The following is a 57333-nucleotide window of genomic DNA, read 5'->3' as shown; positions in this document are numbered from 1 at the left end:
TGGCGTAATCCTCGGGGGACGTCAGCTGGTCGTTGGCGTCGAGCATCGACACCCGGGTCGGGCCGTCGAAGTTGCCCTTCGGCTGGTTGACGTTGGAAGCGCTGATCAGCGTGCGCACGTCGGACAGATTGAGGCTGTTGGCCGCAAGTGCCTCGGGGTTGACCTTGATCCGCACCGCCTGGCGCTGACCGCCGGCGATACTGACCATGCCGACGCCGCTGATCTGGGCGATTTTCTGCGCCATGCGTGTATCGACCAGATCATTGAGCTTGGGCAGAAGCATGGTTTTTGAGGTGATGGCCAGGGTCAGCACCGGGGTGTCTGCGGGGTTGACCTTGTTGTACACCGGCGGCGCCGGCAAGTCGGTCGGCAGCAGGTTGGTGGCGGCGTTGATCGCGGCTTGCACCTGTTGCTCGGCGACGTCCATGTTGATGTCGAGGCTGAAACGCAAGGTCAGCACCGAAGCGCCGCCTGAGCTGGTCGAAGCCATTTGCGTCAAGCCGGGCATCTGGCCGAACTGGCGTTCCAGCGGCGCTGTAACAGCGCTGGTCATTACGTCCGGGCTGGCGCCGGGATACAGGGTCATGACGCGGATGGTCGGGTAATCGACCTGGGGCAGCGCCGACACCGGCAGCAGGCGATAAGCGATCAGGCCGGCCAGGACAATGGCCAGCATGCTCAGGGTGGTCGCTACCGGACGGAGGATGAACAGCCGCGAAATGTTCATGCGCCCTTCTTGGCCTTGTCAGTCACGGCGGCATCCGGTGCATTGGCGGCGGATTTGCCCTGCAGGTGTTCGGTCGGGGTCGTTGGCACGTCTTTGCTGTCGTTGACCACCTCCACCTCGCTGCCTTCCTTGAGGCGGTCGGTGCCTTCCAGCACAACGCGGTCGCCGGCAGCGAGGCCTTCGGTGACCACGGTGTTTTCACCGTCACTGGCACCGACTTTCAATGGACGAATGGTGACCTTCTTGTCGCCGTCCAGCGCGTAGACGAAGGTGCCGTTGGTGCCGAACTGAATAGCCGCCGACGGTGCGAGGACGACACCTTTGAGGGTGTCGGCAAGCAAATGCACATTGACGAACTGGTTGGGGAACAATGCCTGGTCACGGTTTTCGTAACGCGCCTTGAATTTGAGAGTGCCGGTGGCGACGTCGATCTGGTTGTCGAGACTTTGCAGGACGCCGGTGGCCTGCAGTCGGGTGTCGCCACGATCCCAGGCTTCGGCGGGCAGTTTGGCGCCACTGCGATAACGCGCGAGCACGGTTTCCAGGCTGTTTTCCGGCAACGTAAAGGCCACGCTGATCGGCTGCGTCTGGGTGATGACAGCAAGGGACGTGGTGTCATTGGCCGCGACGAGGTTGCCGACGTCGACCTGACGCAGACCAACGCGACCGGTAATCGGTGCGCGGATCTTGGTGAATTCGAGATTGAGCTTGGCGTCGTTGACTGCCGCCTGGTTGGTTTTCACCGTGCCCAGGTACTGGCCGACCAGCGCTTCGGCAGTGTCCAGGGTCTGCTTGGCAATGCTGTCTTCCTTGAACAGACCGCGATAACGCTCGACATCGACCTGAGCATTTTTCAGTTGCGCCTGGTTCTGCAACAAGGTGCCTTCGGCCTGGAGCAAGGCGTTCTGGTAAGGGCGCGGGTCGATCTCTGCCAGCAGGTCGCCGGCCTTGACCATCTGCCCTTCTTCGAAATTGATCTTCACCAGCTCGCCGCCAACCCGGCTGCGCACATTGATGGTATTGAGCGCCGTCACCGTGCCCAGTGCCTTGTAATAAAGCGGGAAATCCCCCTTGACCGCTGGCGCCACCCGCACCGGAATCGGCCCGGTGCCGCCACCGAAGCCCGGACGCATCATCCCCGAACGCCCCGTATGCCCGGCCGCCTTTTCAGCGCCCTCCTTGTGGGCTGAGCCGGCAGGCCAGAATTTCCAGCACAGAACGGCAATAACCAACAGGACCAGCAGGCTGATCAGCCAGCGACGGGAATTACGGGAAGACGATTGCATGGAGTGATTAACCATTGGGCGCGTGGGCTTCTTTTACAGGAGGCTGAACGATAAGCACTGATGGGCAAATAGCAAAGCAGCTTTACCGGCAATTTACCTTCAACTTACGTTTCAAGGTGTGAGGCAAAATACTGATACACAAATGAAAACGGCCTGGACAGGGCCAGGCCGTTAACAATTGTAAAACGCTTTTTTCAGAACACTTATTTCAGAACAGCCAAAGCGGCTTCGTAGTTCGGCTCTTCAGCGATTTCCTTGACCAGTTCGCTGTGCAGGACGTTGTCGTTTTCGTCCAGAACCACAACGGCGCGCGCGGTCAGGCCTTTCAGCGGGCCGTCAGCGATGGCCACACCGTAGTTCTCGATGAATTCGACGCCGCGCAGGGTCGACAGGTTCTGAACGTTTTCCAGGCCTTCGGCGCCGCAGAAGCGCGCTTGGGCGAACGGCAGGTCAGCCGAGATGCACAGCACCACGGTGTTGCTGATGTCGTTGGCCTGAGCGTTGAATTTGCGCACGGAAGTGGCGCAGGTCGGGGTGTCGACGCTTGGGAAGATGTTCAGCACTTTGCGCTTGCCGGCAAAGTCTTTCAGGGTGACGTCGGACAGATTGCCGGCAACCAGAGAAAAGGCTGGCGCCTTGGAACCGGCTTGTGGCAACTGGCCGTTGACTTGAACCGGGTTGCCTTTGAGAGTGACTTGAGCCATGAACTGAGTCCTTCTGATGTTTGGGTTGGAAAGCATGCAAGAGGCCGAAGTTAACCACGAAATTGTCCGACGACCTATGCCCTTCGTTGAAATTGTTGGGGGCCTGCGCGAAAAGTTGTATACAAAACCAGCGCAACTCCCACGTGGGAACGAGCCTGCTCGCGATAGCGTTGGACCAGTCAGCATAAACGTTGAATGTGACGACCTCTTCGCGAGCAGGCTCGCTCCCACATTGGATTCTGTGGTGTCACCGGTCTTTTATTTAGAGACCCTGTCGATTCACCGCTGGCTCGTTCGACTAAACAACGAGTCCCCACAATCCACGGAGTAACCGCCATGCGATTCATGATCCTTGTCAAAGCCAGCGCCGATTCCGAAGCCGGCATCATGCCCAGCGAAGAACTGATGACCGAAATGGGCAATTTCAATGAAGAACTGGTCAAGGCCGGCATCCTGATCGATTGCGATGGCCTGCATCCGAGCAGCAAAGGCGCCCGCGTACGCTTCTCCGGCGATAAACGCACGGTCATCGACGGCCCCTTTATCGAAACCAAGGAGTTGATCGCCGGTTACTGGATCTGGGAAGTGAAGTCAAAAGAAGAAGCCATCGAATGGGTCAAGCGCTGCCCTAACCCGATGCCGGGCGATTCTGAAATTGAAATCCGCCAGATATTTTCTGCCGAAGACTTCGGCGCCGAATTCACCCCTGAAGCCCGCGCTCAGGAAGAACGCATCCGCGAACAAGCCAAGAAAAACAGCTAAACCGGATATCCAGATGTAGGAGCTGCCGAAGGCTGCGATCTTTTGATTCTGATCGTTCCCACGCTCTGCGTGGGAATGCCTCAAGGGACGCTCCGCGTTCCAGCTTGCGAATTTGACGCAGAGCGTCAAGGGCTGCATTCCTTTGCTGCGCGTGGGAACGATCATTCAATAGAGATCAGTCATTGAGCTCGACGTGATCCAAGGCTTGATTCACCGCAAGTTCACCCAGCATGACGACCTGTGCGATGCCCAGTGCGGTCTTGCGCTGTGAGGTTTCCAGCGAGGCGGCGAAGTTGATCAGCATCTCGCTGGCCGAGCCGAGGGTTTCGCTGGCGTTGGCTAGAAGAGATTCGGTGTTGTACCTGGGATTGGCGAGGTACATGGGTTCCGGCTCGTTGGCGCTGGAAATGATGCGGGTGGCGGGATTGAGGTAGTAGTCGAGGGCGCGGTCGGCGGCTTCGTGGAGTTTTTTACTGTCGACTGAGGCGTAGGGGGATGTGGTGTCGGCGTCTGATTCTGGGGGATTGGGTGTTGGCTTCTTCATAGTGTTTTCTCTATCCGAACGGTGGAGCTGGCCCATTCGGCTTCCGGTCGAATGGGTGGCAGCTGTACGCAGGCTGGAAACCCGGGGGACAGAGAAACCCGGACGACCCGAAGGTCCCCCACGCACAGCCGCCATAACTAAGTACGCACCAGAAAAGGTGCGCAAGCATACGTCATGAACGGTGCTGTTGCGTTCAGTTTTCCCCCGGGGTTTCCAGTCCCGGTCGCTGATTTGGCAGCGACGAACACAGGCTAGAGACCCGACGTCCGACGGACAACCTGAAAACCTTGTGGGAACGTTCCGCAAAATCGAAACAACCTTTAAACATCCCGAATTGAAATACGCATATGTAGCAGCCTCATCTCACTCGACAGCTCCTACACCATGAGCAATGGAATGTTTAGTACACAATCACCTGTGACCCCGTACACAAAACCAAAGAATTAATCCCTTCGGCTGGCTAACTCCCGATTAGCTGCTAGCGTCATTCAGACGTGTCCTACGGGCTTGATAAGAAAGGGATTACGCAGTAACGGCCGACTAGCGCCAAGTGTCCATAAGCCACCAGGGAATCGGGGATGATGTTCAATCGAGTGGGGAAGACTCTTTTTCTGGCGGGTTTGCTGGCGATTGCGTGTGCTGCGCAGGCAGATAACGCCGAGGATTCGAACAAAAGCAACAACCCGTTGAACGTCGCACCGGGCGCGAATCTGCAGGACTACTACACCCCTAAACTCTACGACAGCAACGCGCACAGCAATGACGTGTTGCTGCGCGGCACCCTGCCGATCGCGCCGAACGATTTCATCGGTGTGCCGCAACTGGTGCGCGCGACCCTGCCAATCAGCACCCGCCCCGACCCGCATAATGGTTACAGCACCGGCATCGGTGACCTGAACCTGTTCGATATCTTCATTCTGAAAACCGACGGCGTGCAGTTGGGCATTGGCCCGCTGATCACCGCACCGACCGCCGCACAGGACGAGCTCGGCACCGGCAAATGGCAAGGCGGACTGGCCGCCGTCGCCATCGATGCATCGCCGCGCGGACTGCTCGGCGCTCTGGTGCAGTACCAGAGTTCGTTCGCCGGCGACAGCGACCGCGCGCATGTCGAAAGCGCGACTTTCCAGCCGTTCATCATCCATAACCTGGAAAAAGGCTGGTATCTGCGCTCCACCGGCACCTTGACCTTCGACCTGAAAAACGACACTCACTACATCCCTATCGGCCTCGGTGTCGGCAAGGCGTGGAAGTCTGGAACCAACATCCTCAACGCCTTTATCGAGCCGCAGTGGACGGCTGACCGCAAGGGCGATGGCCTGCCGCAATTCGTGGTGTACACCGGTATTAACGTGACGTTTGGCAAGTAAGGAAAACCTATGCGAGCAGCCTTCAAAGCAGCCGGCTACTGCGTGATGACCATGTTCGTCAGTTGCGGCGTCGGCGCGCAGGATGTCAGTGCTCGCCCGCCCGCAGACCGCCCAGCCATTGAGGCTGCGCCCGAGCGCACGGCACTGTATCTGCTTGAATTTTCCGATAGCCCGCACATCGAGCGGAGTCGTTGATGGTCAAGCCTGGCGTTGTGCGCCCGTTGCTGGCGCTGTGCATGATCGGCAGTCCTCTGCTTTACGCCGCCGAGGGCGGCGTTGGCCGGCCGATTACCGGGCAACAGGTGTTCTCCAACGCCGGGATCGTGCCGCCGGAGCCGGGCTGGGTGATGTCGTTGAGCAGCATCTGGTACGACGCCTCCGCGGTGGGCATTCCGGTGCAATACACCGACATCAAGGCCAGTATTACCGGCGTGCGGGGACGCACCCTCGGTGACAGTGATTCCGGCACGCAATTGGCCGACGCGCTGATCACACCGATTGCTGCCGGTTACCACTTCGATGAACTCAACCACCTCTCGTTGTCCCTGCCGTTCTACGTGCGCGCTGGGTACCGGAGTTCGACACCAAGAACCGCCCCGAAGGCAACGGCGTCAGCGTGAACCTGACCCTGGCGTTTTTCTAGCTCGACCACAAAGGACTGCCCCATGACTGCACTCACTGACCTCAACGCCCTGCAAGCCAGCATCGCCGAAGCGGTACTCGGTCAGGATCAAGTCATCCGGCAGATCCTGCTCGGCCTGCTGGCCAACGGTCACTTGCTGCTGGAGAGCCTGCCGGGGCTGGCCAAAACCCGCACGGTCAAAGCCCTGGCCAAACACCTTGATGCGAAGATGAGCCGCATCCAGTTCACCCCGGACCTGCTGCCCTCGGACATCACTGGCGCCGAGGTGCTGCATCAGGTCGAGGGCAAGAACGAGATCCGCTTTCAGCCCGGCCCACTGTTCGGCAACCTGATCCTCGCCGACGAGATCAACCGCGCGCCGGCCAAAGTCCAGGCAGCGCTGCTCGAAGCCATGGAGGAACGGCAGATCACCGTCGCCGGAAACAGCCACGCGCTGCCGGATCTGTTCATCGTGGTGGCGACGCAGAACCCCATCGAACAGGAAGGCACCTATCCCCTGCCGGAAGCGCAGATGGACCGTTTCCTGCTGAAAGTCCTGCTCGATTACCCGAGTGCCGAAAACGAAAGCCAGGTGCTGCGCCTGCTGCGCAACGAAGAGTTTGCCCAAGGCGCCAACACCGCGCCGGCCAAGGGTTTCAGTCTGTCGCAGGAGGTGATTTTCGCCGCGCGCAAAGAAGTCAGCGCCGTGCACGTTTCGCCAGCCATCGACAGCTACCTGATCGACCTGATCAACGCCACCCGCCACCCTGCCGACTACGACGAGGACCTCGCGCGCTGGATCGCGATTGGCGCCAGCCCCCGAGGCGGCATCGGTCTGGATCGCTGCGCGCGCGCCGATGCGTGGTTGCAGGGCCAGGATTTCGTTTCGCCGGACAACGTCCGCGCCGTGGTGCATCCGGTTCTGCGCCATCGCCTGCAACTGAGTTACGACGCGGTAGCGGATGGCGTCAGCGCCGATCAGGTACTGGACCGGATTCTCGATAAAGTGGCGATTCCAGCATGAACTCCGATGGGCTGGTCTATGTGTCTCTGGCGCAATTGATGGCGCTGGAATTCAAGGCCCGTGACCTGAGTTTTCTCGCCCGCCAGCCACAGGGCAGCATCCTCGCCGGCAACCATGCTTCACGCCTGCGCGGACGGGGCCTGAACTTTGACGAGCTGCGCCGCTATCAACCGGGCGACGACTTGCGTCATCTCGACTGGCGCGCCTCGCTGCGCACCGGCAAACCGGTAGTGCGCACCTTCACAGAGGAACGTGATCGCCCGGCATTGATCGTGGTGGATCAGCGCATGTCGATGTTCTTTGGTTCGCAGCGCAGCTTCAAATCTGCCACCGCAGCCGAACTCGCGGCACTGGCGGCGTGGATGGTGTTTCACGCGGGCGACCGGGTTGGCGGGCTGGTGTTCAACGATCAGCGCATCGACAGCATCGCCCCGCTGCGTAGCCGCAAACGTGTGGAAGCGCTGCTCAGCCGCATCGCCGAGCAGAACCGGGCACTCAACGCCGCCAACCCGGACGCCGAAGACGAGGATCAACTGAACAAGGTCCTGCAGCGCTGCCTCGCACTGGCCGGGCATGATCATTTGATCTGCATCGTCAGCGATTTTGCCGGCGCTGGCGAGCGCACCTTGCAACTGATGCGGCAACTGGCGGCGCACAACGATGTGGTTGCCCTGCAAGTCTACGACCCGCTGGCCCTGAAGCTGCCGCAAAACGGCCGCTTGCTGGTCACACAAGGCGAGTTGCAGGTAGAACTGGCCATCGAAAAACGCAACGTGCATCAACCGCTGGGCGATTTTCTCAGCGGTCGACTCAAGGATGTCGCCACCCTGCTCCGCCGCAGCCAGGTGCCTTTGATGATGGTCAGCACCGCCGAAGAGGCTCATGCGCAACTTCGCGCCGAACTGGGTAAAAGTGCGGGAGCCCGGCGGTGAATCCGAATATCCCGAGCATCGACCAGCTCAAGGAGTTGAGCCTGCCCGCGCCGGTCAGTTATGCGCCGCAAACGTGGGGCTGGTGGGTGTTGCTCGCCGTTCTGATTCTGGCCGCATTGCTGATCGGTATCCGCCGTTATTGGCAATGGCGCAGGAATGCTTATCGCCGCGAAGGCCTGGCGCGGCTGGCGCAGTTGCGCAGCCGCAGTGATGACCTCAACGCCCTGCGCGAATTGCCCGAGCTTCTAAAGCGCGTCGCCCTCTCGATGCCTGTACAAAAAGCTCATCGGTGGAATACGAGACCTGTGGGAGTTGGCTTGCCAACGATGAGGCCATCACATCCGACCTCTGCGTTGGCTGACAGGACGCCATCGCGGGCAAGCCAGCTCCCACAGGGTCCGGCGGCGCTTGGGCGGGAGGATTGGCAAAGCTTCTTGCAGCAGCACAGCAAGAAGCAACTGCCGACCGACTTCAGCGCCCAACTCGCCCAACTCGCCTACGCGCCGGACGACACCCTGCGCGCCCTCCCCGCACCGCAGCGGCAGGCGCTGTTCGACACCTGCCAACACTGGGTGGAGCATCATCATGTGGCAGCTTGATTACCCGTGGCTGTTGCTGCTGTTGCCATTGCCTTGGCTGGCCTACCGTTACTTTCCCGCTTACAAAGAGGCGCGCAGTGCGGTGCGCGTGCCGTTCTTTGGTGCAATGAGCCGTGCTGTCGGCGAGGCGCCGAGTAACGCCGGAACTCGGCGTAACGTCTGGCAGTTGCTGCTCAATCTGCTGGTCTGGGCGTTGATTCTTTTAGCTGCCGCGCGCCCGGTCTACGTTGAAAAACCCATCGAACGCCAGCAACCGGTGCGCGACTTGATGCTCGCCATCGACATCTCGCAATCGATGGAAACCGAAGATTTCACCAACGCCAACGGCGAAAAAATCAATCGCCTCGCCGCCGTCAAAGAGGTCGTTCAGGGCTTTATCGACAAGCGCAAGGATGACCGTCTCGGCCTGATCGTGTTTGGCAGCGGCGCTTATCCGCAGGCACCGTTGACCCTCGATCACGCCAGTCTGTCGCTGTTGCTGGCCGACACTGGCATCGGCATGGCCGGCCCCAACACGGCGATCGGCGACGCCATTGGCTTGAGTCTCAAGCTTCTGGATCAGGCCCATGAACAGGAAAAAATGCTGATCCTGCTCACCGACGGCAACGACACCAGCAGCGCGATCACCCCGGATCATGCCGCCGAAATGGCCGCCAACAAGGGCGTGATCATTCACACCATCGGCATTGGTGACCCGAGCGCATCCGGTGAAGCCAAGGTCAATCTGTCGGGACTTGAACAGATTGCCAGAACCACCGGCGGTCAGTTCTTTCGCGCCGAGGACCGCAGTGCGCTGGACCGGGTCTACAGCACCCTCGATCAACTGACGCCGCACCAAGTGAAAACCCTGAGCCATCAGCCTCAGCGTGAACTGTTCCATTGGCCGCTGGGCGCGGCGCTGCTGTTGCTCGCGCTTTATCAGCTTGGCGCAATGTTACGTCCGCGCCTGTCACTTTCCCGTCAGCAGCAGGAGGCCTGAGATGGACATCAACCTCAGCGATTTCCACTTCCTGCGTCCGCTGTGGCTGCTGCTGGCGCTTTTCGGCGCGCTGCTGCCGATGATCTGGCGCCGCGGCCGTAATCTGCAACTACGCCTGCGCGGCAACATCGCCGAGCACCTGCTGCCGCATCTGTTGGTCACTCCGCAGGATCATCAGCACTGGCGCCCGGTGCACCTGCTCTGCGCATTGTTGGTTCTCGGCGCAGTAGCGGCGGCCGGGCCGACCTGGGAACAGGATCGCCCGGATTTTCTGGAGAACCGTGCGCCGCTGATCGTCGCCGTGGACCTGTCACCGTCGATGGACGCCAATGACGTGCAGCCGACCCGACTGGAAGCGACCAAACACAAGATTCACGATTTGATCCAGCGTCGCGCCGGGGCCCGCACGGCTTTGATCGCCTACGCTGGCAGCGCGCATCTGGTGCTGCCGCCGACGGACGACCCGACGCTGCTCGATACCTTTGTGCAAGCCCTCGACACCGGGCTGATTGAAAAACCGGGCAAGAACGTTGGCGCGGTGATCGATCAGGCGAAACGCTTGCTCAGTGCCGAAAAAACCCCGGGCAGCCTGCTGTTGATCACCGACGGCGCCGACACCGGCCAATTCGACGGTCTCGACCGACAGTTGCGCGACAGCCAGTTGCAAGTGCTGGTGCTGGCGGCGGGCAGTGAGGATGGCGGCGTCATCCAGAGCGCGAGCGGCCAACCAAAAGTTGACAGCAATGGCCGGCCCATCCTCGGGACTTTCGATCAGGCTGCGCTCAAGCAACTGGCGTCTGCGCTGGATGCGCCACTGGGCAGCCTGACCCTTAATGACGATGATCTGGACTGGGTCGAGTTGCACGCACAACAGCACTTTCAGAGCGCCAGCGCCGAACAGCACGAATTGCACTGGAAAGACGCCGGTTACTGGCTGTGCTGGCCGCTGCTGTTGCTGGCGTTGATCAATGTGCGCAAGGGCTGGAGCGTCAACTGGCTGCCGGCGCTGGCCCTCGCCGTGGGCCTTGGCTGGCCGTCCGCGCCGGCTCAAGCCAATGCCTTGACCGACGCTTTTTTCACCCGCGATCAACAAGGCCGCTGGGCCTTCGAGCACGAACACTGGCCGCAGGCGGCGGCGTTGTTTGTCGACCCGTACTGGAAAGGCGTCGCCGCTTATCACGCCGCCGATTACGACCTTGCGCTGGCGACTTTTGCGCGGCTCGACACGCCGCAAGCCTACTTCTATCTGGGCAACATTTACGTGCGCCGATTCAAGTTCGATCAAGCCATCGCCGCTTACCGCCAGGCGTTGAAACTGCAAGCGCAATTCCCCGAGGCCACGGCCAATCTGGCGCTGGCGCAGGCACTGCTGAAAGACACCGAGAGCGCCGAGAAGAACGCCCCCGAAACCAAACCCGACGAAGTGAAATTCGACAAGGCCCCGGGCAAGGGCCAGAGCAAAAAGGTCGAGACCGAGCAGGCGACTTCGGATGCGTTGTGGTTGCAGAACCTGACCACCTCGCCGGCGAAATTTCTCAAGCAGAAATTCAGCTTGCAGGATCAGCAGGGAGCTCGACCATGAACCGGGTTACAGCCTTCGCGAGCAGACTCGCTCCCACAGGGGGCCTGCGGTGTACACGAAACCAATGTGGGAGCGGGCTTGCTCGCGAAGTGGCCAGATCAAACACCACAGAATTGAGCACGTTGCTGCTCACCAGCCTGCTCAGCCTCAATGCCCTCGCCGCTGAACCGCAACTCAAGGTCCAGGCCCACCTGCAACCCGCCGAAGGCGCCATGGTCGGCGGGCTGGTCGAGCTGCAACTCGACGTCCTCACCGACACTTGGTTCACCAGCGCCGCTACCCTGCCCGACCTCAAGCTCGACGGCGCGCTGGTGATGCCGCCCGGCGGTCAGGCCCAGCACCTCAACCAGACCATCGACGGGCAATCCTTCAGCGGCTTGCGCTACAGCTATCTGATCACCCCGAATGTCGCGCGAGGTTTTGATATTCCAGCATTGACCGTGCGCGCCACGCCCGGCCAGGCCACCGCCGAGATCAGCGCGCAGAGCCAACCCGTGCATTTCAGCGCCACCCAGCCACCCGGTTTCAAACCCGGGGAAGCCCCACTGGTCGCCACCGGCCTGCGCTTTTCGCAACACCTGATCCACTCGACGACGCCACTGAAAGTCGGCGACAGCGTTACCCGCCAACTCACCCTGCAAGCCGACGGCGCCTTGGCGATGGCCCTGCCCGTTCCGCCACTCGGCGAGGTCGCTGGGCTGAGCCGCTATGAGACAACCCCGCAAGTCACCCGTATCGATGACGGTCGCGGTGACATTCTCGGCGGGCAACGCATCGACAGTGTCAGCTATCGCATCGACGAGGCAGGCTCATTCACCCTGCCAGCCATCGAGGTGAAATGGTGGGACGCCAGCGCCAAACAGATGCGGACCGCGCAAGTCGCAGCGGTGACATTTACGGCTGCGGCGAACAGCGCTTACAAACCGGTGTTCTCGATCACCGAAGACCTGAAGCAGCTCGGGCAAAACCGCCTGCACTTGTCCACGCGCTGGCTGACCTGGCTGGCCCTGCTGGTGGTCGTCATCGGCGCGGCGTATGTCAGTCGTCCGGCACTGACGCGAGCCTGGCAGCAATGGCAAACACGCAAATGCGCGCGGCAACTGGCCCGGGAGCAATCAGCCGACTACGCCTGGCAGCAAATCGATGCGCAACTGCAAGCCCGCCCGCCACAACTGAGCGTCCTCTATCGGTGGCTGTGGCGCAGTCGTCTGGGGCTGAAACTGGTCGATGCCGGCCCACGTCTGCAGGGGGTACTACGCGGGCTTTACGGTCGCGAACCGACCACCCGGAAAACACTTGCTCAACTGCGCCAATCGTTGACTACGCTTCACAGTCAGGCCGAACAGCAACGGGCCAGACCGGCCCCGGCCCTGCGCCCGCTCAATCCCGTTCACGAGAAGGATTTCCCATGACGCCTCCGATGCTCAATCGCCAACGTTTCGGACTCGCCCTGTTGTTCAGCCTGGCTCTGCCCCTGCTGGCACAGGCGAATGAGCCGTTGCCGTCGTGGAACGATGGCCCGGCGAAAAAAAGCATCATCGAATTCGTCCAGACCGTGACTGACCAGTCCAGCAAGGACTTCGTCAAACCCGCCGACCGCATCGCCGTGTTCGACAACGACGGCACCCTGTGGAGCGAGCAACCGGCGTACTTCGAGTTGCTCTTCGCCTTCGACGAGGTCAAACGCACCGCCGCGCAGCACCCGGAATGGAAAACCACCCAGCCGTTCAAGGCGGTACTGGAAAACGATCACAAGGCCCTTGCGGCAGCGGGGATGGAAGGCCTGTTGAAGATTGTCAGGGCGACCCACAGCGGCATGACCACAGAAGCCTTTGATGACTACGCCAAGACCTGGCTGAGCCAGGCGCGCCATCCGAAAACCGGCAAACCGTACACCGAGATGATCTTCCAGCCGATGCTGGAAATGCTCGACTACCTGCGCAGCCAGAACTTCAAGACCTACATCGTCTCCGGCGGTGACACCGGGTTCATGCGCGCCTTTGCCGAAAAGGTCTACGGCATCCCGCCGGAACAGGTGATCGGCACCACGTTCATTACTTCATTTCAATACAAGGACGGCAAGGCCTCGATCCTGCGCACACCGAAAGTGGCGCACAACGACGACGGCCCTGGCAAACCGGAAAGCATCGACGCAGTGATCGGCAAACGTCCGATTCTCGCGTTCGGCAACTCCGACGGCGACCTGCAGATGCTGCAGTGGACCGCCGCAGGTTCCGGCAAACGTTTCATGGGCCTGGTGCACCACACCGACGCCAAACGCGAATGGGCCTATGACCGCCAATCCGATATCGGGCGCCTCGACAAGGCCCTCGACGAAGCAAATTCCCGCGGCTGGACCGTGGTCGACATGGCGTCGCAATGGCGCCGGGTCTACCCGTTCGAGCCGCCGGTCACCGGGCAGGTGCAATAAGAAAGCGTGATGCAGGACTGCAATAAACGTTTGTCGCAATAAACGACCCCCGCAAAAAGGAGCAAGTCATATGACTCGCATACGCAAGTGGCTACCGAAACTCGCCTTGGTGGCAACCTCGGTGATGGCGCTGTCGGCAACTGCCACAGCGGCTGAAAAACCCAACATTCTGGTGATCTTCGGCGATGACATCGGCCAGACCAACATCAGCGCCTATTCCATGGGCGTGGTCGGTTACAAGACCCCGAACATCGACCGCATCGCCAAAGAAGGCATGATATTTACCGATTACTATGCGGAGAACAGTTGCACCGCTGGTCGATCGTCGTTCATCACGGGGCAGACGCCGCTGCGTACCGGCCTGTCGAAAGTCGGCATGCCAGGCGTGCCGGTCGGCCTGCAGGCCCGCGATGTGACCATTGCCCAGGCACTGAAGGCCCAGGGCTATGCAACGGGCCAGTTCGGTAAAAACCACCTTGGCGACAAAGACGAATACCTGCCGACCAACCATGGTTTCGACGAGTTCTTCGGCAACCTCTATCACCTCAATGCCGAAGAAGAGCCAGAGCGTCCGTACTGGCCCAAGAACGACGCCGAGTTTATCAAGGCAGCGTCTCCGCGTGGCGTGATTCACAGTTTTGCCGATGGCAAGATCGAAGACACCGGCGCGCTGACCAAAAAACGCATGGAGACCATCGACGACGAAACCACTGCGGCAGCCCAGGCGTTCATCGAGAAGCAATCGAAGGCGAACAAACCGTTCTTCGTCTGGATGAACACCACCCGCATGCACGCGTTCACCCACGTGCGTGAGTCCATGCAAGGTCAAAGCGGCATGGTTGGCAATGAGTATGCCGATGGCATGATCGAGCACGACGGCGACGTCGGCAAACTGCTCAAGACACTCGATGACCTGAAACTCACCGACAACACCATTGTGGTCTACACCACCGACAACGGGCCTAACCAGTGGTCGTGGCCGGACGCGGCGACCACGCCGTTCCGCAACGAGAAAAACTCCAACTGGGAAGGGGCGTATCGAGTGCCTGCGATGATTCGCTGGCCGGGTAAAGTCAAGGCCGGTGAAGTGTCAACGCAGCTGTTCTCGGGTCTGGACTGGTTCCCGACGCTGATGGCCGCAGTGGGCGACACCGATATCAAGGAACGCCTGCTCAAAGGTACTGACGTCGGCGGCAAGAACTTCAAGGTGCATCTGGACGGTTACAACCAGCTCGATTACCTGACTGGCAAAACCGACAAGAGCGCACGTGAGGAGTTCTACTACTTCAACGATGACGGTGTGCTGGTCAGCATGCGTTTCAACGATTGGAAACTGGTCTTCTGTGAGCAACGCGCTCCCGGGGGTCTGGAAGTGTGGAGCGAACCGTTCGTGTGCCTGCGTGTACCGAAAATGTTCAACCTGCGCATGGACCCGTATGAACGGGCTGACATCGTGTCTGACCAATACTATGACTGGCTGACGAAAAACGATTATCTGATTTTCGACGGCACTCGCAGGGCTGCGAAGTTCCTGCAGACCTTCGTCGACTATCCGCCTAGTCAGCGTCCGGCCAGCTTCAGCATCGACCAGATCCGTGCAGACGTGGATCGTCGCATCGAAGAAAAAATGAAAAAAGCCCAGTAAAACCGCAAGACCGCCGCCCGCCCTCACCGGCGGGCGGACTTATTTTTGACTTGGGACCGTGTCAGCTGCTTCGCGAGCAGGCTCACTCCCACAAGGGATCTGTGGCAAACACAAGTCCAGTGTGGGAGCGAGCTTGCTCGCGAAGAAGTCCGCACAGTCACGATGACTTTTGAATTAAGGCGTCCGCAATGTCCTCACGTATCGCCAGCAAGCCTTCGGCCATACCCGTCCCGCAATCCACCTCTCCAGCCCTGCTCATTCCCGCTCTGTTGCTGTGCATTTCCGGGGCTGCGGCGCTGGTTTATCAGGTGCTGTGGATCAAGCAACTGTCGCTGGTAGTCGGCGTCGAGGTCTACGCGATCACCACCGGTATCAGTGCGTTTTTCGCCGGCCTGGCCATCGGCGGCTGGCTGTTCGGACGCTGGGCTGATCGCTTGCAGCAACCGGTTCTGCTCTACGCCGGGCTGGAAGTGCTGGTGGCCATACTGGGCGTCGGCGCGACATTTGCCATGAGCCTGGCGGCCAGTCCGTTTGCCTGGTTGCAAGGGCATGTCGGCCTGTTTGCCTGGCTGCTGCCATTCGTATTGGTCGGCCTTCCCGCCGTATTGATGGGCGGCACGCTGCCGGTGCTGGTGCGTTCACTGGCGACTGACCCGGGCAAGGCCGGCGGCCAGTTGTATGCGGCGAACACCTTGGGCGCGATTGCCGGCACTCTGCTGGCGGCGTTCGTATTGATCGCTACCCTCGGTGTACGTGGCAGTGCGCTGTTTGCGGCGATGCTCAATCTGTTGGCCGCCGTCGGCGCGTTATGCTTGGCCCGGCAACAGCCAGCGCCTGTGACAACCCCCGTCAAACATCACCCCGAGACAGCCACCGATCGCACTGCGCTCTGGTTGTACGCCATCGCCGGCGGCGTGGCCCTGGGCTACGAAGTGGTCTGGTCGCAATCGATCGTGCAGTTCATGAGCACCCGCACCTATGCGTTTGCCGTGGTGCTGGCGACCTACCTCGCCGGGCTGTTTATCGGCAGCGCCCTGCTCGCCCGCCGCGTTGAGCGGATTCGCGATCCGTGGGGGGTGTTCGGTTTGCTGATTGCCGGCGCCGGATTGATCGCTCTTTTAGAGATTGCCCTGCTCGGACGCTGGCTGATTCTTGCCCAAACCCAGACTGAAATGTGGCTGCTGAGCCTGGGCGCCAGTGAACTGGCCGGCATGAGCGCACGCTTTGCCGTGGCGGCGCTGAGCATCGTGTTCGTGCCGACGTTGCTGCTCGGCGCAGCGTTTCCACTGGCGCTGCGCCTGAGCGTGGGCCACGACCGTATCGGGCGTGATGTTGGCGCCGTGGTGGCGTTCAATACGCTGGGCGGGATTGTCGGTGTGATGCTCTGCGGCTTTCTGTTGACTCCGCTGCTCGGACTGGTTCATACGCTTGGGCTGCTGGCGCTGATCGCCGCGGCCATCGGCTATCTCGCCGTGCGCAAGGGGCACCACGTGAAGAAAGGCCGGCGTCAGGCGGTGGTCGCTCTGGGTCTGGTGTCGGTTGCCCTGGCCGTGTTTACACCCGTGGACAAACTCGCCAGCCTGTTGCCCGGCGCGCGCAATGGCACGCTGGCGTTTTATGAAGAAGGTCGTGGCGGCACCGTCGCGGTGGTCGCGCAGGGTCGCGGTGAAAACATCTTCCACCGCTTGTACATCCAGGGCGTCTCGAACACCGGTGATGCGATGCCTTCACTGCGCTACATGCGCATTCAGGCGCTGCTGCCGTTGCTGATCCACAACGGGGAGCCGCGTTCGACGCTGGTGATCGGTTTCGGCACTGGCATCACCGCCGGTGCGATGCTGCGCTATCCGGGACTGGAGCATCGCGTGGTTGCTGAGTTGCTGCCGTCAGTGGTCAAAGCTGCGCCACTGTTCAAGGGCAACTTCAACGCGGCCAGCGATCCCGGGGTCGATGTGCGTCTGCGCGATGGCCGGCAAGAATTACTGCGCAGTGCGCAGACTTACGACCTGATCACCCTCGAGCCACCACCGCCCTCCGCTGCCGGTGTGGTCAATCTGTATTCCCGCGACTTCTATCAATTGGCCGCCAGCCGGCTGGAGAAACAGGGCATCGTCGCGCAGTGGCTGCCACTGCCAACACAGAACATCGACGACTCGCGTTCGCTGGTGCGCAGCTTCCTCGACGTGTTCCCGTATGCCTCGGTGTGGACCAGTGAGTTCCACGAGATGTTGCTGGCAGGATCGATGCAGCCGATGGAACTGGACGCCGCGAAAATCACCGAACGTTTCCAGCAGGACAGCGTGCGCAGCACCTTGCAGGATGTCGGCATCGGTTCCGCAGCAGCCCTGCTCGCCACTTGGGTGACCGACCGCGAGGGGCTTGAGCGCTTTGCCGCTGACGCGCCGGCGGTGACCGATGATCGGCCACGCATCGAGTACGCGCCCTGGGTGCGCAGCAAGGAAATCACCCGCGTGCTGCCAGCGTTGCTGGATCTGTATCAGCCACCGCCACTGGTGAATGCCGATAACGGGTTCACCGAGCGCATGGCAACCCATCGCCAACGGCTGATGCAGTTTTATCGGGCGAGCCTGCATGCCTATGACGGTGATCGGGATGCGTGGGGGCGGGATATGCGCGAAGTGATGCAGTGGGATGGCGGCAATCCGTATTTCCGCTGGTTTACCGGAAAATGATGTAGCGCCTGTCATGCCGCTTCCGCGAGCAAGCCCGCTCCCACAGGGGGTCCGAGGTGATCACAACCGGCGTGATCAGAACAGATCCGATGCAGGAGCGGGCTTGCTCGCAAAGGGCCATCAGCCCGGATGCATTACCTGGATTCAGCCTTCAGCTTCAGATACATCTGGTGCATGTCCACCGCCCAGCCATCGATCACGGCTTTGACGTCATCGGCCTTCATCACCTGCGAGTCATTTTCCAGCGGTTTACCGGTGCCCTTGCGCACCACTTGCGCGACGACCTTGTTACTGGCGCCATCCATGAACACCGCTTCGGTGGCGAGGGTGGTTTCCTGATCGCGGATACCGCTGGCGGTGCTGACTGCGGCCGCCACCAACGCAATCGGGATCACTTCATAGGCGTGCAGGCCTTCGGTCTTGCTGCTCACGGCGGTGATCGCCGGACGCACCACGATCACGCCCGGGCCGGGACCGGTGGCCAGTGGCAGCGATTTGCTCAGCTCACGCTTGAGTGCCTGATCGTAGTAGCTGGTGATGCCGTTGAGGGTCTGTTGGGGAATTTTTGCGGTCGCTTGCGGCTTGGGATAGAGCTGGCTCGGTTCGACGTAAACGCTGCTGAATCTGTTGATGTCGAGCTTCGGGTCCATCCAGCGCATCACCTCTGCACCAGAGGGGGATTTAGCCTCCTTCAACTGACTGTAATCCTTTAGAAACCCGGAGTACTCATCGGGAGCGACGGTTTTACTGGAACAACCCACCACCCCAAGGGTGGCAATGCACAGCGTGCCCATCATTACTGCTAGCTTCATGCTGTAACTCCTGTCAGACGGCCAAAAACTTTTTATGGAGCGGGAGTTACAGGTATAGCTAAAACCTCGGCATTTGCGATTGCAAATTACAAAATTCACGCAAGCCTGAGCGACCGATCACAACCGTCATTTGACAGATGCCGGCCATCCGGCAAAGCTGCATCAAGCTTGAACGCACGCCAGACGGCAAATGCACCTGGACCACGGAAGTCGTAATGCCCAAGCATAAAAACAAAGCAGTACAAACCGACCCTGATTCGTCCCACCCTGCACTTTCGAAATACCTGTTCCCGATCACCGTTGGCGTGCTGCTGGCCGCCGTGGCCGGAATCGGCTGGTTTCTGTTCAGCCCCGCTCCGGTGGCGATGAAACCTCCAACAGTCAGCGCGCCCGCCGCCGTCCCGGCCCCGGCAAAGCCACAACCGCTGGCGGCGAGCCAGCCAGCGACGATGGTCGATGAGCAACAATGCCAAGGCTGCCACACTGAGCAGGTCAAGGACTGGCAAGGCTCGCATCATCAATTGGCGATGCAACCGGCCAACGCCGACACCATGCTCGGCGACTTCAACAACGTCACCTTCAAGGCCGAGAAGGAGACCTCGGTGTTCACACGCAAGGGTGATCAATTCTGGGTGAATACCCCCGGCATCGACGGCAAGAATGCCGACTTCAAAGTCGCCTATACCTTCGGCATCGCGCCGCTGCAGCAGTATCTGCTCGAAGTCGGCGAAGGTCGCTTGCAGGCGCTCGGTGTGGCCTGGGATACCGAGAAACATCGCTGGTTCCACCTCTACCCCGGCCAGGGCGTGAACTTCAAGAATCCGCTGCACTGGAGCAAGCCGAGCCAGAACGCCAATTTCATGTGCGTCGAATGCCACACCACCGGCTTCAAACGCAATTTCGACGCGGCGAGCAACACCTTCAACAGTCAATGGAACAGCCTCGGCGTCGGCTGTCAGGCCTGCCACGGCCCGGCGTCCAATCACCTGGCATGGACGCAGAAAAAAGGTGATCTGATTCACCAGGGCTTCGACGTCGATCTCAAGGACAAGAACGCCACCGTCGAGATCGAAACCTGCGCCCGCTGCCATGCGCGCCGCGCACCGTTGGGCGATGGCTTCACTGTCGGCAAACGCTTGATGGACGATTACCTGCCGAGCACCCTCACTCGCGAACTGTATGCGCTGGACGGCAAGATCAAGGATGAGGTGTTCGAACACGGCTCGTTCCTGCAAAGCAAGATGTTCGACAAGGGCGTGCGCTGCAGCAACTGCCATAACCCGCACAGTAACGAACTGAAAGCGCCGGGTAACGCGGTGTGCCTGCAGTGCCACAACACCGCCGGCAAGGCCTCGGTCGAAGGCGTTGATGGTCAGGGCCTGCAAGCGAAGAACTACGATTCCATCGAACACACCCGCCACGCCATGGGCCAGCCAGGTTCGCAGTGCGTCGATTGCCATATGCCCGGCAAGTTCTACATGGGCAACGACTTCCGCCACGATCACAGCTTCAGCATCCCCAACCCGGAACGTGCGCAGAAACTCGGCACGCCGGACGCCTGCCTGACCTGCCACCAAGGCAAGGCCGGCGACAAGATCACCGCGCAGTTCAAGTTGTGGAACACCTCGAGCGCGCCACAAGCAGCGCGGTATGACGAAAGCCTGTGGCTGATCCGCAACGGCCAGCCCGGCGCCGCCGATGCACTGTATGAGCAGTTGCAGCGCAGCAACCTGCCGGCGATTCAGCGGGCGACATTGCTCGCGGAACTGCCGCTGTACCCAAGCGAACAGGCGTTGAAACTGGCGACGCTGGATCTGAAAAACCCGGCGCCGCAGGTTCGCGAAAGTGCTGTGCGGGCGATCAGTGCTTTCCTCCCGCCACCGGAGCGAGCGCCGTTGTTGGCGCCGCTGCTGGGTGATCCGGTGAAAGCCGTGCGCATTGTCGCCGCGCGGGATCTGCTCAGCGTCGCGCGCAACAACGGTCTTGGTGCGGCGCAAGCCAATTGGGACGCGGCGATTGCCGAGTACGAGGCCGTGCAGAAAAGTCTGCTGGAACGCGCCGAAGCCAATCTGAACCTGGCGATGCTGTATCAGGCCAGCGGTCGCAGCGCAGAAGTCGAAGGCTTGCTGCGGTCAGCACTCAAGCGCGATCCGGACTTCTATCCGGCACTGGTCACGCTGGTGCAGTGGCTGGAGGCCAATGGCCGTGGGCCGGAATCGCAGCAACTGCTCGACGACAGCCTCAAGGAACACCCGGACGCTGCGCTGCTGCAGCACACTCGCGGGCTTTCGCTGATCCGCGCCGGCAAGGCTGCGCAAGCCATGACGCCCCTGAAGAAGGCCGCGCAACTGGAACCACAGAACGCGCAATACGGTTACGTACTGGCCGTGGCACTGCATGAAAGTGGCAAGGTAGATGAGGCGTGCGAGGTGCTGGAAGGTTTGCTCAAGGTCCAACCGGCGAACCGCAATGCGCGGCTGTCGCTGATTCAGTGGTATCTCGACAGTGGGCAGGAGCCGAAGGCGCAGGTGTTGCTGCAAGGCTGGAAGAAAATGAACATGGGCGACCCGGCCCTGAAGTGAGGCGATGCAGGAGCTGCCGCAGGCTGCGATCTATCAAAGGATCACAACCCCGCGGCAGCTCCTGCAGCGATCAGGGGGTTACCAGGAGGATTCACCGCTGCGCAGGGCGATTTCGCGGCGGTTGTGGATGCGCATGGCCTTGATCAGTGACACCGTGCCGACCATCAGGATCGCCGCCCCAAACAGGAAGTCGATGTTGTACAGCCGGAAGTCCTGCACCGGCCCGATCAACAGCCCGCGCACCACGGCAACGCCGACCAGCGTGGCAAGGAAATCGATCCCTGGCGCGTCACGATAAAACACCAGCATCAGCGGCAGACACAAGACCAGCAGAAGCATCAGCACGACCATCTTGAACGAACTCTTGCGCTCGACACTGAACGCGCACTCGTGCGATCCGTAGGCCTTGTAATCGTCTTCGCGAATCATCGAGGTTTTTTCGTTGATGTAGTCGACGCGGTTGTACTTCTGGATCGGCGTGAAGGTGTTGGACATCTCCATCAGCGTGGTGATGTTCTTGAAGCGCAGGTCGATGCGCTCGCTGCCCTTGAGGTAATAGAGCACCGGCTTGTAGCCGTAGCGATAGGTGTCGAAGGGGAACTCGGTGACCTGGCCCTGCACGCCGATAGGCCGTGGTTCAAGTTCGGCGTAGGCGCTTTTGTTGGTCGCGGAGAGGTTGCGGCTCAGCGGCTGCACCTTGACCTGCTCAAGGAAGATCGGCGTCACGCCGAAGGACCACTGCAACGGTTCCAGGCGCAGACGCAGTTCGTTGCGCGCCAGGTCGTAGCGGTTGAAGGTACGTTCGGAGACCACCAGCGAGCCACTGAGCATGAACTCGCCGCGCAGGTTGTTGGTGACGCGCAAGGTCAGTTGATCCTTGCCCAGCAACGCCGCTTCGTTGGTCGGCGGTGTGCCGCACCACGCGGTGCTTTCGCCGACGCCGCCGAGCTGGCCGTCGCGGCTTTCCTTGAATACGTAAAAGTAACTGGCCCACAGCGTCACCATCAACAGCAACGCCGTGAGACCGAGGATTTTTTTGCCCGGACTCACTGATCAGACTCCCTTCTTCGGTTCCATCGTCCAGCCGAAAACCCGCTGGCGACGGCGACTCTACCAAAAGGCCATCAGCGACCCAAGGGAAAATCCCTGATCGGGCGCGCTTGTAGGGGTTTCCCCGGTGCACGTTTTTCACTTTGCTCCCACAGTATTTTCATCAACCATGGCCGGGCAGCGCAGCACGCACCAGATTCACCTGAAGCGATGAAAACCATATCAGCACGCGGCAGAACGCCGCACCAGGCACGTCTATCTGATCCGCACAAATGAACAATTCCTGAGCCTGTTTTGTTTCCGAGTGGGTTCCTACAGTGCAACGCATGCCAGTCCGGGTGGCCTGGCAAGACTTTGCAACCGTGGATGAACTGACCATGAGCACAGCAACAATCGGAGCGGCCTATAACTACAAGGTCGTCCGCCAATTCGTTATCGCGACGGTTTTCTGGGGTGTCGTGGGCATGGCGATGGGGGTCTGGATCGCCTCGCAACTGGTGTGGCCGGACATGAACCTGGACCTGCCATGGACCACGTTTGGCCGCTTGCGCCCGCTGCACACCAGCCTGGTGATTTTCGGGTTTGCCGGCAGCGCGCAATTCGCCGCCAGCTATTACGCGGTGCAGCGTACCTGTCAGGTGCGGTTGTACTCCGACACCCTCGCCGCGTTCACCTTCTGGGGCTGGCAATCGGTAATCGTGATCATGCTGGTCACCTTGCCGCTGGGCTACACCACCACCAAGGAATACGCCGAAATCGAATTCTCCGGCGCAGTGTGGATGGCCGTGGTCTGGGTGGCGTATGCCGTGGTGTTTTTCACCACCGTGGTGCAGCGCAAGACCAAACACATCTACGTCGGTAACTGGTTTTTCGGTGCGTTCATCCTGGTGATCGCCATGCTCCATGTGGTCAATCACCTGTCGATTCCTGTGGACTGGTTCAAGTCGTATCCGCTGTACTCCGGCGCCACCGATGCGATGGTGCAATGGTGGTACGGGCACAACGCGGTGGGTTTCTTCCTGACCACCGGATTTCTCGGGATGATGTATTACTTTGTGCCGAAACAGGTCAACCGCCCGGTGTATTCGTACCGGTTGTCGATTGTGCATTTCTGGGCGCTGATCACCCTGTACATCTGGGCCGGCCCGCATCACCTTCACTACACCGCACTGCCGGACTGGGCGCAGTCGCTGGGCATGGCCATGTCACTGATCCTGCTCGCGCCGAGCTGGGGCGGGATGATCAACGGCATGATGACCTTGTCGGGGGCCTGGCATAAGTTGCGCACCGATCCGATCCTGCGCTTCCTCGTGCTGTCACTGGCGTTCTACGGCATGTCGACGTTCGAGGGGCCGATGATGGCGATCAAGACCGTCAATGCCCTCTCCCACTACACCGACTGGACCATCGGCCACGTGCACGCCGGGGCGTTGGGCTGGGTGGCGATGATCACCTTTGGCGCGACCTATCACATGGTGCCGAAAGTGTTTGGCCGCGAGCAGATGCACAGCACGCCGCTGATCAATCTGCACTTCTGGCTGGCGACGATTGGCACGGTGCTGTACATCGCCTCGATGTGGGTCAACGGCATCACCCAAGGTTTGATGTGGCGTGCGATCAACGAGGACGGCACGCTGACCTATTCGTTTGTCGAAGCGCTGCAGGCCAGTCATCCCGGGTTCATCGTGCGCTTTGCCGGCGGGGTTTTCTTCCTCACCGGCATGTTGCTGATGGCCTACAACGTCTGGCGCACGGTGCGGGTTGCCGACGTCGCGCTGGCTCACCGTGAAGCGCAGATTGCCTGAGGCAGGGAGCCGGTCGTGATGGAGATGTTCTTCGATGTGCTGGGCGTGGTGTTTCTGTGGCTGGCGGTGGAGTATTGCTTGCGGCGGGAGACGGCGGACAGTCTGGATGAGGCGAGCATGGTGCCGTTTGCCGATGATCCGGAAGTGGCGCGACGGGTGGAGCTGGCAACGGGCAAGACGGTAAAAGCAGTAGCGCCCGAAGTGGCAAAACCCGGCTGGGTCAACCTCGACATGTAGTCTGTCGCAATCTCTTGTGGGAGCGGGCTTGCTCGCGAATGCGCTGTGTCATCCGGCATCTGCGGTGACTGAACCGGCGTTTTCGCGAGCAAGCCCGCTCCCACAGGGGAAATGGATGAATCCTTGCGATCTAGGCGCGGTCGCGGGGAATCAGGCTTTGCAGTTGCTGGGCGAGGAAGTCGGCGTCGAAGGCAAAGGTATCCGGGTCCTTCAGGCCGTTGGTCTTGCGCCATTGCCACGCGTCGTCCGGCAGGCCCACCAGGGAAATGCTGCCATAACGCGCCGCCGTCAGCCCCATCACCGCCAAGGAAATATGCCCGCTGCTGCCCATCACGTCCGGCACGAACTCCACCGGTTTGCCGGCGATCACGATGCTCAGTTTTTCGGTCTTGAAGGTCGATGTCTCGACCGGCGTGCTCGGCCCGAACGCGACATAGGCTTGCCGGCTGACCTCCAGCAGATTCGGCGCCTTGACCGGTTCCAGCCATTGTTCGATAGCATCGAACAGGCCGGTGATCCGCGTCGCCCAGGTCGCAGACTGCGTCTCGAACAGCTGCTTTTTGTGCGCTTCGCTTTCGGCATAGTGACGAAGCATCTCGCCCAGTTGCTGTACGTCGTTCATTGCGGTGTTCCTCTAAAGGACCTGCGAAGCACGATAGTGGCAGATCCCGGCCTGCACGTGCGGTAAAGCTGCAATCGGCCTGAACTGACACACTTGCGTGAAAGATCAGCGGTACAGTCAGTTGTCGCTGGCATCGCACCGTGAACATCAGGACACTGCAGGCAGACCTGAACGTTCGACGCACGTCATTTGCCTGAGGAAATCCAATGCGCACCATCGGCCTAATCGGCGGCATGAGCTGGGAGTCCAGCGCTGAGTACTACCGCCTCATCAACCAACAGGTGCGCGATCACCTCGGCCCGCTGCGCTCGGCGCAAATGCTGATGTACAGCGTCGACTTCGGCCCGGTCGAACAGGCCCAGCACACCGGGCGCTGGGACGATGCGGCGGCGATTCTGGTGAAAGCCGCGCGCAGTCTTGAAGCCGGCGGCGCCGATTGCGTGGTGCTGTGTACCAACACCATGCACAAGGTTGCCAAGCAGATTCAGGCGGCGATCAGCATTCCGTTTCTGCATATTGCCGAACCCGCTGCCCGCGCGGCACTGGCCATCGATGCGCGCACTGTCGGATTGCTCGGCACCGCGTTCACCATGGAGCAGGATTTTCTCAAGCAGCGGCTGATTGCCCAGGGCCTGACCGTGCTGGTGCCGGATGAACGCGAGCGCCAGGACGTGCACCGGATCATCTACGACGAACTGTGTGTCGGAGTGATCAGCGAGGAGTCGCGGCAGATCTACCTGCGGGTGATCGATTCCCTGGCGGCACGCGGCGCTCAGGCGATCATCCTGGGTTGCACGGAAATCGGCCTGCTGATCCAACCCGAACACAGCTCCCTGCCCCTACTCGACACCACCGGGTTGCATGCACAATCGGCGGTGGCGTTCGCCTTGGACGACTGAGTCTGGGGCGCGGCTTGCTCAGGCAATGGCGCGACTGCGCAGGCGGGCCATGCTCAGGGTGTCGACCCATTGCCCGTCGCGCACGGCGTAATCGCGAAACAGGCCTTCGGTCTCGAAACCGAACTTGCGGTAGAGACCGATGGCCGCTTCGTTGTCGGAGTACACCGTGAGTTCGACGCGGTGCAGATTCATCCAGTTGTCGGCGACATCCAGCGCCGCCGCCAGCAGTGTCGAACCCACGCCCTTGCCCTGCCATGCCACCGCAACGCCCATGCCGAAACTGCCGGCGTGGGCCCGGCGCATCCGCGAGTGAGCTTCGAGACCCAGATTGCCAATCACCACACCCTGATGCAGCGCCACCAGTTTCACCGCGCGCTCGCTGTCCGCCTGCAGTCGCTGACGCCAGACCTCAACGGACTGAAACGGCATCTGCAATACCTGCCGGGCCACCGCCGGGTCGTTGTACAGCGCGGTAGTGCCCTCGAGATGGGATTCGTTGAAGCGTTCGAGGTGAATGGCGGGGTTGTGCTCTGGCATGGTTGATCCTTCCTGGATTGATGAGTGGCCGACCACTCTAAACCGCTGAGCCACGGTCTGGCGAATATCAAATGTGGGACGTCGGCGCAGAAGGATTGAGGTCAGGTCTGGAACCATTCCTGGCGTTCATTGAAGGTGTGGAGGATGAGTTCGGTGAGGGTCTGCACTTCGGCCACATTCTGCGACCCGGCATTGACGGCCAGCCACGCCTGCAATTGCATCGGCTGGTCGAACAGCCCTGGCAACGCGATCAAACCACGGTCGAAGCAGCTGATGTAGGCCGGCAGCAAACCGATGCAGGCGCTGCAGCGGATCATCTCCAGCATCAGTTCATAGGACTGCATCTGCACCACCCCGGCCAAACGCTGTTCGACCAGTTCATTCCACGGCCGAAAGCTGTCGATCTGCCGATCATGTTGCCATTGCACCAGCATGAAATCGGCGAGGTCATCGGCGCTGTCCGGGCGCGACGTGACGCGCGAATAGCGTTTGGCGATATGTGGCAGGTAAGTCAGCGACGCCAGTCGTTGCGGCGTGGAAACGGCAAAGGTCGGGCCGGGATGTGGTTCGTTGCCGTGGGCCAGCCATAGAACGACATCGGCACTGACGGCGCGCAGCGACAGTTCGCTGTCGAGCGCGATGATGTCCAGGCGCACGCTGGCGTTGCGCCGTAGCAGTGCGATCAGGTCGCGGCCGAGGATGTCATGCAGGATCGATTCGGCAACGGCGAGGCGAATCAGCGGCTGCTCGACCACCGGCAGTTTGCGCTCGTTGGCCAGCGCGACCAGTTTCGCCTGTAATTGCTCGCCTTCGCGCGTCAGGCTCAAAGCGCTGCCCTGAAAACTGAACAACGAATGCTGCAGTTCCTGCTCAAGTTGCGCCAATTGCTTGCGCAGCAGCGTCGAACGCACATTGAGGCTGCGCGCCGCTTGCATGAAGCAGCCGCAACGGGCGCTGACCAGAAAGAATTGCGCAACATCGGCATCGATGGTCGCGGCGTGTGCCAGCCAGGGTTCACTGTTGTCCTGAGACCAGCGGTAATCGGAGCTGCCCTGTCGTCCTGCGGGTTCGGTGAATGACATCGATGACTCCCTGTCGATCTTTGTGTTTGGGAAAACGCCACGGTTCCAATGTGGGAGCGGGCTTGCTCGCGAAGGGGCCATGCCAGCCACTTTGCCTGTTGCATGACACCGCGCTTTCGCGAGCAAGCCCGCTCCCACAGGGGGTCAGTGGTGAGGCTGTTTTTCCTCGAGGACTTTATTGAGTTCAGCGCCGTCAATGCTCAACGTGGCGGTGTTGAGCATGCCGTCCAGATACGCCTGGGCAATCTGCTCCTGCCGCTGCGCCCGCAGCGCCTGGGTCAGTTGATCGCGCAGTTCGTCCAGCGTTGCGGTGCGCGCCGGTTGCTGCTCGGTGAGCTTGATCACATGGAACCCGGCCGCGCTTTGCACAGGGTCGGACACCGCGCCGACTTTTAGCCGAGCCACAGCACCCCGCACCTCTGGCACCAGTTGCTGCAACGGTTGCAAACCACTATCGCCACCCCGTTCGGCGGTCACACGATCCTGCGAATACTGAGTGGCCAGCGCGGCAAACTCCCCCGGTGCCGACTGGGCTTTCCTGCTCAGCTCCGTCGCCTGTTTGCGCACTGCTTCCAAGGCCTGCGGTTCATTGACGCCGAGAAAGATCTGACTGACCCGATACAGCGCCGGGGTCTGCCAGTTCGCCTTGCCGGCGTCATAGGCCTGCTGCAACTCGGCAGCACTTGGGTAGTCCTTTGGCACTTGGCTGACCGAACGCAAATAGTCGCGGAAGATAATCTGCTCGGTGGCCTCGCGAGTCTGCCGAGCGACGTCCGGGCGCTGTGCCCAGCCCTGCGCATCGGCTTGCTCAAGCACGGCTTTTTCAGCAAGACGTGTGCGAATCCAGCGTTCCAGTGCCTCACGATTGCCGCGCAGTTGCTCGCGGGCCTGCGCCGGCACCGTCGCCAGCAACCCCTGCAACTCCTCACGCGACACCTTCTGATTGCCCAACCGCGCCACCGCCGGACCTGCAGGACTCCCAGCAACTGCCGCCACCGGCGCCGATTGCTGGGCGGCGACCGGGTCACTGCCCGGTCGCACCACCAGCGCCACGGCCACCACCAACAGCGCCACTGCGGCAGCACTGATCACCATGGCAGGCTTTTTCACAGCGCGACTTCCTCTTGCTCGGCGACCGGGACCTTGGCCGTTTGCGCAGTTCCTGCCTGGGTGAAATCACGCAGGTAAACGATGAACTCTTGCAGCAGGCGATCCCACAATTCGAGATTGCCACGCAGGTGATCGTTGCTCACGCCAGCGGCCACCACGACGTCCATTTCCATCACCAGAAACTCGCCCTGCAACGACAGCCGCGCAAAACGCCGAGTCGCGTTCCACTGCTCGGCCACACCTTTGGGCAACTCGCCCTGTACCCGCAGCGCACAGCTGAAGGTGAAATCGACATAGTTGCCCTGCTCCACCGCCGGATTGCCGAACCGCACGGCGTAGCCGATGCCCTGGCTGGCGCTGAGCAACTGCACGATGCCGTTCTGTTCGGTTTCGTTGACGCGATAACCCGCCGCTTGCAGGACTTCGGTCAGGAATTTTGGCGATACGTGGCTGATCAATTGAGTCATTGTTTCTTCCTTGTTTTATCAGTGTGCGAGCGCGGCTTGCGGCGCGTCGAATTGAGTCTTGTAGAGCTCGTCACCCAACCCTTGGGCCAGTTCTTCGAACTTGACCCGGGCGCTGCCTGCGAAGGGCTGGCGAATCTTCATCACCTCGGCCACATCGATGTTTTCGTAGGCAGTGAGGATCTGTTTGGCGACGCCGTACATCTGCTGATTCTTGACTGAACATTGCTGCACTTGTGTGTCACGTTCAGCCAATTGCGCTTGAAGCCTAGACCGTTCTGCTTCTTTGGCACGGGCCATGACCAGCAATTCGTCGTAGGCCTTTTTGAACTTGCCGGTCTGCTCGGCGCTGGCGGCCACTTGCGCCTGGGCCTGGCTGTGCAGGCTCTGTTGCTGCCCGGCCAGTTGCTCGGCGAGGCCTTTGGCCTTGGCCAGTTCGGCGGTCAATTGCCTGATTTGTGCCTGCGCAGCCTTGGCGTCGTTCTGCGCCGCCAGTTGCGCGGCGCTGGCCTGGGCCTGCTGACTTTGCAGGGCCTGCAACTGTTGCGTGGTGCTGCGCAGTTGCGTGCGCAGGCGTTCTTCCATGCCTTCGGCACTCGCACCGGTGGCGCACAACAAACCGAGCCCCAGCCACAACAAACGCATATTCATAACCGTCTCCCGGCGCCTTAGAAGCGCGTGTTGATCTCAAGCTGCAAGACGTCGATGTCGAACGGCGCGCCGTACACCGCTTCGGTGCTCATCCAGCGACCGGTGGCGTGAACGTTCTTCGCCAGACCGTAGTTGCCGCCAATGAAATAGCCCTTGGCATTGGTGCCGCCGAGGTGGAACGACGAATCGTTAAAGCCATCAGGCAAGGCATCCGGCTGGATGTATTTGTAGCCAGCGAACAGGTTCCAGTCGCCCTGCTTCTTCAGGTCCAGCGCGCTGCCGAGGGTGAACTGCACCATCCACGCATTGGCGCCGCTTTCGATCTCGCCATTGCTGTCGAGGTTGTTGACGATCTGCCCGGCGGAGCGCTTGCGCATGTCGCCTTCGTCGTAGCTCAGGTTGTGGATGTAGTTGCCCTGGCTGCGCAGCTTGAAGTCTTGCGGCAGGTCGGCATCCCAGACCACGTTGAGGTCGAGCAGGTTGAACTCGGAGGCCAGGCCGACGAATTGCGGCTGCGGCGTGGTGGTCGGGTTGAGCGGGTTCGGCGTGATGTCACGCAACAGGAACACGCTGTTGCCCTTCTGCATGAACGCCGTGCGGCTGCCGTCGCTGTCGCAACCCGGCGCGCCGGCCCAGGGTTCGCAGGGGCTGGAGCGTTCGCCCTGAATGTCGTCGAAGCGGTAGTAGGCCAGCGCGCCCTTCAAGCGGTTGTTGCTGTTGATCGCCCATTTGGCGCCGATCTGTGCGCCATACAGCCATTTGTTGTCGCTCTCTTCCTTGTCGAAACCGTTGCTGCTGGCGGTGTCGTTGGTGTAGTCCACCGGAAACGCGCCGACGGTGCCGAACACGCCCCAATCGCGGTTGAGCTTGTGGTCGAAAATCGCCGCCACGCCGTCGAAATTCAGGTCGTTGGAATAGAGCATGTCGGTGGACATGAACGGGTTGGCGAAGCGGCCGCCGGTCAGGGTCAGCTCATCGGTCGGCTTCCAGTTCAGGTAGCCCTGATCGAGCCAGATGTCCTTCTTGGCGAAACCGCCGCCGAGGCTTTGCGTGGTCGACACCGGGTTGTTGTCCGAGCCGGTGCCGATGCGGATGCCGGCGGTCCATTGCGGCGTAATCACCGCTTTCATGCCCAACCGTGCGCGGATGCGGAACTGATTGGTGCGGTCTTCGCGGGTGTTGAGCAACGGCGGCAGGCTGGTGCTGCTGTTCGGGTTTACGTCGTAGGGGCCGTTGTTGTTGAGCTTGGCGAAGTCGACGATTTCGTTGCTGTTGTTATCCGAGTAATAGCGCGATTCGTTACGCAGACGAATGTCGCCGTCGAAACTGATACGCGAGGCCCAGTCCGGAAAGGTGTTGGGCGCGGCCCAGTTTTCCTGTTTGGCGGTCGCCATGACTTCGGCTTTGACCTGATCGCGGATCTGGTCACGCACCGCTGCGGGCACATATTGCACACGGACATCGCCCTGCGCCGCCACTGGCCCGGCTGCGACGGCGGTAGACGCGGCAGCCTGTCTGGCCTGGGCCGCTTCGTTCTGCGCCTGAGCGATCAGCGCGTCGGCTTTGTCCTGTTTCAAAATGCCCTGCTCGACCAGCAAGCGGATCAGATTGATCGTGGCGTTCTCCGAGGGCGCAGGCGCTGCCACCGCCTGACCGACCAGGGTCGCAATGACCATGCCGACCGCCAGGGACAATCGATTCACGTTGGAAATCATCTGCACACAACTCCTTTTGGCAACACTCTAAGAATTCGGTTAACCCGGACGCCGCCCTTGCAGGGACAGGCGTACAGGCAAAGTCATGGAGGCCGGTGGCCGTTCGCTTAAGTGCGGCGCATTGCGCAGTGCCGCCAACACCTGGGTGTCGATTTCCGGGTTGCCACTGGACTTGATCAGCTCGACCCGGGTGATCTCGCCGACGCTGCTCAGCCACACATCGGCCTGCAGGGTGAAAGCGAGGTTGCGCAGCTCAGGGTTCTCGCGCAGCAGCTTTTGAAAGGTGAACGCGAGGAACTGGCTATAAGTGCCGTTACCCAGGCGCCCGCCTCCACTGCCAGCCATGCCGCCGCCCTTACCCGCGCCGATGTTGAAAGCGTCGTTGCCGGACTGCGCATCGCCGTCCATTTGCATCGGGTTGGCCAGATCGTCCGCCGGTGATGGCGGCGCTTCTTCCTCGGGCTTGACCGCCTCGGGCTCCGGTGTCGGTTCCGGCTCGACGACTTTTTCTTCCACCGGGGTTTCCGGCTCAGGCGGTTTTTCCGGCGGTGGCGGCGGTGGTGGCGGCAACGGAATGATCGTCGGCACCTTCGGCGCCTCGCGGCGGATGCCGCTCATGTCGTTGGCCCACTGCCACAGGAACCACGCGGCGAGCGCAGCGATGACCAGCCCGGCGCCCCATTTCACAAAGCGCAGCGCAGGCTTTTTCACCGGCAACGGCTTGATCGGGAGTTGTGCAGTCATGACTCAGCCCTGACTCGGTTTGCCGGTCACAAGACCGACCTGGGACAGTTCGAGCCGGCGCAAAAGATCCAGCACCTCGATGACTTTCTGGTACTGCACCGTCGCGTCACCGCGCACGATCACCGGGAAGTCCGGGTTCTGCGCCTTCTCGATGCGCAGGCGTTCTTCCAGCTCGGCCAGCGTCACCGGGTAAGCGTCGAGGAACACCTGGCCGCCGTCGTTGACCGAGATCGCCTTGGTCTTGGCCTCGGACAGCGACACCGACGCGCTGGCCTTGGGCAGGTTGATCTGAATGCCAGAGACCTGTGCGGTAGCAGTGAGGATGAACATCACCAGCACCACCATCAGCACATCGACCAGCGGGGTGATGTTGATGCTGTCCACTGCGGCATCTTCGTCATCGTCGTGGGAGGCATTTACGGACGCCATGTCAGTGCTCCTCAGGCCGGTACGGAGTGATTGGCGTGATGGCCGCGCGGGTGCGACGCCTCACTGAACTGGCTCTCGCCATGCATCTCCGCCAGACGGGTGATGAACTCGTCGACGAACACGCGCATGTCGGCGCTGACTTCCTTGTTGCGGGTGATCAGGCGGTTGTAGCCAAACAGCGCGGGGATCGCGACGAACAGGCCCATCGCCGTTGCCAGCAACGCAGCGGCCATACCGGGAGCAATGGCGTTGATGTTGACGTCGCCGGCCATCGCGGTGCCGAGAAACACCACCATGATCCCCAGCACCGTGCCCAGCAGGCCGATGTACGGGCCGCCGGCGATGGCGTTGGACAGGGTCGAGAGTTTCGAACTCAGTTGCTGGTTTTCGCGGGTACGCACACCGTCCATGGAGCAGCGGATGGCTTCGATGGTGGCCGCTGAAACCTGCGAGGTATCGGCGCCCTGTTCGCGACGGGTGCGAATCTCTTTCACCGCCACCAGATACAGGCGCCACAGCGACGAATGCTGCAAACGCTGAGCGAGTTGCGCGTCGTCGGCGAACATCTCCAGACGTGTGCCAACCTTGGCGAATTGCACGCGGAAGTCTTCGTTGGCGGCGCTGACCCGACTGAGGGTGCGGTTCTTGCGCAGCATGATGATCCACGACTGGAACATCATCAGCACCAGCACCGCGATGATGACCCAGGCGTCCACCGGCACGGCGTTGAGCAGGAAGCCAAGACTGCCGAAACCAAAACCGGACTGCTCTTCATCGACACCGTAAGCCACCAGTTTCGACTCGGCACCTTGCGACGTCGCGTCGGCGAGCAACAGCGGCGCGGGACGGGCGACTTTCGACAGGCGCAGTTCGTCGATGGCGCCCACGAACGGCTGGAACGGCCCTTCGTGCAGATCGGCGCCAATGGACATGACCGAGTTGAACGCCGGCATCGCTTGGGCGAGCGTCGCGCTTTCGCGGCCATTGATGTACAGAGTGACTTTGGCCCCTTCAGCGGTCAGCGCGACGTGTTGCCACTGGCCCGGGTTCAGCGCTTGACTGGCGACCGCACGTTGACCATCGATCTCAACGAATGGCACACCTTGATTCGCACCGATCAGCAGACTGCTGGCGCCTTCGCGACGGGCGAGAATCAATTGCTCGCCACTGGCCTGATCCAGTCGCAGCCAGGCACTGAAGGTGAACGCGCTGCCGGCGTTGTGCTGCAGCGAAGGGCTGGCCGGCAGCAGCAACGGCTGGCCGCTGAACTGCAAGGCGCGCCCTACTACACCGTCAATCGCCGCGCCGGTGGCGCTTTGCGCGGTGTTGCCGTAGGCCGTGGTGTCTTTGGCCGGGGTGCCGGTGGCGCCGTCGAAGTGATACAACGCGGTGTAATTGGGGTCGAACGTCAGTTGGCCGTTGCCGGTTGCCGGGGCCTTTTGATTGCCGTAATACATCCATATGTCCTGGCGCTGACCGCCCTCGACATTCGGCACATCGACCCAGATCAGCGCCATGCCCATCAACGCGTCGAAGCTTTCGATCTGATGGTTGAGCACGGTTTTGTCATCGGCGGCGACGAAGCGCAGGTCCGAGCCGTCCTCTTTCACTCCGTCGAAGGTGAAGTTGCCGGTGTGCAGGCGCACCAGCAGCGCGGTACGGCCCAGAGCCTGATTGATCCCGGCGCCCTGCGGCGTGGTGTCAACGGCGATCTGTTTGCGGTAGTGCCAGTCGTCCTGCCACCAGGCCTGAGCCGTGGCCGGGAGCACGAAGCCCAGGCAGATCAACAACGAAAGAAAGAGGCGCTGCATGAACGTGCTCCTTGTCAGAAAGTGGCTTGAAGGTTGAAGTGCAGGCGCGATTCCTGTTTCGAGGTGTTCGGCCCTTCGAGTAGCGGGTAGCCCCAGTCGAGGCTGCCGGACAGCCATTTGCTCAGGCTGGCACGGGTGCCGAGGCCAACGCTGGCCAGGGCGTAATTGGCGTCCTGGTCCGGCAGTTCGTCGCGCAGGTAAAGTTGCGCGCCTTCGGCGAAGGCGTAGAAGCGCCAGTCCTGCATCCACGTGCCGGCGTACTTGGCCAGCGACGGCGTGCGCAGTTCCTGACTGAGCAGCAAGCCGTCATCGCCGGTGCGTTCGGCGGCCATATAGCCACGCACCGAGGTCGCGCCGCCGGCAGAGAATTGTTCGTTGGAAACCAGCGGCCCCGACGCCAACTGGAAAGCGGCTTTGCTTGCGCTCTGCCAGTCGCTGTCGAAGGTCCAGGTGTAATTGGTATCGCCCTTGAGCACGGCGAAGCTTGGTTTGGCGCGGTAGCGTTTGTAGTCGAAATCTTCGTCGGAGCTGCCGTAACCGAAAATGCTGCGGGTCGCCGCGACCAGGCTCAGGCCGAGGCCGAGCTGGCTCTTTTCGCTATAGCGATAGCCGTTGTAGGCGAAAGTGAATGGCGCGTATTGCAACGGCACCTTGTCGCTCTCGCCGGACAGGGTCAGGCGTTCGTCGAAGTCCTTGAAGTCGATGCCCGCCGACAGCGAGTTCGACCAGTTGCCAGTCGATGGCAGGGTGTAGATCGCCGAGACGCCATAGCTGTGGCCCTTGCCGAGCACGTTGCTGCCGCCGATGGTGGCGACGTTGCTGTCGGACTGATAACCGGAGAACTGCACGCTCCAGCGTTCGGTCAACGGCGCGGTATAAGAGCCCGACCAGACCTTGGCGTTGTCCGTTTCCTGCGGCGCGGTGAAGAACGTCAGGTTGACGCTATGGCCGAGCTGCCAGAGGTTGTTGTAGCCGAGGCTGGTGACGGTGCGCAGCTTTTCCGTGTCGGCGCTGTAGTCGTTGTTGAGGCCGACGCTGGCGGTCCACGGGTTCTTGTCCTCGACCTGCAGATCGACGTCCATGGTGCCGGGGCGCTGACCTTCGCGCACCAGCGGCATGACTTGTCGGCCCGGGGTTTTGTTCAGTTGCGCCAGTTCGCCCTGAACCTTGGCGAAGTCTGGCACCTCGCCCTCTTTCAGCGCCGGGACGTTGTCGCGGATGTCCAGCGGCGAATAGTGTTTCGCACCGACCACGCGCACCCGCCCGACCCTGGTTTCGCTGACTTGCAGATAAACGATGCCATCGGCGACGGCTTGCTCTGGCAGCTCAACGAACACCGATTGATAGCCGCGTTGCTGATAGGCCTTCTGCAACGCATCGCGTGCACCTTCGATGTCGCTGAGGGCTTTTTGCGGGCCGAGAAACGGATACACCGCCTCTTCGATTGCCCGCGCATCGAGCACGGTGTTGCCGCGCACGAAGTATTCGTTGACGTCGACCCGACGCTGCGCCGCTGCGCTTTCGGCAGCTTCTTCGGCCAATGCCGGCTGCGCGCCCGCCGTCACCAGCAGCCAGCCCCACAGCGCCAGCCGTGACTTGAAAATCGGTTCCACACTACCCCCTGAATTCGCGATGACCTGTTGGCGTTTCGAACGCCGCGTGTATGGCGTCAATTGCTGGCTGTCGAGGCGCAGGCGTGTTTGCCCAGCCACGTGTGCAACAGCGCGAAGTTCAGCGAGAACTCGGGCATTTGCAGCAAGGCACCGCAGAACACTTCGCCGATGATTTTCTGAATGAGCTGCACCGCACGCGGCTCGTTGAGCAGCGTGGCGATGTCGCGACTGAGGACGTTGAAACGCCAGACTTTCTGGTTCAGACCGAGGCCGACGAACCAGCGAAACAGCAGGTTGTAGTTGAGCTGTTCATACAGTTGCTGTTCGCTGGGCACCGAGTACAGCAATTGCAGGAGCAGGATGTGCATGACCGTTTGCGCAGGAATCAGCATACCGGGCTGAGCGTTGAGGTCGTGCAGGAGGCCTTGATGGGCGTCGAGCAGGTCATCGATCTGCGGACGCAGCAGCACCAGCGAATGCCCCGACGGAATGTAGCTCGACACCTCTTTCAAGGCGCCCTGCCAGTCATCCTGCGAGACGATCCAGACCCACGGTGCGCCGTAGCGATACACCGAAACCGGCTTCTTGCGCGCGGCTTCGACGATCTTCGACAGGCGTTGATCGAGTTCCTGCATGCCCACTTTCGAATAGCGTTCCATAGTCCCCATTGCCTCACTCCCGGCGTCCCGCCTCGGCTTGTGAAAAGCGCCCCGAAAGGCACCTCAAGCGCGTTACATAGGCATGACCGGACTGGCTATGGGCTACCGAACTTTTGTCATAAAAGCTTCATTACAGGATTGATCGGGATTAAACAGGCAACACCACATCCTGGGGGATTGTTGGTGGTTGGAAGTCAGGTGTAGACCGGCCAGGTGTCGACGACCTTGCCGTTGCGCACGGCCAGCAAGTCACCAAATTGCAGGAGCACGGCTTCGGTCTGGGTCGGGCGCAGGAAAACCTGATCTTCCACGTTGAGCCCGACGGCACTGGAGCCGTTGACCATCTCCTGATTGGAGCTGCGGCCATAGACGCTGTTGCTTTGCAAACCGACGGGCGATTCGAACTCGGCCATCCAGTTGCCGCCGTAGATGAAAAAGGTCTGACGCTGATTCGGGTCCCACCACGAAAACAGCCTCGATTGCTCATCGAGCGCCGGGATGTTCACCGCGCCGGTGCTTTTCAACACCGGCGTGGCGATGTAAACCGCCGGCTCGTGCTCGACCAGCGACGGCAGATCGTAGTGCGTCGGCTTGAGCATCGCCGTGCCCACCGACACCTCGGTGCTGAGCGTTTCGTTCTCATGAATCCGGTAGCTTGGGCTGCCGGCAGTGTTCAGGCATAAACCGTCCCGCCACAATGCCGGAAACTGCTGTCGGGTGAAGTCGACGCAACGCTGGTAAATCACCATCACCTTGGCGAACAGGTCTTCGGGCGAGCCGAGAATCCCCGGCACGCCCATGCCCACGAACGGGTCGTAGCCCATGAACCCGGCGAACTCCAGATGCTGCGGGTTGGCGCTGATCAGCGTGAGCATCTGCCCAAGGACATTCACATCATTGACACCGCCGCGGTGCAGGCCGACATCCAGCTCGATGTTGATGCGCATCCGTGTGCCCAGCCCCTGAGCCAGCGAAAGGTATTGCTGCAAGCGCTCGGGACTGTCGAGCAGCCATTGCAACTGTTTCGCCGGCTCAAACGGGCCTTTGTGGCCTTGATAAAACAACGCTGCCGAACGCACCGGTAACGGCTTGCCGAGCAAAATGTCCGACTGCGGGAACACCTGCGCATCGTGGTTGAGAAAGGGTTGATGGAACGACATCAGTCTTTGCGTGCCGGCCCGCTGAGCGATGTAGCTGAGCAACCCCGGCGACGGCAGCGACTTCTCCACCAGCCGCAACTGTTTGCCGCCGCGCTGCACTGAATGCATCACCACATCGATGTTGTGATCGAGGCGATCCAGATCGATCACCAGCACCGGGCGCATCGGGCCTGCGTCTTTCAATTCCTTGTTCAGCGCACGGAAGTACTCACTGTACGGCCCTCCCCGATCCCCGGGCCGCAACCACGCGCCGACGCCCACCAACACTGCGCCGACACCCAACGCGCCCAACAGAAAATTGCGTCGATTGACCGCCATCAGCTCACCCCCAATATCGATGACAGATGCGCATTGAGAAAGCGCCCGCGCGGGTCCAGCGCCTGGCGCACGTCGACAAATTCGCGCCAACGCGGGTACAGCGGTTGCAGGTTTTTCGCGTTGAGCGTGTGCAACTTGCCCCAGTGCGGGCGGCCGTTGTACTTCCAGAAAATCGGCTCGACCGCCGCGAAAAAATTGTGATGATCCATCTGGTAATGCTGGTGCACCGAGATCGAGCAACTGTCGCGGCCCTCGAACATGCTCAGCGGAATGTCGTCGGCCTTGACGTAACGGTACTCGATGGGAAACCAGGTGCGCAGGTCCTTGTCGCGGATCAGTTTGAGAATCTCGCGCAGGCAGGCCGGGCCGTGTTCGGCGGGCACCGAGTATTCCATCTCGTTGAAACGCACGGTGCGCACGTTGGCGTAGATGTCGAACGAGTCGCCGACGCGATCATCGAAACTGGCCAGATGGCGCAGGCTGTTGAGCAACGTGCGACGCAGATCGGGAAAGTCGCTGGCGTACTTGTCGATCTTCTCGATCAGGGTGACGAACTCGTTGCCGCCCTCCTCTTCGGGCGGGATCGGTGGCGTGGCCGGGTCATCGGTTTCGTTGAGGGCGATGGACAAGGCGTAGTCGGAATGGGTGACGACGAGCATTTCCCAGTGCTGGTTTTCACGGGTGTTCTTGTCGAGGTCTTCGAGCAGTTCTTCGGTTCTGGCGATCCACTGGCGTTCGCGCAGGCGATAGGCCGGGCGGTTTTGCAGACGGATTTTCGTGGCGACGCCGACCGCGCCAAGGGAGACGCGAGCGGCGTTGAACACTTCGGCGTGGCGCTGGCTATCGCAGTCCAGCACTTCGCCGTTGGCCGTCACCAGTTGCAGGCCACAAACGTGCGCCGAGCAGGACTGGAAGTTTTTGCCAGTGCCGTGGGTCGAGGTGGCGATGGCCCCGGCGAGGGTCTGGTAATCGATGTCGGCCATGTTTTGCAGGGCCTGACCGATGTCTTTCAGCGGCTGGCCCATGCGGGACATCGGCGTGCCAGCGGCGAATTCGGCTTGCAGGGTTTTCGCATCGTGATCGAGCAGGCCGCTGAAGTAGCTCAGCGACAACAACGTGCCGTCGGTGGGCACCAATGCGCTGAAGGAATGCGCCGAACCGACCGGACGAATCTTGCCCTGCGCCTGCTGGATAGCGGTCACCAGTTCATCGAGATTTTTGGGAGCCAGCCGCGCGGCTGGCAGGCAACTCTGCCCACCCGACCAGTTGCGCCATGGAATCAGCCGTGGGGCGCGTATCAACTGGGCCAACGCCGGCTGGCTCGCCAGCGCACTGAACGCGCCGACAATGCTTGCCCGTTGCAACAACTGACGCCGTGTCAGATCCATCGTCATGCCGGGCACCTTATTGAGGGAGGGGCTGGTCGGCCATGAAGCCGATCAATTGCAGGAACTGCTCTTGCGAGCACTCGACGCACTGGCCCATCGGCGGCATGCCGTTGTAGCCATTGATGGTGTGGTCGAGCAGCGTGTCGGTGCCCTGCTGAATGCGCGGTTGCCAGGCGTTGCGGTCGCCGGTGAGCGGCGCGTTGGCGGCCGGGTTGGCGTGGCAGAGCTGACAGCTGTTGGCGTAGATCTGCGCGAGCGCCGGGTCTTTGGGCATGGCGTTGCTGTTGGTGCTGGCCGGGGGTTTGGGGTCTTCGCCGCAGCCGGACAGCGCCACGGATATCGCCAGCAGTAGAGTCAGAGGGATTGCCCGCATAACGGCCTCGCTGATTGTTGTGGTCACACCTTAAGGCAGCGGCGTCGGCGGGTTGAGGGCATTGCGGGACAGGGATGGGGGCTTCAGGGGCCAGCAAGGAACATTCGGAACAGCAAAATTCCACTGTGGGAGGGGGCTCGCTCCCGAAGAGGGCTGATCATTCAATACTGATGTCGTCCGGCACGCCGCCTTCGCGAGCAAGCCCGCTCCCACCATGAATCGGGTATGCCTGCTGAAGCCCTGCTTCGCGCCTTTGCGTGACATTCGGGTGACATTTGCGGGTTTAAATTTCGACGCATTCAGGCGTATAACCTGTAGAGACTTTTTGGTCTGCATACGGACATCAACACGGGGTAGCGACATGACCACAGCAAACTTCCTGGGCAATCTGTTCCCTTCTGTCAGCGACATCCCGGAAAAATACCGCCTCGACGGCCAGGTCGAGCAACGTGAATACCTCGTCGACGGTCACTTGCGCCGCTGGGACGGCCCGCTCGCCACCGTGCGCAGCCCGGTCTGTCTGCACGGCGAAAACGGTGACGAACAAGTGATCCTCGGCAGCACGCCGCTGCTCGATGCGGACACTGCCCTCACCGCCCTCGACGCCGCCGTGCGCGCCTATGACCGTGGTCAGGGCCTGTGGCCGACCATGCGCGTGGCCGAACGCATCCAGCACGTCGAAGCCTTCCTCGGCCGCATGCGCCAGCAGCGCGATGCCGTGGTGAAGTTGCTGATGTGGGAAATCGGCAAGAACCTCAAAGACTCGGAAAAAGAGTTCGACCGCACCTGCGACTACATCGTCGACACCATCAATGCGCTCAAGGAACTCGACCGCCGCTCCAGCCGTTTCGAGCTGGAACAGGACACCCTCGGCCAGATCCGTCGTGTGCCGCTCGGCGTCGCCCTGTGCATGGGCCCTTACAACTACCCGCTGAACGAGACGTTCACCACGCTGATTCCGGCGCTGATCATGGGCAACACCGTGGTGTTCAAACCGGCCAAGCTCGGCGTGCTGCTGATCCGCCCGTTGCTCGAGGCGTTCCGCGACAGCTTCCCCACCGGCGTGATCAACGTCATCTACGGCAGCGGCCGCGAAACCGTCAGCGCGCTGATGGCCAGCGGCAAGATCGACATCTTCGCCTTCATCGGCACCAACAAGGCCGCCAGTGACCTGAAGAAGCTGCACCCCAAACCGCACCGCTTGCGCGCAGCGCTGGGTCTGGACGCGAAAAACCCGGGCATCGTCTTGCCGGAAGTCGATCTGGACAACGCCGTCAGCGAGGCGGTGACCGGTTCGCTGTCGTTCAACGGCCAGCGCTGCACCGCGCTGAAAATCCTCTTTGTCCATGAAGATGTCGTGGACAGTTTCATCGAGAAATTCAACGCCAGACTGGCCACGCTGAAACCGGGCATGCCGTGGGACAGCGGTGTGTCGCTGACGCCGCTGCCTGAGTCGGGCAAGGTCGATTATCTGCACGGGCTGGTCGCGGATGCGCGCAGCAAGGGGGCCGAAGTGGTCAACCCGGACGGTGGCGAATCCCGCGAGTCGTTTTTTTATCCGGCGGTGCTGTACCCCGTGAATCCGCAGATGCGCGTCTATCAGGAAGAACAGTTCGGCCCGGTCGTGCCGATCGTGCCCTACCGTCATCTCGATACCGTGATCGATTACGTGCTGGAGTCGGATTTCGGCCAGCAGTTGAGCATCTTCGGCACCAACCCGGTGGCCGTGGGCCGACTGGTCGACACGTTCGCCAACCAGGTCGGACGGATCAATCTCAATGCCCAATGCCAGCGCGGCCCGGACACTTACCCGTTCAACGGGCGCAAGAACTCCGCCGAAGGCACGCTGTCGGTACACGATGCGTTGCGGGTGTTTTCCATCCGCACGCTGGTCGCGACCAAGTTCCAGGACAGCAACAAGGATCTGATCAGCGAGATCATTCGCGGGCGTGATTCGAGCTTCCTGACCACCGACTACATCTTCTGACGAGGACTTTGCACTGAGTACGTTCAGCCGCCACCGAATGCCACCGCTGTTACAGCGCATCCTGCGTCCGCTGCTGGATCCGTATCGGCGCTACCGCCACGCCCGCCTGATTCACGCGGTGCGGGTGGCACTGGGGTTGCTGGCGACGATTCTGTTGACCACCGGCATCAACCTGCCCCATGGCGAATGGGCCTCGGTGACCATGCTGGTGGTGATTGGCGGCTTGCAGCACCACGGCAACATCGGCAAGAAGGCCGCCGAACGCGCCACCGGCACCCTCATCGGTGCCGGCGTCGGTTTGTTGCTGGTGGCGCAACACGCGTGGCTCGGCATGCCGTGGCTGACGTACTTTGCGATGGCGGTGGTGTGCGGATTCTTCTCCTATCACGCCATCGGCAAGGGTGGTTACACCGCCCTGCTCTCGGCGATCACCGTGTTCATCGTCGCCGGGCATGGCGACAACCCGATCACCGATGGTTTGTGGCGCGGCGTCGATATCCTCATCGGCATCGCGCTGGCCTTGGCCTTTTCTTTCGCCTTGCCGCTGTACGCCGTGTATTCGTGGCGCTACAACCTCGCCGATGCCCTGCGCGATTGCGCCACGGTATACGGGCGCATCATCAGCGGCGAACCGGTCGGGGCCGATGAACACTTGAGGCTGATGGGGCGCCTGGGGGCGGTGATGGTGCAACTGCGTTCGCTGATGCCGTCGGTGTCCAAGGAAGTGAAGATCTCCATGACCGAACTGGATGCGATCCAGCGCAATCTGCGCATGTGCATCAGCACCCTCGAAATCCTCGGCAACACCCGACCCGACAGCAACGATCCCGAAGCCATGAACCACCTGCAAACCGCCTTGAAAGCCGAGCACCGGCAGATTCGCGTGCAACTGATCGGCATGGCGCGGGCACTGAAAACCGGTGCGGTGCAACGTCTGGATCGTCCGCTGGATTTACCCGACGCCAGCCTCGATGCGCCGGTGTACAGCGCGCTGGACGGTTATCGTCTACTGACGCGGCAACTGGCAGCGAACATCGGCGAAATGCGCCAGCGTCTGGCAAAAACCGCACCCCGCTGGAACATCTGAAGCGCAGGGCAATAATATCCATGTAACAAAGCCGACATGATCACTACAATGCGCCTTCGCAATGGACGTGACATGGATGCCTAGATGCAGTTCAGGAAGAATATCAACGCGTTACGCGCACTCGCCGTGCTCTCGGTGGTGCTGTTTCACTTCAGGATTGCGGGTTTCGCAGGCGGATTTGCCGGTGTCGATGTGTTTTTCGTCATCTCCGGTTTCCTGATGACCGGCATCATCTTCAGCGGCCTGCACCAACAGCGGTTTTCCCTGCCCGGTTTCTATGCGTCGCGAGCGCGACGCATCATCCCGGCGCTGGCGACCCTGTGCGTGGCGCTGCTGATCTTCGGTTACGTCTACCTGCCGCTGGATGACTTTCGCGAGTCGATCCGCACGATCAAAAGCAGCCTGCTGTTCAGCTCCAATTTCCTCTTCGCCAAAGACGGCAACTACTTCGACGCGCCCCTCCACGAAAACTGGTTGCTGCACACCTGGTCGCTGTCGGTGGAGTGGCAGTTCTACGTGCTCTATCCCGTTCTGGTAATGGGGCTGTACCGCGTCCTCGGCGCGCACCGAAGCAAGATCGCCCTGCTCGCACTGGCGGCCATTTCCCTCGCAGCTTCAGCCTGGCTGAGCAAAACCCATCCGGTCTTTGCGTTTTACATGCTGCCGACCCGCGCGTGGGAAATGATCGCCGGCGGCCTGGTGTTTCTGTTTCCGCTGACCCTGGGCCGGCGCACCCGCCTGAGCTTTGAAGTCGCGGGACTTATAGCGATCCTGGTCAGCGTGATGGTGTTCTCGGAGGACGATCTCTGGCCGGGCTACCTGGCATTGGTGCCGGTGATCGGGACGATGCTGGTGATCTACAGCAACAGCCAGTCGATTTTCAGCCGCAGTCAAACCCTGCAATTTATCGGCACGATTTCCTACTCGGTATACCTGTGGCATTGGCCGCTGGTGGTGCTGTTGTATCTGTGCGGTTTACTCGGCAGTTGGCCGCATGTGGCGGGCGCGCTCTTGCTCTCGTTCACGCTTGGGGGGCTGTCGTACTACTTCGTGGAGGCGAAAGTGGCGCGAATGACCAGCGCGCCGAAAACCCTGTTCAAATTTGCCTCGCTGGTCGTCGGGGTGATCGCGCTGTCCGCCGCAACCGCTTCGCTGGTGAAAAAATACCCCGAGGCACGGTTGGCCTTCGTCGATGCGGGACAACCGGCGTACACCAGCAAACTGTATTCGCAAGAGTGCTACCCGAATAACTACGCAGCGGCAGATTGCAAGCTGGGCACGGGTGAAGTTTCGGTGATTCTGTTCGGCGACAGTCATGCACAATCGACAGCCGCCGCCGTGCAGATCAGCAATCCCAACGCCGCGCTGTCCTGGTCGCGCGGCGGTTGTCCGGCGCTGCAGGACTTTGAAATGCGCGACAAGGATCTCCAGAACAAATGCCGCGCCTTCAACGATGCCAAACTCAAAGTGCTGAAAACCGAATATCCCGGCGTCCCGGTCGTGTTGTTCAGCCGCGCGGCACTGTACGCCGATCCGGGGCGAAACAACAATTACCGCATTCACTTTGCTGACAACCCACAGCCTGGCGATGCGGCATTCATCAATGCGTACATTGCCGAATACAGCAAAACCGTCTGCGAGATCGCGCAAAATCACCCGGTCTATATCGTCCGGCCGATTCCGGAAATGCCGTTCAGCGTCTACAAAGGCCTCAATCTCAATCAGCGCCTGTTCCGCCACGCCGCCGACATCTCGATTCCGCTGGCCGACTATGAGAAACGCAATCGGCTCGCCAACTTCACCATCGAAGCGGCGGCCAAGCGTTGCCACGCCACGGTGATCGACCCGACGCCCGCCCTTTGCCCCGGCGGCAACTGCATGGGCTCAAGAAACGGTGTGCCGCTGTACTTCGATGACAACCACCTGGTCGATGCCGGCAACCAACAGTTGAAAGACCTGTTCAAGACTGTGTTCAAGGGCAGCTAGGGCCGTGCAACAACTTCGGCTCGGGGTCTGAAACCCCAACCCTGTTGCATCCCGGCGGCGGCCACGAGGATCGCCGCCACGCCCAGCCATTGCAGGAGTTCCAGACGGTGGCCAAAGGCAAACCAGTCAACGAAGATCGCCGCAATCGGGTAGATGAATGACAGTGCGCCGGTCAATGCCGTCGGTAATTTCTGGATCGCGCCGTACAGCAGCACGTACATCAAACCGGTGTGAACGATGCCCAGGGTGATCAGACTGGCCCAGGCACCAGGCGCTTGCGGCAGCGCGGAAAAGTGCGCAAACGGCGCTAGCAGAAGCACGCCGGTGCAGACCTGGATCAAAGCGATCAAGTGCGGCGGCGTGCCGGTCAGGCGCTTGATGATCAATGCCGCAATCGCATAGAGCAACGCCGCGCCCAACGCCAGGGCGATTCCCACCAGGTAATCACTACCGCTCTCGCCCTGAGTGCCGTGGGCGCTGACGATAGCCAGCATGCCCATGAACGAAATCGCCAGCCAGAACAGCTTCTGCAAGGTGATTTTTTCGCCGAGAAACAATGCCGCCAGGCCCACCAGCATGAATGGCTGCACGTTGTACACCGCCGTGCCGATGGCAATCGAAGCCCGCGAATAAGAGCCGAACAACAGCACCCAGTTACCGACGATGGCCGCCCCGCTGAGCACCGCCAGCAGGAACGTTGTGCGCGTGAGAATCCCTGGCCGCAGGAAGCCGAACGCCGCGCAAATCAATAGCAAGGTGCCGGCACCGAATACGCAGCGCCAGAACACCACATCGAGCACCGGTTGCCCGGACACCAGCACAAACCAGCCAATCGTCCCGGATATCAGCATGGCCGCGGTCATTTCAAATGAGCCGCGACGGAGTGTTTTGTCCATCATCAATCTCCTCAGCAAGTGAGCAAAAGTATGCCAAGCGAGCTGCTAGGCACTCCAGCGCAAAAAGCAGGCTAAACTCGGCATCTGCCTTTTTTATCGAGGGTGGTTTCCGTGATTCGCCTAACGCTGGAGATTTGCCATGACTGACGATATTGACCAGCTCCTCATCGGCGCGTTGATGGAGGATTCGCGGCGCTCGCTCAAGGCCCTGGCGCAGATCAGCGGACTGTCATCACCGAGCGTGGCCGAGCGCTTGCGTCGGCTGGAGGAACGCGGTGTGCTCAAGGGCTACACCGTCGAGATCGATCCGAAATGTTTCGGTTATCAATTGCAGGCGATTGTTCGGGTGCGGCCACTGCCAGGGCAATTGCAGGAAGTGGAACGGCAGATCCTTGCGATTCCGGAGTTCACCGAATGCGACAAGGTGACCGGCGAAGACTGCTTCATCGCCCGCTTGCACGTGCGCTCGATGGAACAACTGGACACCCTGCTCGACCGCCTCAACACCTTGGCGGAAACCAATACTGCCATCGTCAAGAAGACCCCGGTCAAGCGTCGTTTACCTCCAATGGCCTGAGTGCTTTTTCTGCACTTTCCACGTAGATTGAGGTTTTTCCGGCGAAGGATTGGCGGTGATGAGAATTCAGGCAATGGTGCTGGCCGCGTTGACACTGGTCGGTTGCGGAACGGTACAGACCGTGATGCGCGATGATCAGGTCGCGGTGGACAGTCTCAAGGAACAGAAGAGTTATTGCGGGGCGGTGCCCAGAGTCTACAGCGGCCTCGCCTATGATTTTTGCAGCCTGCATGCGCCTCTGGCCAAAGGCGTTGATGCCGACGATTACAAAAACGCCGCGATTCCTGTGGTATTGATCGATGCCGTGGTGTCCGGGGCACTCGATACGCTGTTACTGCCCTACACCGTCTATAAACAACAGACTGACGGCAGCATCGTGATCAACTGAACAAAAGCCTGCGCACGCCGAAACGTGCGCAGGCTTTTCAGTTTTTACTCCAGCAATTGTTGCAGGCTCGGGTCACGAATGACTTTCTGCATTGGCTGCGGCGTGGCGTTGTTGGTGGACTTGAGCATTTTCAGCTGGGTGTCCGACGGTTTGCTGCACGCATTCTGGCCGTTGACATAGACACCGCTCATGTCGCATTTCCAGTCAAAGTAGTTAATCAGACCACCCGACAGTTGCAGGCTGTAGTCGGTGCTTTGAGTGCCCGGTGTAAACGCATGGCCCGCCGGGATGTTCTGGAACCATTTCATCCATTCAGGCGAGCCCGGCTTCGGCGCATTGGCCTGGAACGTCGGGTTCATGATCGCCACTTGCGGCGTTTCGGCGGTCGCGTGGCAGCTCAGGCAGGAGCTGTTGGGGTTGTCCACCGGGCCGTTGAGTCGACCGTTCCAGCCCAGATGGGTGGGTGGCAGCTCTTTGGCATTGGCGTTGATGGCCGTCTGTTGCAACGCAGGGTTGATCCGGGTCTGCGTCGGTTGCGGGTTGGTGAAGTCATTGCCGGTTTCTTTCGGATCGTTGCCCCACATGATCCCCACGGGCACGAGGTTGTCCCAGCCCGGCTTGCCGGTTTTCTCACCGTTGTACTGGAAGGTGCCGAAGATCCAGCCGGTGTCGCTCATGCGCGCGTCGCGCACAGCGAAGTCCATCTGGATCAATGCGACATCCTTGACCTTGCGATTGGCCGAGGTAAAGGTTTCGGTGATGTAGCCCTTCCACAGCACCGGGTTGACCAGAAACGGCACGGTGCTGCGGTCGATATCCGCGAACAACGCTTTGCAGACGACGGTGCCGTCAGGGAAGCTGTTGGGGGCGGAGGTGTATTTTGGGTCAGGATTGTTCGGGTCTTTCCAGACCTGGCCGATGGTGTAGGCACCGATGTCGTTGTAGATGCCCACCGCGTAGGTCTGACCTGTGGCGGTTTGCGTGGCGGCAAGTTGCTTGACCTGGATCTGCGCTTCCTTGGTCAGGCCATGAATGCCTTCGCGGCCGAGCGGGCCGTAGTGCTGCCACGGCATGTGATACCACTGGCGCAGCTTGTTCTTCTGCACATTCCAATCGACTTCGACGTTACCTTCGAGGCAGTAGGCTTTCACGTCCTCCATGTAGGCGCGCCAGGTTTCAAAGTCGTTGTTCGGCTTGGTCGGCAGTTTTTTGAAGAACCCCGGCAGCGGTGTCTGCGGCGGTTTCACGGGGTAATTCTGGCTCAACTCGAACAACGGACCGGAGTATTGACTGCTGGGGGGTGGATAGCCGAAATCCGGATAGACGCCGGCGAAGCTCGACGCACTGAACAGCGCGGTGGTGAGCGTTAATGCGGTGAGTTTTCCTTGAGGCTGGTTCATCGATGATCTCCTTGATTGGGACAACGCCTGCCATGGCTCAGGTCTCATACCCTGGCAACAGGGCCTCCATTATTTTTTTGATATCAGGGTTCCCCGGTTCAATGGCCGGGCGGGTTCACGGTGGCATCTGCTTTTGGGTGGGGCACCTCCTTGGTTTTGTGCGGCGAACGAGCACACGAAAAGGCCGCGACAAACAGGCCTGGCGAGCAGGTTTCAGCCATTCAGAGGTCAGGGGATTCGCGAGGGAATGTGCATACCGACTCCTGTCGATGAGACTTGCTGTTCATCCTTGGTTACAGGTGTAGGCGATTTCCGCGAAGACGCCACTATTTTCAGATCAATTTAAAAGTAAAAGGCCACTATCGCTTTTTTCAGCGGACAACAAAAAACCCGCCGAAGCGGGTTTTTTGCTGAAACGGTGATTGCAATCAGTCGTCGCGGCTCATGATGCCGAAGATCTGCAACAAGCTGACGAACAGGTTGTAGATCGATACATACAGGCTGATGGTCGCCATGATGTAGTTACGCTCGCCGCCATGAATGATGGCGCTGGTCTGGAACAGTATGCACACCGACGAGAACAGCACGAAACCTGCGCTGATCGCCAGTTGCAGACCGCTGACCTGGAAGAAGAAGCTCGCCAGCGTTGCACCCAGCAGAACGAAGAAACCGGCGGTGATGAAGCCACCGAGGAAGCTCATGTCCTTGCGGGTGATCAGCACGTAAGCCGACAGACCACCGAATACCAGTGCCGTCATCGCGAAGGCCGAGCTGACCACTTCAGCCCCGCCCTGCATGCCCAGGTAACGGTTGAGGATCGGGCCGAGCAGGAAGCCCATGAAACCGGTCAACGCAAACGCGGACACCAGGCCCCACGCGGAATCACGGAGTTTGTTGGTGAGGAAGAACAGCCCGTAGAAGCCGATCAGCACCACGAAAATGTTCGGATAGCCAACCCGCATCTGCTGGGCCACGAAAGCCATCACGCCGCTGAATGCGAGGGTCAGGGCCAGTAGACCGTAAGTGTTGCGCAGGACGCGGCTAACCTCTAGCTGCTCAGCCTGCACGCTGTTATTAACTGCGTAATCCTGTTCGCGCATGGCGACACTCCTGTTGGTTTGAAACGTTCAGTCGCAAAGATCATAACAGACGCTCTGTAACAAGCCATGCACAGAGTTTGACAGTGTGTTTCATTCAGGTATTATGGCGCCCGCAACGCAAACGGAGGTGTGGCCGAGTGGTTTAAGGCAACGGTCTTGAAAACCGTCGACTGTAACAGGTCCATGAGTTCGAATCCCATCGCCTCCGCCATCTTATGTACAACAAAGCCCTGATTATTCAGGGCTTTGTCGTTTCTGGCATTCAAGAAATTCTGCTGACATCAGGAAGTGTTCCATAACTATTCTGGATGCGTTCCATAACTAAGAGCTTTTAACTCCCCTCTCCGGCGTCCTGCCGAACTTACAACACTCCTCATGTAACACGGTGCTACGCTGGGTTCTTTCACGGAGGAAACCGCAATGTCCAACTCTGATCTGCTCCCTTCCCTGCTCGCCAAGATCAACGAAAACCAGCTCGCCCTAGAGGCAGCCATCATGGAGCTCACCCTCTGGGTGGAACAGCGCGGATCCGCCGACGTCGCGGAAAACGTTCGCGAGTCGCTGAGTGCAATAGATCGGAATGAGGAATTCATCAAAATGACGCTCGCCGTTTTGTTGACGCCTGACTGACAGCTCGTCGCCTTACACTGGCCCGCTGGTATTGCCTCGATTACTGTACATGCAAACAGTATTCAGCAAGGCATACCAGTGGACCCCCTCTACATAGAAGACACCGACGATTGGCTCGGCACCCCGAATTCGCTCGAAACCTGCCGGCATCAGTTGCGGATGTATGAGAATGAATTCGAGGCGCTCACCTTGAATCTCAACCGCGCACTGGCAAATATTGACCGAATGGTTCGAGACAACGATGCGTTAGCGCAAGAGAGAAATTCCCTCAGGGCAAAGCTTCAATACGCCGAGGGAGATTTGCTGAGCGAAAAACGCAGATTCGCTGACGTGTCGCATCAGAGAGACCATCTCTTCCAAGAAAATCAGCGCCTTCTCAGGGATGCGCGGGATCGGAATAGCTAACTGCCCTCACGTATGCTTGACAAGCCTGCAGCGCGATCAGCCCCCGGTCGCCGGTGTCGGTAATGGCGATAATTCGTTGAGCATGCGCTGGGTCAAGTCGGGCGCGTACTGTTGCATGATCCACGCCGCCGGCGCCGGCGGTGGCAGGCACTGAACAGCCACCGGCTGAACCTGCGTCGAGGAGGACTGACAGCCGAAGATCAGAAGTGGCAAGGCGATCACGCAGGCGATCTTGGTTATTTTTAGCATCGGTCATTTTCTCGAAGTGGGTTTGCTCACTGGCCGCCAGCCGTTGCTCAAGCGCGAGGCGCCTATCCTGCTCAGCCTTCTGCGCAGCGGCCGCGGCCTGGCTCAGTTGATTCAGGGTTTCGGCATTCAACCGCTCCTGCTCGGCCAGTTGCCGCCCGTACCGCCAGTCCTGAAACCGCCAAGCACTGCCAATGCCGATCAGTACCAGCGTAAGCACGCCGACTGTTTTCCACGGGACAGCGATCACACCAGCACCGCCCGCGCTCGCGACCAGATCTCCAGTCGATCCTGTAAACCATTCAGACCGCCATTAATACGGCGGGTGATGGTGTTGAACTGGTCTCGGTCAGCCAAATCGTTCAGCCCGTTCTGCTTCCAGAACCACGCTGCTGACATGGCTGCGTATTGGGGCAGTTCCAGCAGCTCCGGCTGAGTGATCAGGTCGAGGCCTAGCGCCTCGCCGCACGCGATATAGTTCGCCCGGCCTGTAATCTGGATCAGGCCCCGGCCACGATATTTCGAACCATCACCGGGTTGGGTATTGCCCAGATCTGCTCGCCCCTCATATTTCGCTTGAGCCGGGGTCGGTCCCCAGATCTCGCGAACGTAGCGCAGCTGTCCCGACTCATGGCCGAGCTGGGCGATGAATGCGGCAACGCGCTTTCTACCGACGATTTGGTAGCGCTGCATTGCTGTATTCAGGACAGGAACAAAAACGCCCGCTTGGCGGCGGGCGTTAGGCATGATGCTTTGCAGCTGTTGTTCAGTGATGGACATACAAACTCCAGACGTAAAAAAGCCGCACTCAGGCGGCGATGGGATGCGGCTATTGCTTCTCGATGTTCACCACCTTGAGGGGTGGTTTTGGCCCTTTCTTTTTCTTGCTCTTGGATTTACCGGCTTTGCCAGCATTGCATTCGACCGTGGTGGACCAGCCCGACTGGGTGAATACCTGCTCGACCGAATCCGCCAGGTATTCACCATCAAGCCCTACCTTGAAACCCTGAGCGATGATGGGACGCTCGGCGAAGATGTCCGTGCGACCGGGCATCTCAAGCCGCACATCGGCGGTCGAGCGGTTGAACGCGGAAAGACGGGCCTTGGCGGCCGCTTCAGCAGCGCCCTTGTCTGGGTAGATATGGCGGTCGGTATGCACTGCCGGCAGCCCGTCCGGCGCATCGTCGTTGTCGATGGTGACCACCGCCAACTTGCCGTTCTTTTTGTCCTGATGCTTGGTCGCCACCGCCTTGTGTGAGTTGCGATCACCGAGACTGAATTGCCAGCGGCTAAGGTCACTGCGGGTCAGCGTGATAGCGCCAAATGCTTTGCCGCTGGCAGTCTGACCACCTTGGCGGGGCATCACCAAAAGCTTGCCGTCAGCGACCTTGGCCGTGCAGTCGTACTGCTTGGCCAGACGCGTGATGAAATTGAAATCGGACTCGTTGAGCTGGTCGACCCGAGCGACCTTGGTCGACACCGGACACACCGGCGTCCAGCCATTGCGCGCGGCTACGTCAGCCACGATCTTCGACAGCGGCACGCCTTCCCAGCTCCCGCTACGGATGGTTTTACCACTGCCACGCATGTCGCTGGCCTTGCCCTTGATCATGATCGTGTTCGGCGGGCCTGACACCTCGACCGTGTCGACGGTGTAACTGCCCATACGCGTCAAGGTCCTTTCGGCATAGCCCAGGTAGATCTCGATTGCGCTGCCACGCCGGGGCAATTGCACTTGCCCATCACGGTCGTCGATACGCAACTCAAACTCGTCGGACTCCATGCCCGGCTTGTCAGAGGTACGCAGTAACAACAGCCGATCATTGATCTTGGCCGTGACATCGGTGCCATCGGCGACGATTCGAAACATCGGAGTCATGGATTTTTTCCAATAAAAAACCCGCACAAGGCGGGTTAGAAAAACAACGCGTCACTGGGCATCGGCCAAAATTAATCCCACAAACTGATGCCCTCACTGGTCGGACTCGGCAGATCCGGCAGGACGATAATCACGCCCGACCGGAACGGCTGAGGCTCATCCGCCAGCCCCTGATTGGCATCGAGCACGGCCTCGACACTGCCATTCAGATGGCCGTAAACGTTGTTGCAAATAACATCGAGCATGTCGCCATCAGACGTCCTGCATGTCGTCGCCATAGCGCTCAAACTCCAAAGTGAAACCCTGTTTGCGAGCAATCCCGCCGTGCAGCAGCGCGGACTGTTCCTCGTTGATGTTTTTCAGGCACCACGTCCCGATCACCTCGCCATAGCCCGTGGTCAGGGTCAGCGGTTGCAGCCTGGCCCCGATGGAACGCAGCGTGTCGAGCTGCTTTAAACCGCCTTTGAAGCCCGGATAGATCGTGCCCTTGAGCGTCAACTTTTCATCCCCCATACCGATGGCCTGCTTCGCCGGCCGGCGCGTCAGCCGCTCCTGCGAAGCCCAGCGGAATTCGGTCGAACGACTCAGCTCGTCGAAAGCGGCCGTGTCCAGGTTGAAGTAATACGGCTCAATCTTCGGATCGCGCGGCTGAATGATCATCAGATGCGGGAACGGCTTCACCGCCTCCGGCGCCGGCGTGGCCTCCCCAGCAAAGGAACTGGTGGGCACGATGTTGGCCAGCGCCGGGCTGACTTTGCCGGCGACGTTGTTGATCGCCGTGGCCGCCTTGCCCGCCTGTTCCTCCAACGTCCCTAACCGTTCCTGCACCTCGGCGGCCGCCCGAGTGGCGCGGCCGTACACCGCCACCACCTGACCGACCTTGGCTTGAGCCGCGTCGACGCCGCGCATAACCCGCTGAAGCTTGGCGCCGATAGCCGGCCCGACAAACGGGATATTCTCCAGCTCGGACGCGGCACCGGTCAGCTCGCGGATCGCACCGTTGACCGGGCTCAGCATGCCATCCGCGCTACGCCGCCCGGTTTCCGCCGCCTCCACCAGATACTTCAGACTTGATTGCATCTGCTCCATGTAAGCCATGAAACCTCCTTAGACATGGGGTTCGTCGTACAGCTTGGCAGCGTTACTCTTCGCCGCGTCCGCCATCATTCGTTGCATGTGCGGCATCAAATCCTGCGCCAAGGTTTGCGGGTCTTTGACATCGCCCTGCACGGTTACCGGCATGCTCAGTGAATACTGAAACTGCTGATCCACCTTGGTCGGCTCCGCCTTCGCCGGCTCCTTGGGCTGGATAGCCAGCGCCGCCGACTTGAGCGGCGCCGTCACCGCCATCGAGCGCGCGACATCCCCCAGCACCGGGCCTTGCTGCGCCGCTGACGCCATCATGAGCGGCGTGACTGGCACCGGCGCCTTTGCCGTTTGTTCGGGCTTTTCATCCTCGCCACCGAACAGCGATTTACCCAACGATCCGCCCAGCGCCGCACCGCCCTGACTGCCCAGGTAAGCACCGATCATGCCGCCGATAGCGGTGCCGATAATCGGCACCACCGAACCAATAGCCGCGCCCGCTGCAGCACCGGCCATGGTGCCGGCCAGATTGCCAGCGGCCGAACCGTAACCTTCGGCTTTTTCGTCCTTGGTCTTGGCGTTTTGAAAGGTTTCAAAAGCCATCGCGCCGGACTCCAGCAGCGTGCCGCCAGGAATGACCTTGGCCGCTTTGCCGACCTTACCGACGGTTCCTGCGACGACACCGAGCTTGGACAACGCCCCACTTGGAACGGAAGGGACTGATGGCGATGGGATCGAAACAGGGGGACGCGGAGCCGGAACAGGTGGACGAGGCACAGACGGGCGAGGACCTCTCGAACTCGGCAATGACCGGCGCCGAGCGCTGCGCCTTGACCCACGCCCACGTCGACGCGATTCGCCCGACGCATCCACACCGCCACCCATAGCGCCGGCATTGACGACGAAAACCTTCTTGACGCCGTCGTTACCTGCGCCACTGTCAGTACCAAGGCCACCGCCTGTTGCCGCTTCCTTCACCCGCGAAACAACATCCAGGCCAGTCGCTACCAGATCAAGTTCTCCCGGGTTTTTATTTGGGGTTTCGCTCCCATTCCTGCCACCGCGCGACCCACGCGCAAGGTTTAGCAACCCCTTGCCGATCTTGATCGTGCTGAAGATACCTTTTAAGGCGATCAGCCCCGCCCCGACCGTGGCGATACCGGCAACCACCCCGGGCGCACTATCCGTCAACGAAGTAATGCCTTTAGTAACCTTGGTCAACGACGCGGCCACGGTGTCCGTCACCGGGCGCAAGGCATCGCCGATGCTGCGCATGGCGTCGTCCATTGACTGGGCCATTTCCGCCCATTTCTGCGATGACGTCTCGCGCCGCTCGGCGAGGTTCTTGTCGAGGATCCCGGTGGCGTCACGCGAATCGTTTTTGAGCTGGCTGTACAGCGCCTTGTTCTGCATGTAGGCCGACAGTGCGGCCTTAACTTGCATGTCGGCGAACAGGTCGCCAGTACGCAAGGATTCTTCCAGCGAAGCCATCATGGCCTTGGCTTTTTCAGGATCGGCTTGCTCGCTGATTTTTGCCGTGGCCTCAGCCATTTTCGCCGCACGCTTCGGATCGGTCGCCTGAATGTATTTCTGAGCCAGCGCCATGCTGGTCTCAAGCGTGGACATACCGTTTTGCAAACCGGTCTGCATCGATCCCTTGTAATCAATCCCGGCTTTTTCGTAAGCCTTGACCGTATCGGTCGAACCGATTTTGCCCATCCAGTTTTTCAGGTTGTTGGCCGCTTCGTCCGAACTGCCGGCCTGCTTCATCTGAACCTGCAACATGGCGCCCAATTGCGTCACCGCATCCAGGCCAGTGATGCCGTTGCTGGCCATGTTGGCCAACAGCTCCGGAAACCACTTGGCCATGTCGGTCGCTTCAAAGCTGCCAGCCTGCCCTTGGTAGGCAATCGCCTCCAGCGCCTGCTGCATTTGCTTGGGGTCGGTGATTTTGGCGTTCTGCCCCAGGGCGTTGATCATCTTCGCCGTGTCGACGCCGCTGGATCCCTGCCCCACGACAAACTTGGCCGCGACAGGCGCGTATTCCAGCGCCTTGCTCAAGTCCATACCGGCGCCGACCAACTGATTGACCACGTCGGCCACATCGTTGCGCGCCATGCCGGTGTCGCGTGACGTGTCGATGATCTTGCGCGACATCTCCTGTTCTTGCGGCTTATTGGCAATGCCGGCCTTGATCGCGATGTCACGGACAATCGCGCCAAAATCCGCGCTGACCTTGGCCGGTACCGCCATGGCACCGACACCGACCACCGCCGCACCGACGGCGCCCTTCATGCCCTTTACGCCAGAACCAATCTGCTGATGCCCCTTGGCTTTCAGCTCGGCCTTGTTGGCCGTCTGCCCCATCGAGCGATAGGCTTTTTCCAGCCGGCCGACCTCGATCCCCTGCTTTTTCAGGCTGTCGAGGTTTGAGTTCAAACGGTTGAGTAACTTGGACGCACCGGCCGCGCCGGTGTCGTGAGCCTTTTTCCATTCTTCGCGCAGGCGGATGGTGTCGCCAATCGTGCGCTGCAGCACCCGCGCTTTGTTGCCTTCTGCCTCAAGGCGCTTGATGCGCCCGGTCACGTCCTTGAACGCGGCACCGACCGTGGAACTGACGGCGCCGCCGATCACCAGCCCGAGGGCGAGTTTGTTTGCCATGTCATGGCCCCCATGTGCCAAGCACTACCGATGGCGACTCAATCCGTGAGCCACCACACCATTTCCGCAAACGGCATCGACTGGATTTCAGCGGCGGAAAATCCGGTTTCCGCCGCCAGACGTTTCGCCGCCGACTTGATAACGTTGGGGTTAAAGCCCGTCGTCGTTGTCCATGCGAAAATAGCCGGCCTGCAAGCGGTTAAAATCCACCAGCTTCAGCCCCTCCAGATCCGCTACCGACGCGCCGGACAACGCAGCAAACAACACCAGCTCGCGCTGCTCATCGTCGCCACCCACCTCACGGTTGGCCGCCCGCACATCGCCCACGGTCGGCGAACGCAAGGCCAACTTGTCGACGGTCACGCCGTTGATTTCACTCGGACACGAGAGCGTCACCAGTACCTGGTCGGTGGTCAGCGACAACCACGCCGGCATCGAGTCCGAATAATCGGTTTTCGGTACCAGGTGCGAATACGCCGTTTGCACGCGGCGATAATCCGTCAGTTTGAGGCCTTCCAGATCCTTCAGTCCGACTTCGGCAAGACCGGCGAACAGCATCAGTTCGCGCTGTTCATCATCGCCGTTGGCAGCACGATCAGCCGCACGCACTTCACGCACCGTCGGGTTGCGCAGGTTCAACGTCTCGACGTCGATGCTATTGGCTTGGCTTGGACGGGTCAGGGTCACGACGGCACCGAGAGCAGTGAGCGACAGCCAGGCCGGCAGGTTTTTAGCGATTACTTGAGTCATCTGGATCTATTCCTTACAGGCCGAGCGCGTTGCGCACTTCGAGCAGTTGGTCTGTGCCGTCGATCACCTGAATGCCGGCGACCATGTCGATTTCGTACATCAGGCGCCCGTCGATTTCGAGCTTGTAGTACGTGACCGCAACAGCGTGTTTGATCTCGGCCGGATCGCCGGCTTTCCAGTCACCGAGATCGACCTCTTTGAGGCGACCGCGCAGAGTGGCAACGACCGCTGTCACCGCGCCCTTTTGGCCCTTGAAGGCACCTCGGAACGTGGCGTTGAACGCCGTGCCGTCAG

General features: G+C 60.6%; 55 protein-coding genes, 1 tRNA gene and 1 pseudogene (1 of these 57 only partly in view). 25 read left to right on the top strand and 32 right to left on the bottom strand.

What is annotated here, in order from left to right; all coding sequences use genetic code 11:
* From AACY19_RS18065 to tpx, 3 genes are all read right to left on the bottom strand, one after another.
* On the bottom strand, positions 1–727 hold the beginning of the coding sequence (locus tag AACY19_RS18065; RefSeq protein WP_339452497.1) for an MdtB/MuxB family multidrug efflux RND transporter permease subunit. The gene continues 2375 nt to the left of window position 1, outside the view; 727 of the gene's 3102 nt are visible here — the first part of the coding sequence; it begins with the start codon at positions 725–727; the stop codon falls past the left edge of the window.
* Positions 724–2028 (bottom strand): MdtA/MuxA family multidrug efflux RND transporter periplasmic adaptor subunit, encoded by a 1305-nt coding sequence (locus tag AACY19_RS18060; protein ID WP_339452495.1) that lies wholly within the window; start codon positions 2026–2028, stop codon positions 724–726. The genes AACY19_RS18065 and AACY19_RS18060 overlap by 4 nt, the downstream gene beginning before the upstream one ends.
* A gap of 188 nt (positions 2029–2216) precedes the next feature.
* Positions 2217–2717 carry a thiol peroxidase gene (tpx, locus tag AACY19_RS18055; RefSeq protein ID WP_221734078.1) on the bottom strand — a complete coding sequence of 167 codons (501 nt, stop codon included), beginning with the start codon at positions 2715–2717 and terminating at the stop codon, positions 2217–2219.
* Positions 2718–3053: 336 nt separating this feature from the next.
* On the opposite strand from tpx, the gene AACY19_RS18050 reads away from it, so the two are divergent.
* Positions 3054–3479, top strand: a complete 426-nt coding sequence (locus tag AACY19_RS18050; protein ID WP_339452493.1) for a YciI family protein — start codon at positions 3054–3056, stop codon at positions 3477–3479.
* 175 nt (positions 3480–3654) lie between these two features.
* Here AACY19_RS18050 and AACY19_RS18045 read toward each other — a convergent pair whose 3' ends face one another.
* Complete coding sequence (locus tag AACY19_RS18045; RefSeq protein ID WP_339452491.1) at positions 3655–4023, bottom strand: DUF6124 family protein; 369 nt, start codon at positions 4021–4023, stop codon at positions 3655–3657.
* 581 nt (positions 4024–4604) lie between these two features.
* Here AACY19_RS18045 and AACY19_RS18040 point away from each other — a divergent pair.
* From AACY19_RS18040 to AACY19_RS17985, 12 genes and pseudogenes are all read left to right on the top strand, one after another.
* Positions 4605–5393: a hypothetical protein gene (locus AACY19_RS18040; RefSeq protein ID WP_339452814.1), complete on the top strand. Its 789-nt coding sequence runs from the start codon at positions 4605–4607 to the stop codon at positions 5391–5393.
* Between the two features lie 9 nt (positions 5394–5402).
* Complete coding sequence (locus tag AACY19_RS18035; protein WP_339452489.1) at positions 5403–5588, top strand: hypothetical protein; 186 nt, start codon at positions 5403–5405, stop codon at positions 5586–5588.
* Positions 5588–5962, top strand: a pseudogene (locus tag AACY19_RS18030) (SphA family protein); the annotation flags it as partial. The gene AACY19_RS18035 and the pseudogene AACY19_RS18030, both read left to right, overlap by 1 nt.
* A gap of 96 nt (positions 5963–6058) precedes the next feature.
* Positions 6059–7039: an AAA family ATPase gene (locus AACY19_RS18025; RefSeq protein WP_339452485.1), complete on the top strand. Its 981-nt coding sequence runs from the start codon at positions 6059–6061 to the stop codon at positions 7037–7039.
* Positions 7036–7971: a DUF58 domain-containing protein gene (locus AACY19_RS18020; protein ID WP_339452483.1), complete on the top strand. Its 936-nt coding sequence runs from the start codon at positions 7036–7038 to the stop codon at positions 7969–7971. The genes AACY19_RS18025 and AACY19_RS18020 overlap by 4 nt, the downstream gene beginning before the upstream one ends.
* Entirely contained in the window at positions 7968–8570 is a 603-nt protein-coding gene (locus AACY19_RS18015; RefSeq protein ID WP_339452481.1) for a DUF4381 domain-containing protein, read from the top strand. Before AACY19_RS18020 ends, AACY19_RS18015 begins: the two co-directional genes overlap by 4 nt.
* The gene (locus AACY19_RS18010; protein ID WP_339452479.1) at positions 8557–9549 is read left to right on the top strand and encodes a vWA domain-containing protein; all 993 of its coding nucleotides are present in this window, start codon (positions 8557–8559) and stop codon (positions 9547–9549) included. Before AACY19_RS18015 ends, AACY19_RS18010 begins: the two co-directional genes overlap by 14 nt.
* 1 nt (position 9550) lies before the next feature.
* Positions 9551–11131: a VWA domain-containing protein gene (locus AACY19_RS18005; RefSeq protein WP_339452477.1), complete on the top strand. Its 1581-nt coding sequence runs from the start codon at positions 9551–9553 to the stop codon at positions 11129–11131.
* Positions 11128–12543, top strand: a complete 1416-nt coding sequence (locus AACY19_RS18000) for a hypothetical protein (RefSeq protein ID WP_339452475.1) — start codon at positions 11128–11130, stop codon at positions 12541–12543. The genes AACY19_RS18005 and AACY19_RS18000 overlap by 4 nt, the downstream gene beginning before the upstream one ends.
* Complete coding sequence (locus AACY19_RS17995) at positions 12540–13562, top strand: HAD family hydrolase (protein ID WP_339452473.1); 1023 nt, start codon at positions 12540–12542, stop codon at positions 13560–13562. The genes AACY19_RS18000 and AACY19_RS17995 overlap by 4 nt, the downstream gene beginning before the upstream one ends.
* 70 nt (positions 13563–13632) lie before the next feature.
* The gene (locus AACY19_RS17990; RefSeq protein WP_339452471.1) at positions 13633–15207 is read left to right on the top strand and encodes an arylsulfatase; all 1575 of its coding nucleotides are present in this window, start codon (positions 13633–13635) and stop codon (positions 15205–15207) included.
* A gap of 188 nt (positions 15208–15395) precedes the next feature.
* Positions 15396–17900: a fused MFS/spermidine synthase gene (locus AACY19_RS17985; protein WP_339452469.1), complete on the top strand. Its 2505-nt coding sequence runs from the start codon at positions 15396–15398 to the stop codon at positions 17898–17900.
* A 134-nt stretch (positions 17901–18034) separates the two neighbouring features.
* On the opposite strand, the gene AACY19_RS17980 is transcribed toward AACY19_RS17985, so the two are convergent.
* A complete protein-coding gene (locus AACY19_RS17980; protein WP_339452467.1) occupies positions 18035–18712 on the bottom strand; it encodes a DUF3313 domain-containing protein in 678 nt (225 codons plus the stop codon).
* A 215-nt stretch (positions 18713–18927) separates the two neighbouring features.
* Between AACY19_RS17980 and AACY19_RS17975 the strand changes: the two genes are divergently transcribed.
* The gene (locus tag AACY19_RS17975) at positions 18928–21294 is read left to right on the top strand and encodes a tetratricopeptide repeat protein (protein ID WP_339452465.1); all 2367 of its coding nucleotides are present in this window, start codon (positions 18928–18930) and stop codon (positions 21292–21294) included.
* A 78-nt stretch (positions 21295–21372) separates the two neighbouring features.
* Here AACY19_RS17975 and AACY19_RS17970 read toward each other — a convergent pair whose 3' ends face one another.
* Complete coding sequence (locus tag AACY19_RS17970) at positions 21373–22344, bottom strand: hypothetical protein (RefSeq protein WP_339452463.1); 972 nt, start codon at positions 22342–22344, stop codon at positions 21373–21375.
* 377 nt (positions 22345–22721) lie between these two features.
* Between AACY19_RS17970 and ccoN the strand changes: the two genes are divergently transcribed.
* Both ccoN and AACY19_RS17960 read left to right on the top strand, forming a co-directional pair.
* The gene (gene ccoN, locus AACY19_RS17965) at positions 22722–24149 is read left to right on the top strand and encodes a cytochrome-c oxidase, cbb3-type subunit I (RefSeq protein ID WP_339452461.1); all 1428 of its coding nucleotides are present in this window, start codon (positions 22722–22724) and stop codon (positions 24147–24149) included.
* Positions 24150–24167: 18 nt separating this feature from the next.
* Positions 24168–24386 (top strand): cbb3-type cytochrome c oxidase subunit 3, encoded by a 219-nt coding sequence (locus AACY19_RS17960; RefSeq protein ID WP_339452812.1) that lies wholly within the window; start codon positions 24168–24170, stop codon positions 24384–24386.
* A 130-nt stretch (positions 24387–24516) separates the two neighbouring features.
* Here the strand turns inward: AACY19_RS17960 and AACY19_RS17955 are convergent, their stop codons facing one another.
* Positions 24517–25008, bottom strand: coding sequence for a hypothetical protein (locus AACY19_RS17955; RefSeq protein WP_339452459.1), 492 nt, complete (start codon positions 25006–25008; stop codon positions 24517–24519).
* 206 nt (positions 25009–25214) lie between these two features.
* Here AACY19_RS17955 and AACY19_RS17950 point away from each other — a divergent pair, with 206 nt between their 5' ends.
* Positions 25215–25907: an aspartate/glutamate racemase family protein gene (locus AACY19_RS17950; protein ID WP_339452457.1), complete on the top strand. Its 693-nt coding sequence runs from the start codon at positions 25215–25217 to the stop codon at positions 25905–25907.
* Between the two features lie 18 nt (positions 25908–25925).
* On the opposite strand, the gene AACY19_RS17945 is transcribed toward AACY19_RS17950, so the two are convergent.
* The 14 genes from AACY19_RS17945 to AACY19_RS17880 form a co-directional block, all read right to left on the bottom strand.
* Complete coding sequence (locus tag AACY19_RS17945; protein ID WP_339452455.1) at positions 25926–26444, bottom strand: GNAT family N-acetyltransferase; 519 nt, start codon at positions 26442–26444, stop codon at positions 25926–25928.
* A 101-nt stretch (positions 26445–26545) separates the two neighbouring features.
* Positions 26546–27526: a LysR family transcriptional regulator gene (locus AACY19_RS17940; RefSeq protein WP_339452453.1), complete on the bottom strand. Its 981-nt coding sequence runs from the start codon at positions 27524–27526 to the stop codon at positions 26546–26548.
* A 144-nt stretch (positions 27527–27670) separates the two neighbouring features.
* Complete coding sequence (locus AACY19_RS17935) at positions 27671–28636, bottom strand: peptidylprolyl isomerase (protein WP_339452451.1); 966 nt, start codon at positions 28634–28636, stop codon at positions 27671–27673.
* Complete coding sequence (locus tag AACY19_RS17930; RefSeq protein ID WP_339452449.1) at positions 28633–29103, bottom strand: YbjN domain-containing protein; 471 nt, start codon at positions 29101–29103, stop codon at positions 28633–28635. Before AACY19_RS17930 ends, AACY19_RS17935 begins: the two co-directional genes overlap by 4 nt.
* A gap of 18 nt (positions 29104–29121) precedes the next feature.
* A complete protein-coding gene (locus AACY19_RS17925) occupies positions 29122–29751 on the bottom strand; it encodes a DNA repair protein (protein WP_339452447.1) in 630 nt (209 codons plus the stop codon).
* 17 nt (positions 29752–29768) lie between these two features.
* Positions 29769–31466: a putative porin gene (locus AACY19_RS17920; RefSeq protein ID WP_339452445.1), complete on the bottom strand. Its 1698-nt coding sequence runs from the start codon at positions 31464–31466 to the stop codon at positions 29769–29771.
* Between the two features lie 39 nt (positions 31467–31505).
* Complete coding sequence (locus AACY19_RS17915) at positions 31506–32210, bottom strand: energy transducer TonB family protein (protein ID WP_339452443.1); 705 nt, start codon at positions 32208–32210, stop codon at positions 31506–31508.
* 3 nt (positions 32211–32213) lie between these two features.
* Complete coding sequence (locus AACY19_RS17910) at positions 32214–32639, bottom strand: ExbD/TolR family protein (protein ID WP_115147927.1); 426 nt, start codon at positions 32637–32639, stop codon at positions 32214–32216.
* Between the two features lie 11 nt (positions 32640–32650).
* Complete coding sequence (locus AACY19_RS17905) at positions 32651–34450, bottom strand: DUF2341 domain-containing protein (protein WP_339452438.1); 1800 nt, start codon at positions 34448–34450, stop codon at positions 32651–32653.
* 14 nt (positions 34451–34464) lie between these two features.
* Entirely contained in the window at positions 34465–36063 is a 1599-nt protein-coding gene (locus AACY19_RS17900) for a ShlB/FhaC/HecB family hemolysin secretion/activation protein (protein ID WP_339452437.1), read from the bottom strand.
* Positions 36064–36119: 56 nt separating this feature from the next.
* Positions 36120–36722, bottom strand: coding sequence for a transposase (locus AACY19_RS17895; RefSeq protein ID WP_445262316.1), 603 nt, complete (start codon positions 36720–36722; stop codon positions 36120–36122).
* Between the two features lie 194 nt (positions 36723–36916).
* On the bottom strand, positions 36917–38125 hold the full coding sequence (locus AACY19_RS17890; RefSeq protein ID WP_339452810.1) for a DSD1 family PLP-dependent enzyme: 1209 nt from the start codon (positions 38123–38125) through the stop codon (positions 36917–36919).
* Between the two features lie 74 nt (positions 38126–38199).
* Complete coding sequence (locus tag AACY19_RS17885; protein WP_339452807.1) at positions 38200–39528, bottom strand: D-arabinono-1,4-lactone oxidase; 1329 nt, start codon at positions 39526–39528, stop codon at positions 38200–38202.
* Positions 39529–39604: 76 nt separating this feature from the next.
* Positions 39605–39961, bottom strand: a complete 357-nt coding sequence (locus tag AACY19_RS17880; RefSeq protein ID WP_339452434.1) for a c-type cytochrome — start codon at positions 39959–39961, stop codon at positions 39605–39607.
* A 361-nt stretch (positions 39962–40322) separates the two neighbouring features.
* Here AACY19_RS17880 and AACY19_RS17875 point away from each other — a divergent pair, with 361 nt between their 5' ends.
* The 3 genes from AACY19_RS17875 to AACY19_RS17865 all read left to right on the top strand — a co-directional run bounded on the left by AACY19_RS17875 (position 40323) and on the right by AACY19_RS17865 (position 45021).
* A complete protein-coding gene (locus AACY19_RS17875; RefSeq protein WP_339452432.1) occupies positions 40323–41948 on the top strand; it encodes an NADP-dependent glyceraldehyde-3-phosphate dehydrogenase in 1626 nt (541 codons plus the stop codon).
* 37 nt (positions 41949–41985) lie between these two features.
* Positions 41986–43035, top strand: a complete 1050-nt coding sequence (locus AACY19_RS17870) for an FUSC family protein (protein ID WP_339452430.1) — start codon at positions 41986–41988, stop codon at positions 43033–43035.
* Between the two features lie 84 nt (positions 43036–43119).
* A complete protein-coding gene (locus AACY19_RS17865) occupies positions 43120–45021 on the top strand; it encodes an acyltransferase family protein (protein ID WP_339452428.1) in 1902 nt (633 codons plus the stop codon).
* Here the strand turns inward: AACY19_RS17865 and AACY19_RS17860 are convergent.
* Positions 45018–45917, bottom strand: coding sequence for a DMT family transporter (locus tag AACY19_RS17860; protein WP_339452426.1), 900 nt, complete (start codon positions 45915–45917; stop codon positions 45018–45020). The genes AACY19_RS17865 and AACY19_RS17860 overlap by 4 nt on opposite strands.
* Positions 45918–46056: 139 nt before the next feature.
* Between AACY19_RS17860 and AACY19_RS17855 the strand changes: the two genes are divergently transcribed.
* Both AACY19_RS17855 and AACY19_RS17850 read left to right on the top strand, forming a co-directional pair.
* The gene (locus tag AACY19_RS17855) at positions 46057–46494 is read left to right on the top strand and encodes an Lrp/AsnC family transcriptional regulator (RefSeq protein WP_339452424.1); all 438 of its coding nucleotides are present in this window, start codon (positions 46057–46059) and stop codon (positions 46492–46494) included.
* Between the two features lie 58 nt (positions 46495–46552).
* Positions 46553–46882 carry a YceK/YidQ family lipoprotein gene (locus tag AACY19_RS17850; protein WP_339452422.1) on the top strand — a complete coding sequence of 110 codons (330 nt, stop codon included), beginning with the start codon at positions 46553–46555 and terminating at the stop codon, positions 46880–46882.
* 44 nt (positions 46883–46926) lie between these two features.
* On the opposite strand, the gene AACY19_RS17845 is transcribed toward AACY19_RS17850, so the two are convergent.
* Positions 46927–48282: a hypothetical protein gene (locus AACY19_RS17845; RefSeq protein WP_339452420.1), complete on the bottom strand. Its 1356-nt coding sequence runs from the start codon at positions 48280–48282 to the stop codon at positions 46927–46929.
* Between the two features lie 428 nt (positions 48283–48710).
* Complete coding sequence (locus AACY19_RS17840) at positions 48711–49382, bottom strand: Bax inhibitor-1/YccA family protein (RefSeq protein ID WP_095118699.1); 672 nt, start codon at positions 49380–49382, stop codon at positions 48711–48713.
* Positions 49383–49505: 123 nt separating this feature from the next.
* Here AACY19_RS17840 and AACY19_RS17835 point away from each other — a divergent pair.
* The 3 genes from AACY19_RS17835 (at position 49506) to AACY19_RS17825 (ending at position 50417) form a co-directional block, all read left to right on the top strand.
* Positions 49506–49593: transfer RNA gene (locus tag AACY19_RS17835), tRNA-Ser, on the top strand.
* A gap of 209 nt (positions 49594–49802) precedes the next feature.
* Complete coding sequence (locus AACY19_RS17830; protein ID WP_339452414.1) at positions 49803–50012, top strand: hypothetical protein; 210 nt, start codon at positions 49803–49805, stop codon at positions 50010–50012.
* A gap of 78 nt (positions 50013–50090) precedes the next feature.
* Positions 50091–50417 carry a hypothetical protein gene (locus AACY19_RS17825; protein ID WP_339452412.1) on the top strand — a complete coding sequence of 109 codons (327 nt, stop codon included), beginning with the start codon at positions 50091–50093 and terminating at the stop codon, positions 50415–50417.
* Here AACY19_RS17825 and AACY19_RS17820 read toward each other — a convergent pair.
* The 8 genes from AACY19_RS17820 to AACY19_RS17785 all read right to left on the bottom strand — a co-directional run.
* Positions 50389–50910: a lysis system i-spanin subunit Rz gene (locus AACY19_RS17820; protein WP_339452805.1), complete on the bottom strand. Its 522-nt coding sequence runs from the start codon at positions 50908–50910 to the stop codon at positions 50389–50391. The two genes, AACY19_RS17825 and AACY19_RS17820, sit on opposite strands and share 29 nt — an antisense overlap.
* Entirely contained in the window at positions 50910–51443 is a 534-nt protein-coding gene (locus AACY19_RS17815) for a glycoside hydrolase family 19 protein (protein ID WP_339452410.1), read from the bottom strand. The genes AACY19_RS17820 and AACY19_RS17815 overlap by 1 nt, the downstream gene beginning before the upstream one ends.
* A 49-nt stretch (positions 51444–51492) precedes the next feature.
* Positions 51493–52542 carry a phage late control D family protein gene (locus tag AACY19_RS17810; RefSeq protein ID WP_339452408.1) on the bottom strand — a complete coding sequence of 350 codons (1050 nt, stop codon included), beginning with the start codon at positions 52540–52542 and terminating at the stop codon, positions 51493–51495.
* A 71-nt stretch (positions 52543–52613) separates the two neighbouring features.
* Positions 52614–52820 carry a tail protein X gene (locus AACY19_RS17805; protein WP_339452406.1) on the bottom strand — a complete coding sequence of 69 codons (207 nt, stop codon included), beginning with the start codon at positions 52818–52820 and terminating at the stop codon, positions 52614–52616.
* Entirely contained in the window at positions 52795–53640 is an 846-nt protein-coding gene (locus AACY19_RS17800) for a phage tail protein (RefSeq protein WP_339452404.1), read from the bottom strand. Before AACY19_RS17800 ends, AACY19_RS17805 begins: the two co-directional genes overlap by 26 nt.
* Before the next feature lie 9 nt (positions 53641–53649).
* Positions 53650–56289, bottom strand: a complete 2640-nt coding sequence (locus AACY19_RS17795; protein WP_339452402.1) for a phage tail tape measure protein — start codon at positions 56287–56289, stop codon at positions 53650–53652.
* A gap of 150 nt (positions 56290–56439) precedes the next feature.
* The gene (locus AACY19_RS17790) at positions 56440–57039 is read right to left on the bottom strand and encodes a phage tail assembly protein (protein ID WP_339452400.1); all 600 of its coding nucleotides are present in this window, start codon (positions 57037–57039) and stop codon (positions 56440–56442) included.
* Between the two features lie 13 nt (positions 57040–57052).
* Positions 57053–57333, bottom strand: a 281-nt coding sequence (locus AACY19_RS17785) for a phage major tail tube protein (RefSeq protein ID WP_339452398.1), incomplete at its 5' end; no start/stop codon positions are given.

It is taken from the genome of Pseudomonas sp. EA_5y_Pfl2_R50, assembly GCF_963970475.1.
GTDB lineage: Bacteria > Pseudomonadota > Gammaproteobacteria > Pseudomonadales > Pseudomonadaceae > Aquipseudomonas.
Note: the sequence above shows the minus strand (reverse complement) of the source record. Positions and strands in the feature narration are given on the sequence as shown.

Excerpts from the sequence above, each read along its gene's own strand:
- AACY19_RS17810 (WP_339452408.1), bottom strand. The coding sequence starts at position 52,542 with ATGACTCCGATGTTTCGAATCGTCGCCGATGGCACCGATGTCACGGCC.
- AACY19_RS17985 (WP_339452469.1), top strand. The coding sequence starts at position 15,396 with ATGTCCTCACGTATCGCCAGCAAGCCTTCGGCCATACCCGTCCCGCAA.
- AACY19_RS17905 (WP_339452438.1), bottom strand. The coding sequence starts at position 34,450 with ATGCAGCGCCTCTTTCTTTCGTTGTTGATCTGCCTGGGCTTCGTGCTC.
- AACY19_RS17790 (WP_339452400.1), bottom strand. The coding sequence starts at position 57,039 with ATGACTCAAGTAATCGCTAAAAACCTGCCGGCCTGGCTGTCGCTCACT.
- AACY19_RS17980 (WP_339452467.1), bottom strand. The coding sequence starts at position 18,712 with ATGAAGCTAGCAGTAATGATGGGCACGCTGTGCATTGCCACCCTTGGG.
- AACY19_RS17845 (WP_339452420.1), bottom strand. The coding sequence starts at position 48,282 with ATGAACCAGCCTCAAGGAAAACTCACCGCATTAACGCTCACCACCGCG.
- AACY19_RS17950 (WP_339452457.1), top strand. The coding sequence starts at position 25,215 with ATGCGCACCATCGGCCTAATCGGCGGCATGAGCTGGGAGTCCAGCGCT.
- AACY19_RS18005 (WP_339452477.1), top strand. The coding sequence starts at position 9,551 with ATGGACATCAACCTCAGCGATTTCCACTTCCTGCGTCCGCTGTGGCTG.
- AACY19_RS17865 (WP_339452428.1), top strand. The coding sequence starts at position 43,120 with ATGCAGTTCAGGAAGAATATCAACGCGTTACGCGCACTCGCCGTGCTC.
- AACY19_RS17860 (WP_339452426.1), bottom strand. The coding sequence starts at position 45,917 with ATGGACAAAACACTCCGTCGCGGCTCATTTGAAATGACCGCGGCCATG.
- AACY19_RS18010 (WP_339452479.1), top strand. The coding sequence starts at position 8,557 with ATGTGGCAGCTTGATTACCCGTGGCTGTTGCTGCTGTTGCCATTGCCT.
- AACY19_RS17840 (WP_095118699.1), bottom strand. The coding sequence starts at position 49,382 with ATGCGCGAACAGGATTACGCAGTTAATAACAGCGTGCAGGCTGAGCAG.
- AACY19_RS17955 (WP_339452459.1), bottom strand. The coding sequence starts at position 25,008 with ATGAACGACGTACAGCAACTGGGCGAGATGCTTCGTCACTATGCCGAA.
- AACY19_RS18060 (WP_339452495.1), bottom strand. The coding sequence starts at position 2,028 with ATGGTTAATCACTCCATGCAATCGTCTTCCCGTAATTCCCGTCGCTGG.
- AACY19_RS18020 (WP_339452483.1), top strand. The coding sequence starts at position 7,036 with ATGAACTCCGATGGGCTGGTCTATGTGTCTCTGGCGCAATTGATGGCG.
- AACY19_RS18025 (WP_339452485.1), top strand. The coding sequence starts at position 6,059 with ATGACTGCACTCACTGACCTCAACGCCCTGCAAGCCAGCATCGCCGAA.
- AACY19_RS17895 (WP_445262316.1), bottom strand. The coding sequence starts at position 36,722 with ATGGAACGCTATTCGAAAGTGGGCATGCAGGAACTCGATCAACGCCTG.
- AACY19_RS17925 (WP_339452447.1), bottom strand. The coding sequence starts at position 29,751 with ATGAATATGCGTTTGTTGTGGCTGGGGCTCGGTTTGTTGTGCGCCACC.
- AACY19_RS17960 (WP_339452812.1), top strand. The coding sequence starts at position 24,168 with ATGGAGATGTTCTTCGATGTGCTGGGCGTGGTGTTTCTGTGGCTGGCG.
- AACY19_RS17920 (WP_339452445.1), bottom strand. The coding sequence starts at position 31,466 with ATGATTTCCAACGTGAATCGATTGTCCCTGGCGGTCGGCATGGTCATT.
- AACY19_RS17945 (WP_339452455.1), bottom strand. The coding sequence starts at position 26,444 with ATGCCAGAGCACAACCCCGCCATTCACCTCGAACGCTTCAACGAATCC.
- AACY19_RS18045 (WP_339452491.1), bottom strand. The coding sequence starts at position 4,023 with ATGAAGAAGCCAACACCCAATCCCCCAGAATCAGACGCCGACACCACA.
- AACY19_RS17880 (WP_339452434.1), bottom strand. The coding sequence starts at position 39,961 with ATGCGGGCAATCCCTCTGACTCTACTGCTGGCGATATCCGTGGCGCTG.
- AACY19_RS17975 (WP_339452465.1), top strand. The coding sequence starts at position 18,928 with ATGCCCAAGCATAAAAACAAAGCAGTACAAACCGACCCTGATTCGTCC.
- AACY19_RS17830 (WP_339452414.1), top strand. The coding sequence starts at position 49,803 with ATGTCCAACTCTGATCTGCTCCCTTCCCTGCTCGCCAAGATCAACGAA.
- AACY19_RS18035 (WP_339452489.1), top strand. The coding sequence starts at position 5,403 with ATGCGAGCAGCCTTCAAAGCAGCCGGCTACTGCGTGATGACCATGTTC.
- AACY19_RS17815 (WP_339452410.1), bottom strand. The coding sequence starts at position 51,443 with ATGTCCATCACTGAACAACAGCTGCAAAGCATCATGCCTAACGCCCGC.
- AACY19_RS17800 (WP_339452404.1), bottom strand. The coding sequence starts at position 53,640 with ATGGCTTACATGGAGCAGATGCAATCAAGTCTGAAGTATCTGGTGGAG.
- AACY19_RS17855 (WP_339452424.1), top strand. The coding sequence starts at position 46,057 with ATGACTGACGATATTGACCAGCTCCTCATCGGCGCGTTGATGGAGGAT.
- AACY19_RS17795 (WP_339452402.1), bottom strand. The coding sequence starts at position 56,289 with ATGGCAAACAAACTCGCCCTCGGGCTGGTGATCGGCGGCGCCGTCAGT.
- AACY19_RS17940 (WP_339452453.1), bottom strand. The coding sequence starts at position 27,526 with ATGTCATTCACCGAACCCGCAGGACGACAGGGCAGCTCCGATTACCGC.
- AACY19_RS18040 (WP_339452814.1), top strand. The coding sequence starts at position 4,605 with ATGTTCAATCGAGTGGGGAAGACTCTTTTTCTGGCGGGTTTGCTGGCG.
- AACY19_RS17910 (WP_115147927.1), bottom strand. The coding sequence starts at position 32,639 with ATGGCGTCCGTAAATGCCTCCCACGACGATGACGAAGATGCCGCAGTG.
- AACY19_RS17850 (WP_339452422.1), top strand. The coding sequence starts at position 46,553 with ATGAGAATTCAGGCAATGGTGCTGGCCGCGTTGACACTGGTCGGTTGC.
- tpx (WP_221734078.1), bottom strand. The coding sequence starts at position 2,717 with ATGGCTCAAGTCACTCTCAAAGGCAACCCGGTTCAAGTCAACGGCCAG.
- AACY19_RS17875 (WP_339452432.1), top strand. The coding sequence starts at position 40,323 with ATGACCACAGCAAACTTCCTGGGCAATCTGTTCCCTTCTGTCAGCGAC.
- AACY19_RS17915 (WP_339452443.1), bottom strand. The coding sequence starts at position 32,210 with ATGACTGCACAACTCCCGATCAAGCCGTTGCCGGTGAAAAAGCCTGCG.
- AACY19_RS17930 (WP_339452449.1), bottom strand. The coding sequence starts at position 29,103 with ATGACTCAATTGATCAGCCACGTATCGCCAAAATTCCTGACCGAAGTC.
- AACY19_RS17870 (WP_339452430.1), top strand. The coding sequence starts at position 41,986 with ATGCCACCGCTGTTACAGCGCATCCTGCGTCCGCTGCTGGATCCGTAT.
- AACY19_RS17995 (WP_339452473.1), top strand. The coding sequence starts at position 12,540 with ATGACGCCTCCGATGCTCAATCGCCAACGTTTCGGACTCGCCCTGTTG.
- AACY19_RS18050 (WP_339452493.1), top strand. The coding sequence starts at position 3,054 with ATGCGATTCATGATCCTTGTCAAAGCCAGCGCCGATTCCGAAGCCGGC.
- ccoN (WP_339452461.1), top strand. The coding sequence starts at position 22,722 with ATGAGCACAGCAACAATCGGAGCGGCCTATAACTACAAGGTCGTCCGC.
- AACY19_RS17805 (WP_339452406.1), bottom strand. The coding sequence starts at position 52,820 with ATGGCGACGACATGCAGGACGTCTGATGGCGACATGCTCGATGTTATT.
- AACY19_RS17990 (WP_339452471.1), top strand. The coding sequence starts at position 13,633 with ATGACTCGCATACGCAAGTGGCTACCGAAACTCGCCTTGGTGGCAACC.
- AACY19_RS18000 (WP_339452475.1), top strand. The coding sequence starts at position 11,128 with ATGAACCGGGTTACAGCCTTCGCGAGCAGACTCGCTCCCACAGGGGGC.